Here is a 57,671-nt window from a genome sequence, read left to right on the forward strand (position 1 = left end):
AAAACAGGCCCAACAAGATTCCTCGGAATGGTTCAATATCAGCTTCAATTTGATGTCTAAAGGTCGATTCAGATAAAAGCACTCCCGCTAAGAAAGCACCCATCGCCATAGACAACCCACTCACTTGCATGAGTAATGCAGCCCCCAACACAACCAATAATGCAGCGGCAGTCATGACTTCTCGGGCTTTAGCAGCCGCCAAGAGTCTAAATAACGGATTAAGTAACCAATACCCTGCCGCGATAAGACCTGCAATTGCGATTAAACCAATTCCTATATTTTCTAAACGTACAGATGTACTTTCAACCACATGGTTGGGTGCCATAAAAGCAACAATGGCCAGCAAAGGTACAATTAGTAAATCTTCAAAAAGTAAGATAGCTACAATTTTTTGCCCACGAGGCTGAGTCAAATCCCCCCGATCGCCCAACAACTGCATCACAATCGCAGTCGAAGTTAATACAAACCCTGCCGCACCAATAAAAGAAACTTGCCACGTAAAACCAAACAACAACCCGACACCAGTTAAAGCCAGTCCGCAAATGATGATCTGTAGTGTGCCAAGCCCAAAAATTTCGCGTCTAAGACTCCACAAATGTGATGGCTGCATCTCTAAGCCAATCAAAAATAGATACATCACTATTCCCAACTCAGCAATATGCAAAATTGCGGTGGAATCTTGAAAAAAAGCAAAACCGAATGGGCCAATAACCAGACCCGCAATTAAATAACCTAATACTGAACCTAAACCAATACGTTTAAAAATAGGGACTGCAATTACAGCCGCTGCCAATAAAACCACGGGGGCAACCAAGCTAATTGAATGTGCTTCTGCGCTCATACATTTCTCATTTTATTTATCTGCAATTTATTCTATGTGAAACCATGTTTAAGGGCGATTATTACTTTTGGGAAAAGCCCTCATAAAAAAAAGCCCTTACGGGCTTTTTTCGATTAAACAATAAATTTCAACATCAACTGAATGACAGTCGCATTAATTAAGTCGACAAAGAATGCACCACAAAGCGGAACAATCAAAAATGCCTTATGTGATGGCCCATACATATTGGTAATGGCTTGCATATTTGCAACTGCTGTCGGTGTTGCACCCATACCAAAACCACAGTGACCTGCTGACAACACCGCTGCATCATAGTTTTTGCCCATTACACGGAACGTCACAAATGCTGCATATAGCGCCATCGTAATCGTTTGTGCACCCAAAATAACGACAAGCGGGCCAGCTAAGTCAGCAAGCTGCCAAAGCTTTAATGAAAGCAATGCCATTGCTAGGTAAAGTGATAAAGAAGCATTCCCAAAAACATCAATTGCGCGGTCAAAAATATCAATTTTCAATACGCTTTCTAAAATGTTTCTTAAAATTACACCACCGCCCAGCGCCCAAACGAAGGTAGGTAACTCAAACCATGTTCCCTTACTAAAGCCAGTCATAAACTCAGCAAACGCTAAACACGCTGCAAACATACCTAGTGTAGTAATTGCATTGTCGGCTGTAATTAAACGAACTTGATGTGGGTTTTCAAACGGCGCGAGATCATCCGAATGTTGTTCAACATGCGTATCGCGATAGTGAATTTCATCATTGGTTTTTGCTTGAGCAAGCTGATAACGGTTAATGAGTAATTTGGCTAAAGGTCCACCAATCACACCACCAATAATCAAGCCAAATGTCGCACTCGCCATGCCTAATGCTAAAGCACCTTGAATACCATGCTGGCTTTCTAAAATTTCACCCCATGCACCTGCTGTACCATGACCACCAGTTAAGGTGATTGAACCCGCAATTAAACCAATGAGTGGATCAAGCCCTAATAAGGTCGCAAGGCTCATGCCCACAGCATTTTGAACCACAATAAATGAGGCCACACAAATTAAGAAGATGATCAAAGCGCTACCACCTTCTTTAAGCTTCATAAAATTGGCACTTAAACCAATTGAAGCAAAGAACACGAGCATAAAGCTAGTTTGTAATTCGCTACTAAAAACAATGCTGTACCCCCACAAACTGTGGACAAGTAAAGAAACTACAGCAGCCACCAAACCACCCGCTACTGGTTCAGGGATATTATAACGTTTTAAAAAATCGATACGATTAACAAGAAAGCGGCCCAACAATAAAACAATGACCGCCGAAATTAGTGTATAAAAACCATTAAAAACAAATTCCATATATACTACTTTCTGATTACATTCCTAACGGATTGTAAAATAATTATATTTTAAATTTTAATATGTAAAAAAAACACAAATAAACTTTACAAAATTACCCTAGCAATAAAAATTATCATCATTCTTAAAAAAACCTTAAATTTTTAAAATTTTATACAATAAATTAATTTATCTTTAAACTTCAAAATCTTAAATAAAATAATTCTTAATTTAAAAATTTAGTCCTTGATACCTTAAGCAGAAAATCCTGTCTTTTAAGTCACTGAACTCCCCTTTTATTCCATTTAATATTTATATCAGACCAGCTCGTGATTGCTCTGGGTAACATCTGTTTTATATTCAAATGAGTTTATTGCTTAAAATGCGACAGTTACAATCGATTAGAAGATCTCTTAAAAAGCGTGCTGGTCAAAACGTGCCTCGCATGTTAACCAATGCATCAGACCTATTTTTTAGAGGCTCTCAAATTGCCTTATCTGGAAAAACGCCCTTTGATGTAATTTATGAGCATGAAATTATAAGTTTACGTCATTATAGAAACGAAACCGAGGCTTCAGTAAAGACACATCGTGTCCCTTTGGTTATTGTTCCGCCATTAGCAGTCAATATGCTCATTTATGACTTATTTCCTACACGCAGCCTTATACGTTATTTTTTATCTCAAGGTTTCGATGTCTATTTAATTGACTGGGGTATGCCAACCCGACATCAGGCAAAATACAACTTCGGCACTTATATTAAAATTTTTATGCCGGAAATGTTACAACAGGTTCGTAAGCATAGTGGGCAGCAGCAACTTTCTTTACATGGCTGGAGTCTGGGCGGCGCACTTTCCCTCTGCTATACCGCATTATTTAAAGATAAAGATATTAAGAACCTGATTATTATTGCGTCCCCTATCGATACACATAAAGCAGGTTATATGGGCAAACTCTATGGAAGCTTGACTAAACCTGCAAACTGGGTGCGTAAACATACCCCGTTTCGTATTCGGCAGCATGTACCGAGTGAAGTGTTTCACATTTATGGATGGCAAAACACGCTAGGTTTTAAGTTAACAGACCCGATTGGCAACTTAAAAACCTATTGGCAACTTTTTAAAAACCTTGATAACCGAGAGTTTATTGTTGACCATGCGACTTCTAGTTCATTTATCGATAATATGCAGGCCTATCCGGGCGGCGTTATGCGTGACATCATTCTACGTTTCTGGATTGATAATGAACTTTCAACAGGTGTAATTAAATTTGGTGAACTAACCGCCTATTTAAAAGATATTGATTGTTCGGTTTTAGCTATAGGCGGCAGTACAGACATTATTGTCACCAGTGATGCTGTTAAGCCGCTTATGGACTTAATTAGTAGCCAAGATAAAACGTTCAAAGTCGTATCAGGTGGCCATATGGGTGTCGTTTCAGGCAGTCAGGCGCCTACTTCTGTTTGGCCAGAAATAAGCGATTGGCTGGTTAAACGTTCAGATTAATCAGTTTCAAAAGTGATAAAGCCAGCGTAGCCCGTTCTATGCTGGTCAAAATTCAAAAATGATGAACAGTCTTCTAACTCATTTTACTAACTTATATCGTTCAAGATTGCTTACTAACATTTTAAGTAAGATGTGTTTTTTAAAAAACTAAAACAGAGTTCATAAAATTTATCTTTATATATCCAACAAATATATTAAACCATTTATCAAAATATAAATTTTATTTATTAAAAAATCATTTTAACAATAAAATATTTTATCAAACGTTAAAAAATATTTTAAATAAGACAATTTCGTTTCAATACCCTCTTTAATTTCTAAAAATATCTTTCTGGTCTCGATGTTACTTTTTGTTATTTGTGTAAAACTCACCTCAACATTATTTTTAAATAAATATTTGAAATTAAATAGTTTTCCACAATGATTTTTTGTAAAATTTGATTATTTTTTATACAAATGTAGGCAATATCTCACAATCATGTAAGCCAAAGCGTACAACACAACCTTTTGTTTTTCCTATAATTAATTTAAGTACATAGAAGCACTCTTTACTATTAAATAGAAAGCTTAATATTAATGAAGAGATCTGGAGAAAATGATAAAGTCATCTTTATTAATATAAAAACTCTCAATAATAGAAAAAGAATCTCAAAAAATTAATATGTACTGTCTTTCCTCTGGCAACAGAGGAAAGACAAATTCCTCAAATCTTTGGATAGGGTACAGAAAATGTTTATTGCAAAAAATATATTTATATATTTACTATCAATGTTAGCTTTATGCTTACTCATTATTTTGTTTAACTATCTAGGAATGAATGAGACGTTTAATCTCGTTCTTTCTTCGGCTCTCTTTGGAATATTCATTACTTGGTATTATAAAGGAAGTGGACTATGCCTCGCCTTGTTTAGTTTGTTCTATTGGGCGATGTTTGTGATTAGCCAAAGTTTTGAAGTGCTATGGATGTTCTCGATTTCAATTATTGTGTATTTAGTCATGACTAAAATAACACCTAAACTCAAGGACATCCATATCGGTATAACATCAAATGGTTAGAATGGATTTACTCCTCGATTGACCATGCCAACTTTCTTATTAGGAGTAAGTTTAGTTTGTTCTGTAACGACTAGCTCATCTAAGAAAAATTTGAGATTTTGCTGATTAAGTAGGCTTGGGTTAAATGATTTCTCTCCCATCTTAAGAAAGAAAGCCTCAATATTGGTATTGCGTTGCACATATTTCATAGACCAACTTTGAAAAGAGTTTTGATCAATGGAATATGTGCATAACCATTTGATATTGTAGTGTCTTCGATCATTTTTAATTTTTTCAAATAATCCTTCCACTACCTCTTGCTCTCCTTCTAAACACTGAAAGAAAGCGTTATCAGCATAATAAAGTACCCCACAAATCTCATTTAATTCATTGAAATCACGAGCTTCAGTCAGGATATCACGTAAATCTTGTAGTAAATCTTCATTTTCTTCGTTTCGTTGGCTGGCATAACACAGTCGAACGTTCATAAGACTTCCGTGAAATATATAATTTCATAATTAATGGAATTTTCAACTTAACACACATTCATTAGAAAAACTTTATCTTTCGTTAAAAAAAGCCTGAAACTAGTTTCAGGCTTTTTTTATTAAATAACAATGAATTATTTAACACGCTCAATTTGTAAAACTTCAATATCGGTCGGTTTCATACGATGAGTATCAACCTCACCTACAATGCGCACTTTATCGCCCGCTTTCAATTCCCAACCCTTTGCTAAATCATCATCTACCTCAATGATGATTGAACCTGTTTTATCTTTAAACTCATAGTGTTCACCAGCAACATGTTTAACAATAGTACCGGTTAACGTTACGCCTGTTTCGTCAGCTAAAGTTTTTGCTTTTGAAACAGTCACTATATTTTTTGCAGCTTGATTAAGTATCGCTGGATCTGTTCTTGCAAATGCTGCATGACTACCTAATAAAACCAAGCTTGTTATTGCAGTTAATAATATTTTTTTCATGAAATGACTCCTATTTTTTATTCATATTTATCTAAACAACTTTTTAAAACTGTGAGTTTTAGCTTTTGTGATTTTTTGTGTGATCGTGTCAGATATACAGCACTCTTGTTAGGGTACTCTATTGATTTACGCTGTATTTAGGTCGTTACGGTTAAAAAAAACCACATCGGGTGATGTGGCAAAAAGGTATAGCTTAATAAATACAAGAACAAACTGTGTAACAGAGGATATAGAATCAGAATAGGTTTTAATTATTAAAACAATCTTAACCAAATACATTTAATTAAAGATTTTCTAAAAATTTTGATAAACCTTCTGGCGCTCTCCCTTCAAGTCGACTACTGGTAGTTACTCGAACTAAATTACTCCATGTAATATTGCAGCACTGTCTTATCAATTTATTAATAAGTGAAACATCTTCATGGCAAGGAACTGGCTCAAAACCACCGACTTGCATGTAAACAGCAGCACTAAAGCTTAAATTTGCACCATGAATATGCTGATGATTCATGCAATCTTGATAATGTGACAAATACTTTTTTTGTTTCATCACCGATAAACGGCTCAAGTCATCTAAAGTGACAATACCGCAAATCGCGTCTGTAGGTTGATGCAAAAGTTGGCAACGCAACCAGTCAGGGCTGACTACGCTATCGGCATCGGTACATGCAAGCCAAGTTGCTCCGTTTTGAATCAGCTGACGGATCCCTAAGTCCCTTGCCTTGCCGACACATGCATAATTACATTCAATCCAGTTTACTCCGTAGCTTTGTACAATTGAGCGCGATTGATCTGTACAGCTATCAAGGACAACCATCACCTCGACTTGTTCATCGGGTACTTGTTCAATTGCCTCCTGAATAGACTGCAAACAGGCAGGCAAATGTTGCTCTTCATTATGCGCTGGAACTACAACACCTATTTTCATCGTAATTGTTCTCGCTGAGCTAATGATGAAGGGTTTACAGTCCAAAGATCAATCATAAAGTCCAGATCGTTTAGACTTAAATAATGATGAAACGGAAAATATTGTTTAAAACTTTGGTGAACTTGCTCGGCATTTAATTCAAAATCTTGAATATCATGTTGCCAGTGGCAGCATAGAATTTCCCCATCCGGATTTAATGCCAATCTTAATTTTTCAATAAAATCATGCAACTCCTCTAAAGTGAGGTAGTACGCCATTTCACTAATGACAATCAGGTCAAATTTTTGTTCATAAAAATCTTCAGGTATTTTTTTATTTTCAACCGTGACATGTTCAAAGGCTTGTAACCGCTGAGAAGCTAAATGGACTGCTTCCATCGACACATCAATACATACAAGATGCGAAGCACGTTTTGCTAAATGCACGCTTAAATGACCATTTGAGCAGCCAATTTCTAAAACTTTTTGATAGTGTGGTCGTGTTAATAATGCAAGGCAGATTTGTCTTTTACGGGCTTCATACCAGTGATAATCATAGCCCCATGGATCATTATTACTACGATACAACTCCTCAAAATACATACGAGAATGAGTCACTCAGATATACCTCATAAGGCATTAAAAGACGGCTAATTGCACTTGAGGATAAAACGGCGGAATTTCCTGTGCTTTCATCGGCTTCAAGTTGTGTTTTAAATTGCATAACCGCTTGATGTTTTTTAATTAATTGTTGTTCGGTTAAGGTATAAGCTTTTGCTTTAGACCAATCAATGCGAGGATCTAAAGGCTCTGCCCAATGCCAAGCCCAAATCAGTACATGTAAACACATAAGCTGGTGAGCCTTTGCAAAAGCCTGTACGGTTTTACCTACTGCTTCATGGTCGGGATGACCATCAAATGCATAACTACAAATTAAAATATCTTCGGGTTGAACAATTCGGCTGAGCGCCTGTTTGAGTTGATCGGTTTGTAAATGAACCTGACCATCCATTAAATTTAAAGCAATCCGTTCAGAATGATCTGATACGCCTAAACTGTTCAAAGCAGCCAAAGTTTCTTGTGGACGTAAATCGTTTAATTGCGCTTGGCTATATTTTGTTGAGTGAGGATGACTTTGTGTACCGTTCGTTGCAGCTAAAATAACAATACGGCAGTTTTCTTCGACTAACTGTTGCATCAAACCACCACAGCCCAGCACTTCGTCATCTGGGTGCGGTGCAACAATAACTACCCTTTTAGAGCGAAATAGCTGTACATCGAGTGAATCTAAGGGATGCTGTTTAAATGCCTCTAACCACATCACTTTAGGTGTTCCTTCACCGGAAATAATGCGGTCTTCCACCAAGGGATGTTTTAAAGTTCCCATAAGCTTTTCTCCGATAAACAAAGCTCTGCAATACACTCATAATCAAAAGCCGCATGACTTTGCCGAATAAAAACAGGTAAATCAGCCATGAGCTGTGAAAATGTAGGTTCTTCACAATAAAGCCGTGCGCCTAAAGCCTTGCCAACAAGTTGAATAACACTCTGGCAGCATTGTTCTGTTTGGGCTCGTAATATACGGATTTCGTGCTCATGACTGAGCATAGGCTCGTCATCTATAAGCTTGGCAACATATTGAAAATACTGTTTTGTTACAGAGAGTTGTTGGGCTAACTCTCCCAAATACATTTTTTTAAATGCATTTGGATGGGTTTGGCAGCTTTTCTGCAAAAAACTAACTAAGCGTACAGCCGCACCATACCAACAAGCCGCGACACCGGCTGCACCATGCCAAAAACCTGGGCGCTCTAAATAGCAATTTGGCTCACCTATCGAAATCACAGGTGTATTGTCAAAACTGACTTGTGCAGTTTGGGTTCCTTGCATGCCAACTGCTTGCCAGTGGCTTAGATCAACATGAACGGAGGGATGAGCTAACTCAACGATACAAAGCTGTGCTTGGCCTTGTTTGTCCTTATAGCTCATTAAGGCTTTTTGAATAAACGCGGCACCTGAACACCATGTTTTTATACCACTACATTGATTATGCTGTACCTGCAAAGGTGCAGGCCCACCGTCTGCGGCCCATATAGCCCACACTAGCTCATCTATTTGGTCTTCATAACCAAGCTCATTCAAAATACTTAAAGCGTCACAATGCGACTCAAACAATTTAGCTAGACTTAAGTCATATCCTGCAATTTGAGCAAAAAATTGCCATCGTTGATACGTTTGGCCGGAAGCGGGATAAGGTAAATTTTTTGCTAAATCTACCAATTGATAGAGCAAATCTTGACGTAGCTGAGTTTTATTTTCGGTCTGAGCATGCTCGAATTCATTCAACATACTCAAGACCGTCATATTTATAGGTATTTTAATATTCATTACAAATAATTATTCAAAAGTATTCACTTAAACATATCGAAATAATTCTGTTTAATTAAAGGTGCAAAGTGTAATAAAAAGATACTTTTTACAACTTTTTTAACTGAGTATTTCTTTTTATTTCATTGTTATTTAAATATATCGCTTAAGTGAAATTATAAAATGATCATGTAAGGTTTATTAAAAAACCAAGATTTCTTCTGTTTTATCCAGTAATTTAGTTTCTACCGTTTTTTTATTTTCAAAGAAGAGGTTTTTAAATGAGTACTTTAAATATTAATGATATTAAAAAACATGCTGACGTTATTGCTTCTTGTGGTACTAAAGTAGGTACTGTCGATCATCTTGATGGTGAAAATCAGTTAAAACTTACTAAAGATGAAAACGGTCAGCACCATCTTATCCCTACTTCTTGGATTGGGGAGGTAAAAGATGATCAAGTCATTTTAAATAAAAACTCAAAAGAAGTTCAAGAAAATTGGCAAGCCATTTAAACTTCTTTGCACAGTGCGTTTTTAACTGTGCATTTTATTTTAAATATAAACAACAATTAATATAAAACCATTAGAATTAAAAAAGTAAAAAGCTCCTTTTCATTAAGGAGCTTTTTATTTATATGGTTAAAATTTTAATTTAATATTTTTATAAATTACTCTGATTTATTGCAACCGCTCTGGTTGCTTTACGCTTTCGGGTCACAAATAACCCGCAAACCACGACTCCTAAAGTCACACCTAAAGATAAAGTGGTTTCATAACTATAGGCTGGCGATAAGAACATATACGCGAGCACACTTAAAATAATAATAATCACAAACCACGTAAGCCATGGAAACAACCACATTTTAAATGGAATTTCCGCTCCAACTGCTTCTAACTTATGTCTTAAGCGTAATTGTGAGAACGCAATAACCAAGTACACCAGCAAAGCAATAGACCCTGTGCTTGAGAGCAATAGACCAAAGATTTTCCCTGGGAATACATAGTTAATAACACAGCACACCAGCCCAATAAACGTTGAAGCGAACACTGCAATGGCAGGCACACCGGCATAATTCACCTTAGTGACGGCCTGTGGCGCTTCATTACGTGTGCCTAAACGAAATAACATACGAGAAGACGTATAAATTGCAGCATTCATACAACTCGCCACGGCGATAAATACGACCGTATCAATGATGAGCTTAGTACCCGGTACGTTTAAGCTCATTAAAACATATTGGAATGTCCCGTATTTCTGTAAGTCTGGTGAACGCCAATCGACCAGCGAAACGGCAATAAACATTGAAACCACAAAGAAAAGAATAATACGGTACAGCACCAAGTTGGTGGCACGTCTAATTTTCTGTTTAGGGTTTGATGACTCGGCTGCGGCAATGGAGACAATTTCTACCCCAAAAAATGAAAATGCCGTAATTAAAATGGCAGATAAAACGCCTCCCATACCGTGCGGCATAAAACCTGCGTTATTGTATAAATTGGCAACGCCACTGACATTTTTAGCTAAAGGCCAAACACCTGAAATTGCCAAAATACCAATAATGATAAACCCAATAATGGCAACTACTTTGACTAAAGAAAACCAGAACTCAAACTCACCAAAACTTTTGGTACTAAAAAAGTTGGCCAAGCTTAGGAACACAATAAAGCAAAATGCATAGATAGAAACCGAAACGCTCGGAAACCACGAATGTAAAATTTCAGCACCAGCAATGGCTTCGACCGGAATCGCGAGTACCCAAAACCACCAATATAACCAACCAATGGTAAAGCCTGCCCACGGGCCAATTGCTTTACGGGCATATGTAGAAAATGAACCAGTGTCCGGCTCTAAAACGGCCATTTCACCTAACATGCGCATCACCAGAAAAACCATAATACTGGTAATCAGGTAAGCAAGAATCACTGCGGGGCCTGCCTTGGCAATTGCAGAAGATGAACCGACAAATAAACCTGCACCAATAACACCGCCAATACTAATCATTGTGATATGGCGATTTGAAAGTCCTTCGCCTAATTTTTTTGTTCTATCATTATTCATATTTCATTCCTTAAAAATATATCCATCAAAACAATCTATTACATGTTTAAAATCCTACAGTCATGAAAAAGGGAAAACCTCATGTTTTCCCCTTATGGTAATTATTAATTTAAAGTCGGCATTGAAAATTGCTTTGCTTCACGGACTTGAGCCGATGGCCAACGCTGGGTAATGGTTTTACGGCGTGTGTAGAAACGGACACCATCTGGACCATAAGCATGTAAGTCACCAAACAACGAACGTTTCCAACCACCAAAGCTATGGTAAGCCACAGGAACTGGTAACGGCACATTAATCCCAACCATACCGACTTGAATATGGTTACTAAAATAACGTGCCGCTTCCCCATCACGGGTATAGATACAAGTACCATTACCATATTCGTGGTCATTAATCAGTTGCATGGCTTCTTGCATGGTATCTACACGCATAACTTGCAGTACAGGGCCAAAAATTTCTTGCTGATAACTGGTCATGTTTGGTGTGACTTGGTCAATTAAAGTTGGGCCAACAAAGAAACCTTTTTCATAGCCTGCTGGTTTTGCATCACGGCCATCTACCACAATTTTCGCACCTTGCTGTTCTGCACTTTGAATATAAGCTTGTACTTTGTCTTTATGCACTTGCGTAATGAGTGGACCAAAGTCGTTGCTTGCATCTGCATAGTTGCCGAACTTCAATTTTTTCATTTCCTGAGTCAGCTTATCAATCACTACATCGGCAACTTCATCACCAATCGCAACTGCCACCGAAAGTGCCATACAACGTTCGCCTGAAGACCCGAAAGCCGCGCCTAACAAGGAAGTCACCACGTTATCAATATCGGCGTCAGGCATGATAATGGCATGGTTTTTAGCGCCGCCTAATGCTTGGCAACGTTTACCTGTTGAAGTCGCTGTACGATAAATATATTCAGCAATTGGCGTCGACCCTACAAAGCTGACTGCCTGTATACGAGGATGATGCAATAAAGCATCTACCGCTTCTTTGTCACCATTGACCACATTAAACACGCCGTCAGGTAAGCCCGCCTGTTTTAATAACTCTGCAAGGTATAAAACCACAGAAGGCGCTTTTTCAGAAGGTTTTAAAATAAAGCAGTTACCGCAGACCAGCGCCATCGGGAACATCCATAGCGCCACCATGGCAGGAAAGTTAAATGGTGTGATGCCAGCCACAACACCTAGCGGCTGGAACTCGCTCCATGAGTCGATATCAGGGCCAACATTTTTTGAAAACTCACCTTTTAAAAGCTCTGGTGCGCCGCAAGCATATTCAACATTTTCTATACCGCGTTGCAATTCACCTTGAGCATCATGAGAAATTTTACCGTGCTCTTGTCCAATCAAAGCGCAAATCTTTTCGGCATTTTGCTCTAATAATTGTTTGAACTTGAACATAACACGCGCACGTTTAATAACTGGCGTATCTCGCCATGCAGGAAATGCTTGCTCGGCTACCTGAACTGCTTCATTTACCGTTTGCACATCTGCAATTTCGACTTCTTTCGTAATTTCACCCGTCGCAGGATTGTAAACTGGCTGTTTTTTTGCCGATTTAGAGACAATTCTTCCTTGAATGAAATGCCCTAGCACTTTTTTGGCTTGTTCACTATGCGTATCGTTTTCAGTTGAAACGTCGTCATAGCTAAAATTTTCTAGGCCATTCGTCATTGTTGTTACTCCTTACTACAATTAGTTTTCAGATCAAGCTGTATTTTTCATTTGGTTTTTAAAGAGCATCTATAGAACTTACCGATGCTCATAAATATCTATAAGCCTTAATTCACGTGATAAAGCGCATCGCCCACGGCATTCAGTAAGCGGTCAATATCAGCCTCTGTGCTGTTAAACATTGGACCGAATTGAAGCGTGTCGCCTCCAAAGCGAACATAGAATCCTTCTTTCCACAGCTTCATACCAATTTCAAAGCCTCGGATTGTGGCGTCGCCATCACGAGGGGCTAATTGCAAAGCACCGATCAAACCACAGTTGCGAATATCTAAAATGTGCGGTGCGCCTTTTAAGCCATGTAGCGTTTTTTCAAAACTTGGGGCCAATGCCGCAGATTGAGCCAATAGGTTTTTCTTTTCTAAAACTTCAAGCGCAGCTAAAGCGGCTGCACAAGCCACGGGATGTGCCGAATAGGTATAGCCGTGAGTAAACTCAATGGCATGCTCTGGTAAATCTTGCTGCATAAAAGCAGAGTAAATTTCGCGGCTTGCCACCACTCCACCTAAAGGAATAGCACCATTGGTCACTTGTTTAGCAAAATTCAAAATATCTGGTGTGACCCCAAAATATTCTGCCGCCGTCCACGTTCCTAAACGGCCAAACCCTGTAATCACCTCATCAAAAATTAACAAGATGTCATGCTGGTCACAGATCTCTCTTAAACGCTGTAAATAACCTGTTGGCGGTACAATACAACCTGCCGAACCAGAAATAGGCTCCACAATGACGGCTGCAATGTTTGAAGCGTCATGTAGTTCAATTAACTTAAGCATTTCATTGGCAAGTTCTACCCCACCTGTTTCTGCACAGCCTTTGGTAAAAGTTAAATTTGGCTGCAAGGTATGCGGTAAATGGTCTACATCCATCAGTTGACCAAACATTTTACGGTTACCACCAATACCACCTAGGCTTGTTCCCGCAACGTTTACACCATGGTAACCACGCGCACGACCAATCAATTTGGTTTTGCTTGGTTTACCTTTAATACGCCAATAAGCACGTGCCATTTTGATAGCAGTATCGGCTGACTCTGAACCTGAGTTGGTAAAAAACACATGTTGTAGTTTTTCAGGCATATGCTGAACGATTTTATCTGCCAGCTTAAAAGACAACGGATGACCAAACTGAAAAGCTGGTGAATAATCTAGCTGACCTAACTGAGCACTCACCGCTTGTTGAATTTCCGGCAAGGTATGGCCTGCACCACAAGTCCATAAACCTGAAAGTGAGTCATAAATTTCACGGCCCGAATCATCAATCAAATACGACCCTTTTGCGCCCACAATCATGCGTGGATCTTTGGCAAAGTTTCGATTTGCAGAAAATGGCATCCAATGTGCCTGATAATTTAATTGCATCTTATTATTAGATTGAACTGCTTCTGAAGCATGCTCAGCGTCGCTAAATTTATCCGTATCAAACATAATCATTCCTGTTTATTTTCAAATTATGGTTTGAGTGTACATAGCGTGTTAAGTTTGATAAATTCAAATTATCTTGAGTTTAGATTTAAAAAAACAAAACTAAATGAAACCTAAAAAATTAAATCAAGTCACTGATTTTGATATAAAACTTCTCAAAATATTTAAAACGGTTTGCGACTGTCATAGTTTTACATCTGCTGAAAGTATTTTAGGTATTAGCCGCTCTGCAATTAGTTTGCATATGGGTGATTTAGAAAATCGATTGGGCATTCGACTATGCCAGCGAGGTCGTGCGGGATTTGCCCTGACAGACGAAGGACGAGAAATTTTAGAATATATCGAAGTGCTCACAGCAGCCATTGAAGACTTCCGCTCTAAAGTCAATCAAATGCATAACCGCCTTAAGGGTGAGTTTAATATCGGCATTATTAACAACCTTGTGACTATGCCTAGGGGGTATATCACCAACACCTTGACTCAACTTGCCGAGGAACACGCGGAAGTTATTATTAATATTAGTATGAGCACCCTTTCAGATATTGAATGCCGCGTGCTGGATAACCGTTTACATTCGGGCGTTATTCCCCTTGTGACGCCTTTGTCTGGTTTAGACTATTTCGATTTATATAGTGAAAGTTCATTTTTATACTGCGGCAAAAACCATCCTTTATTTAACCAATGTAGCAGCATCAATTTAAATGAGTTAAAAAAATGGCAAGCGATTCTGCCTAATTATGCCATTACATCGGAAGCGGCAAAGTTACATCAGCTTTTAGACTGTAAAGCGACTGCAAGTGACCGCGAAGGTATCGCCTTTCTAATTTTAACTGGCAAATTCTTAGGTTTTTTACCCGACCACTATGCAAAAAAATGGGTAGAAGATGGTGTGATGCAACCTGTTGCAAAAGACAAAATGCACTACAGCACCCCTATATGCTTAATTACGCATAAAGGCAAAAACCACAATAATATTTTAAAAACCTTTATGGATATGCTTGAGAAACGAATCAGCAATAATTAAAAATAGTTATATATAGATAGAAAGATATAGATAATTTTATAAACAATGAATCTTTTTATTTAAAAAAACTTCATAATAGAGATTCATAAAAGCAAAGCTTAATATCGCCTATTTAGATAAAAATGACTATTGAGTATACTCCAGTCTACTTAATATTTAATAAATATCATTTAACGACCTGTTTTTAATAAATAAAAAATATATAATCACGCCCGCAAAGTAAACATAAATACTTAAGGTTTATTCATGAAAAAAATTTCAACTTTAGCAGTTTCTATTTCATTTATTATGTTAACGGGGTGCGGTGGAGGCAGTTCAAGCTCTAATAATACTGAAAATGTATCATCGCAAGCTCAAGGGCAATCTACTCAAAATGTAAATAGTCTAAAGTGTGATAGAGGTATTCTCTTAAACTCTACGCTTTCAACCAATACAATTTTTGATGAAACGCTATATTCTCTTACTTTTAGATCTAAGGAAATTTCTTCAGGAAATCTTCCAACTTCAATTCCACAACTTTATGCATATGAAATTAAAAGAAATGATCAAATGTTATATGCTTATCCAAAAGCAATTTACAATATAACTGCTGATGAAATTGAAACTACTTTAGCTGCGGATATTGTACAAAGTTATGACCTTAACTCTTTCGGTCTTTTTACTAAAAAGAATTACCAAAAGCAAAATAATGGATGGCCTTTAGGTTATGTTGTAGCTTCACAAGGCTCACAAATTACGACGGCTCAATTTAATGACACTTGTAATTTAAATTCATATAACATTAGTTACGATTACGAAAAAATTGATGTTTCTGGTAAAAAAATATCTGACATTTTCCCATCAAATATTTTAACAAGTAATCCTAAAAATATAGACTACCTATATATTAGTAATCGCTTTACTGAAACACTTAAAAATAATCAAGCTGCTTTTACGAACTTAGTAAATAGTAATGCGACTTTCCCAAGTGGTTCTTTTATTTATGTTCCAAAGTCTGTTGTTTATAACAATACCGAATTTTATTTCTTTGATAGCGATAGTACTAATTTCAAAACTGTAGTTGAATGGCAACAAGCTCTTTATCCAAAGGCCAAATATACATTTGATACTGTTGCTGGCTACAATGTAACTTACTCTGTAGACAGTGCAGGAAATCAAATTTATTCGGGTGGTAAAGATCCTGCTATTGAAATGAATGGCAAAATTTACGATGGTGAATGGCAAGTTAAAGGTAATGTTGTTTCTGAAACATACGGTGAACCAGCAATTATGTCGACCACTAACTATCAAACAAAAGGAAAATTTGCTTTATACAATAAAGCGAGTTATGACTTTATTGCTGCCCAAATCCAGACTTACTATAAGTAAAATTTAAAAACTGTATATCCCAAAGTAACTTGCTAAGGTACTTTGGGATATTTACTTAACCCCGCCCTATCTTCAGTAAAAAGTAATCTAAGGCTTTATCTGGTTCCCCCATACCGCTGTTATCTAAAAGCTGGATAATTGCGCCGTCAATCATATATAAAAAGAGTCTGGCGTCATTAAAAGAAGCATCTTTTTTTAACTGTCTGAGCTGGCTATAAATTTCATTGGTAAGCCACATTCTATATCTCACCGCGGTCTGAAAAGCATTTGGATAACTGGTTTTAGTTTCAAAAAGTGCCTTAAATAATAAGTAATATGGCCCTTCTAAATCGGTATGTAAGTAATAAAGTTTCTTAAGTTTATCTGTGGCGACTGTGTGATGATCATACTCGATCATTTCAATTACTTGGTCTTGGAGTCGTTCTTTTTGCACGATTAGACAGATATCAATGAAGCGTTGTTTAGAGTGAAAATAGTTATAAAAGGTCATTTTTGTGACTTCTGTTTCTTTCACTATTTTGTCGACACCGACTATGTGAAACCCACCGTGATGAAACAGATGAATCCCTTTATTTACAGCTTGTAAGGCACGTGTTGAGAGAACTAAATTTTGCATATTTTTACCGTTATAAAATAAATTTTTGTTGTTTCTCAATGAAATAAAAAAACTGTGCCCTTTCTGGGAGAAAAAAAGGCACAGCAAAGCCGTAAGACTGTGCTTGGCACATCTCAAGTTTTATTGTTGATGCAATTTTTTTGAGCCGTAATGACTTAAAGCCTGAAAAGCTAATAGCCCTTCAAACTGTTTAAAGATGATTTAAGTTGTGTCGTTATAGCTTTTGGCAATGGCTGCCAAGAAATAATGAATGTACAAAGCCAACTCCTTTTTATTGGGAGTTCTGCCAGACATTAAAATTATGGTGGCAGAACGAAAAGGGGTTAGCAGACTGGTCAAACGTGGCCAGCACACCCGAAGGTGTCCCCCTCCCGTTCCGCCGCAGAGGGGGCACGAGGGCACAACACTAAAAGTATGAAACTTTTAATGTACGTTTGATGCGGTCTGCTAAAACCGACTGGCAATATAGGCCAGCATGCAAAGGATAATAGTCACTCTATTTGTCGTCAAGCACAAAAAGTGACAACTGTTTTAAAATAAATCAGTCAAAGTATTTGATAAATCAGTGGGTTTTAAGATGAACTACAAAATCTACGGGTAAAGTGAGAGGTTGTTATTTCTATAGATTTTTTAAAAATAATTGAGTTCAGCAATAAACAGATAGAGCTAATTTATGCAGTACCTAATTAAAATGAATATGAAAAATAAGCCTCTTACTCGTAGTTGGCTTGAGGCTTGGTAAATTCATCTCAATAGCACCTGTTTAAAGATGCTACACAAAATAATTAATGGTTCTTTTTAGAGAATTTATGACCTTTAGGAAGTGGAGCATCACATGGCTGATCCGTCTTTACATCGACCATTTTCACTGGCCCATCATTGTAGACCGTTACTTTACAGCCTTTTACAACATATTCCTGTTCAATACCACCGTACCTTTCATCATCAGAAACGGGAGCTACAGAAGTTACACCATAACAAGCTCCATCAGCACCACATTCAACCTCTACTCCACTAACATCAGCTCCACCCGCTTCTGCCACTTCTGCTCCAGCAGCTTCCATTGCATCAACCTCTTCAACCTGTGTCTTTGCTGCATATGCATTTGAAAGACTCATCATCAGAAAAACTGCAAGAAAGAACTTACTACTGCGATTTATTGAATTCATGTTTTATCCATAGCTTTAATATTCATCAGGATCCGGATCCCACAAATTAGGATTTGGTTCCGCATATATAGAGTTTTCAATAACTTTACACCAGCCTATACCATTTAAAAACATACTTAAATCTAAAATCTTGAAATGATCTTTATCAATTTTTTCTAATGTAATTAAACTACGTTTATAGTACATATATTCACCTCCAGAGCCAGCAGGCACTCTTTTATTTAATTCACTCCATGACCATTCTAAAACTTGTCCAGATATATGAGGAACAGTCTCAAAAAATCAATATTAAATATACTATTTATCCTCACCAAACACGGAATATTTTCACACTCCAACATCATTTCAGAATGTAAATTATTTGGAAGTTTAAGATCTAAAATAAACAATTATTTATAATTCCGCAGAATAATACTTTCACATGTAAAGAATTTATTAAAATCTTCTATTCGACTTAGGTCATAAATCTTTCAACCAATCTGGCTCTTCTACTTTAGGTATAGCTGCATATTCTCTATGATCTATTATTTGTACCCAACCAATTCCTCTAGCAAACATTTCCAAAGTTTCTATTACATAAATATTCTCTCGAATATGTACAAGAGTAATGAGGCCATATTTATGATGCAAATATTCTCCACCCGCTGCTGCAGGTACTCGTTTATCAATATCTTCTAATTTCCAATTTATAACTTGACCTGTTACTGATGGAATAGATTCTAAGAAATCAATATAAAATTTGTCTGAAATTCGACATAAACATGGAACACGTTTAGTTTCTAGCATCATCTCTGTGTATAAATTATTTTCAAATTTAACTTGAACTTCTAACACTATTTATAATTCCTAAGTATTACTATTTCGCCAGTGAATGCCTTTTTAAAGCTTTCTATAGGAATATAACATATAAAAACTTTCATAATTTATGTACTTTACAACTTAAAAAGAAATAAGGTTGGCATTTAAATATATTATATATATTTAATTATATAGATGGAATTTAATGAATCACAAAATCCTCAGGTTCTGAGTTTAAATCAAGCAATCTTTTTGATTCCTTTAAATAGATATCCAATATTTCCTTTGAAACAAACACTCTTAATTTTGATTCATAATTATAATTCATGATATTGCTAGATAGAATATACAAAAATATATAAATCTCATTATTAGAAACATCCTCTCCTTTGTTTATTACTTCAATTCTCAGTGAATCACTATTAATTAACTGATCCAAAAATTCAGTTAAACAATCTGAAAAACCATCTGGACTTGCACCAAAATAAGATGTATTTTCAGTTAAAATAGTATTTATATAATGGTATTTATTATATATTTCCTTACCAAAATAGGAATAAATTTCATAAATTGTTTTTAGTGTACTATCAACTTTTAAAACTAACTCATTACTACATTCATAATCTTCAGCACCAAAAAGGCTATATAATTTTTTTCTACTCAATTTCCGCTCCACTTTAAAAAACTTTATTAGGCTAACAGTTTATCTAACCTGCAAATAGGCTATATATTCAGTATGATGAACTGATTCAATTTACAAATTCAGCTAGATAACTTTATTGAAGTGTCACATAATCTAACCCTTTATCGATAGCATTTGCTTTTGACATAATATTCCCACTAGCACTGTCAGTGTTTTAGTTATCGCATACTCTTGTCATACGCAGCTTTTGCAGCCATTAAAAGAGCGAAATAAAATAGAAAATCTATTTTTAGCTTAATCAAAGAAACATACCATTTGGTCATAAGCAAAGCTCGAAGTGCGCAGGTTATTTAGCGTGGATTATACATCTTTATGTGCTTATCAGTTGTGTCATCAAAATAAGCCAATAATTCGTCTTATGCGAACATTGGCTTAAGCAAAATTTTGATTAATTAATTTCTTCTAATATTCCACCTTTATATATACTATATCTTTGAGTTTTTTCATTTAACTCTATAATTGTCTGATCATTAAAATAGTAAATGCAATTTTTGCATTTAAGACCATCAATTTTAAATCCTTCATTACTTTTTTTAAATTGGTTATAGTCAAAATTATTTTGATTGATTTCAACAATATCAAAATAATTTTCAATCTGATGGTTTTTTAAAAAACAATATAGTAAAAAACTTTCTATATTTTCATAGTAATGTTCTGCTTCCTTCTCTTGAAAAGCATATACATAGATACTTCCTGTTGAATTTTCAATACATAAAAATTCGTCATCAAAATCCTGTCCGAAATAACATGTTCCTTTTGGAACAATTTCTTCATCAGTTATTTCATCAAATGGGAATTGCTTTGTATAATACCTCTTAAATCTATCAAAAGTACAATCAGAAAATATACTCGTCAACAGAGCTACACTATTACCATATCTAATATAAAAACTTCTCTGATCCGACCTTATTGGAAGATTGTATTCCTCAATTATTTCGTCAACTAGAATAGGATTAATACTAAAAAGCTTAGAATAATTATTTGTCAATAACTCTATTAATTTCTCTTTAGATATCACTGTTTATTACCTCAATGCGAATTTGATTTATTTGCTTCATTTAAGTAGATATCTTGATTACACTTATTACCACATGTCAGGCAAAATTCCATTTGATTTTAACTCAAACTATTTTTCTCCCCTTGATATCCCCTTAAAATCACAATTAATAAACTTAACACCATCAGAACAAGAGAAATCCACATTTGTTATAAAGTCATTTACCCCATTATATTCCAAGCTAGAAAAAGAACAGTTATTAAATAGAGCATTTTTTAAATTAGCATTTAAAAATATTGCTCCTTCAAATCTTGAATCTATTATGTCTGCATTTTCAAAACTAGAATTTTGAAAACTAGATTTTGAAAAATCACAACCAATCATCTTAGTTTTTTTAAAGTTGCAATAGTTAAAGTTATTATAAGCCCCACTATTTCTTGGGTTTCCACCATTCCCAAAAGCTAAACAATCTTTAAAATAACAGTTTTCAAAATTTGAATTAGGAGCAAAGAATGGTATAAATTGTACTCTTTCAAAAAATGATCCCGTAAAATTAGTATTAATTGCTATAGCATGATGAAAGTGAGTTCTAAAAAAATTTGAATAGGATAAATTTGCATGAGCCAAATAATGTCCCATCCATACTTTTCCAAAGTTTAGACTACTTAAATCAATATAAGATAAATCTATTAACTCAGATTTATCTTCTTGCATTATTACTTTAGGTAATTTCAGATAAGTATCATTGTCTATTCCTAAATTTTCTTCCGTCTGCAAATTACATTTAATCAAATTTTTTAAAAAAATATAAGAATCTACTTGATCCCATTTATTTTCCATTTACTTCTACCAATCGAAGTCTAGATAATTTTACTATTTTACGTTAAAATTTACAAAATATTAAATACTTACATTAATTTTATAGTAATTTCTTCTCTGAAGAAATCTGAGAGTTCATAGATATCTTATACTGACCAGTTAACTCTTCTCTTAAAAGATCGAATAATTCACTTTCTAATAGTTTGAATTTCCTCTCATCCTGAATCGATTTAAAGACAAAATTAATAGATTCATCTAAACATAAAGTTTCATCATACATATCAGACCATAAGACAAGCTTATCTATTAGTATTTCTGATATTGGAAAATCTTTTGGATTTAAATTAGCTACTAAGCCAAATTCATCATATTCTCATAAGGGATAACATTGATAATCTGGCATCAACTTAATCAATTTTTTCACATATTTTTCTCTAATCACATAAAAGACCTATCTAGTATTGATAGGTCTTTATTTATTAAAATTTTATTATTTATTAAAATTCTAATAAATAACAAAATCATCATCATGTGTATCTAAATCAAGCAATCTTTTTGATTCCTTTAAATAGATATCTAATATCTCTTTTGAAATATAAACTTTTAGCCTTGAGTCATAATCATAAGAAAGCATAGCAATTGCTATAGCATTTAAAAATAAAAAAAGTTCTTTATCTGTTACTCCTTCACTTTTACTCAATATCTTTAAGCACAACATTACATTCTTATTTCTTAAATTCAAATAATCAGTTAAACAGTCAAAAAATGCATCTGCACTAGTACCACCAAAATAATATTTATTGCCGGAAAATATAGGATTATCATATGGATAATCCTTATAAACATGCTGACCAATATATTCAGTAATATCACCAATAAAATTCAACGATCTGTCAATTATAACTTCTATAATCGGTGTATTTATCTCTTGATATCCTGCACAAAAAAAAGTGAACAACTTTAGTTCACTCATTTTTATTTTCTCCAAGTATTTCTAATTCAATAAAAAGTCTATCAATATTGATAGGCTTTTTAAATATTGAATATTAAGATTCATAAATCTATTTTTTATTTTGCTCTTTCAACGTTACTCGTTTCTCCCACTCATCATGAGGTATATTATATTCATCTAATTCTTCTTCTTTCAAATCACTAACTGCCTTCATATACAAATTTACCCAACTGTCTTCTCTTGGAATATAACCAAATTCCGTACTAAATTTCCTACTATTAGTAAGTGTGATTTTAAAATGTGTCCATTTCTCTTTAAAAATGTCTAATAATCTTAAATCTTAAATCAAATTTACTATTTGGTCTTCAATGACTTAGTAGTCCACCTTGGCTGCCACTATGAGTATTAATTAAATCGTGACTTTGTGTATCAATACTTAGAACATTATTCGTTTGAATAAGCCCTTGATCATTATTTAAGGTACCAGAACGAATATTCGCGGTATCAGCACTGATTAGACCTTGTTTATTATTCAATTCTTGTAACTCGGTATCAATATCTAAAATTTGCCGAGCAATAATCTGTCCTTGATTATTATTTAGTCCTGAAGCATGAATATTAATATGCTGACCAGAAAGCAAAGACCCAGATTGATTATTTAGAACCTGATCCCCCATCTCCAGATTCAGGCTTCCCGCGACGCTACCAATTTGGCCTTGGGTATTATTTAAACCATGGCTTGTTAAAGTAATGTCCTGATTAGCTGTAATTGCCCCAGTCTGATTATTTAAAAGACCTGTAGTTTGTAATGTAGCCTGACCTTGAGCACTGATCTTCCCAGATAGTGAATTATCAATTGATGCCGCATCTATAATGAGGTCTTGACCTGCCTGTAATAATCCAGCTTGGTTGTTTAAAATTAAATTCCCCACCTGCAGAGTCAAATGCCCTTGTGTTCCAATTTGACCTTTCTGGTTATTGAGACCCTGGCTATTCACCTGAATCCCCTGATCTGCTGAAATCACACCTTGGGTATTGTTCACTTCTTGCTGGCTTTGTAGATCAATCTTCGCCTGCGACGTCATCTGGCCTGCCGTGCTGTCAAGTGACAAGGCCTTAACACTTAAATCTGTTTTTGACTGTAATAGTCCAGACTGGTTAACCACAGCCTGATTACCTGCATCAACAGATAACCCACCCTGAATACTGCCGATCTGGCCTTGACGGTTATTTAAGCCCTGACCCGTCAAGCGAATGTTCTGGTTGGCAACCAGGCTGCCAGCTTCGTTATCAATCAGGTCTGCACTGATGATATTCAATGCATCTTGGGCACTGATTTGTCCTTGCTGGCTGTTATTGACCGAACTTGCATTGAGTTGAACATTTGCACCGCCATAAATTTGTCCAGACTGGTTATTTAGTGCTTCACGAACTGTTAAATTTAGGTCCGCCTGCTCACCTGTCTGTATCACACCAGACTGGTTACTTAAGTTCTGGCTGCTTACCTCTAGTTGTTTGTTCGACAACAGCTTCCCGTGGTCATTCGTCACATCGTCCTGACTATTTAATGTCAGTCGATCCAGAGCACTAATTACGCCACTGTTATTTAAACCGTTCACATCAAGCGTCAGGGTTTTCCCTGACTGGATAGCACCTGAACCATTATTCAAGGATAAGCCACCCGTCTGAATCAGTAAATCACCTTGTTCTGTACCGATCTGACCGCCACCATTTTGTAAGCCCTGACTCTTTAACACCATCTGCTGGGTTGAAACCATTACGCCTTGGGCATTATTAATGCCTTGTACGGCATCAATGTTCAATACACCCTGTGCATTGATCTTGCCCTGATCATTATTTTTAACCGAACCCGCCTGAATAGCCGTGTTCCCGCCACTGTACACTTGCCCTGACTGGCTATTATCAAACAGGCCACTCAGCTTAAAGTTCAGATCTGCTCCACTTTGCAGTAAACCACCCTGATTGATAAGGTCCTGCCCAACAAACGTTAACGCGCTACCCGAAATAATCTGGCCCTTGTTGTTATTCAGCCACTCTGGCTGCATATCCAGCTTGGCCTGCGTTGCAATCAGACCTGACTGGTTATCAATCCCTTGCGCTTTTAAGGTCAAATCCTGACTAGACTGGAGCTTGCCTTGCTGGTTACTTAATACCCCTGTACCGGCATCAATAGTAACCGTACCTTCAACACTGCCTATCTGCCCTGCATTGTTCGTCAGACCCTGACTGCTTAGCTGTATCGCCTTGTTCGCAATGATCTGGCCTGAACTGTTATCTATGTCCTGACCAACTGTCGCCTCTATCGAACCTTGGGCATTGATCAAGCCCGACTGGGTCTTTAACTGGCCCGCCTGAACCTTGATGTCCTTACCTGACTGTAAAGCGCCTGACTGGTTGCTCAATACCCCTGTACCAGCATTTAGAACCAGCTGATCCTTGATACTCGCGATCTGCCCCTGATTGTTATTCAGCCCCGAACTCTTGATCTGTACCGCATTATTGGCAACGATCTGTCCTGCTGTGTTGTTCACCAGCTGTTGTGATTGAAGTTCAATCCCTTCTTCTGAACTGATTAATCCTGACTGGCTATTCACCTGCTCAGCAATAAGCTGCAGATTGCCTTGAGCCTGTAATACCCCAGACTGGTTATCTAAAATGCCTGAACCACTGTTGATGCTTAATACATCATGGAGACTTGCAATTTGACCATGGGTATTATTAAGTCCTTGGCTATTTAAGTTAACTTGCTGGTTTGCAGCAATCACACCTCTGTCATTATTAATATCTTTGCCCGTGCTGATTGTTAACCAGTCCTGACTGTTAATTTGTCCCTGTACACTGTTGTCCAGCTGATCTGCATTAAGCTGTAAGCTCTGGCCTGCAATGACCTTGCCGGTTTGATTACTCAATACCCCCTGGCCTGCATTCAGCACAATATTGCCTTGGGCACTGGTGATTTGGCCTGAATTATTATTGAGACCCTGGCTATTCACCTGAATCCCCTGATCTGCTGAAATCACACCTTGGGTATTATTCACTTCTTGCTGGCTTTGCAGATCAATCTTCGCCTGTGAAGTTATCTGGCCTGCCGTGCTGTCAAGTGACAAGGCCTTAACACTTAAATCTGTTTTTGACTGTAATAGTCCAGACTGGTTAACCACAGCCTGATTACCTGCATCAACAGATAACCCACCCTGAATACTGCCGATCTGGCCTTGACGGTTATTTAAGCCCTGACCCGTCAAGCGAATGTTCTGGTTGGCAACCAGGCTGCCAGCTTCGTTATCAATCAGGTCTGCACTGATGATATTCAATGCATCTTGGGCACTGATTTGTCCTTGCTGGCTGTTTGTTAAAGCATTGACTTGCAGATTCAAGGCTGCACCACTTTGAATACTGCCAGCATGGCTATTGTCTAAGGTACCATTGACTACAACATCCAAGTCCGAGCCTGCTCCAGACTGCATTACACCAGACTGGTTACTCAAGTTCTGACCTATAACTACAAGATGACCATTTGATGCAATTTGTCCAGACTGATTACTAATGTCCCCAGTACTTGTAATTGTGTTATTACTCAGCGCAACTATACTGCCCGAGTTATTATTTAAATCACCACTAGTGATATTTAGATCAGTTCCTGCCTGTAAAGAACCTGACTGGTTAAGGAGTTGCTTTTGACCGACGTCGATCTTCAATAAGCCATGAGCACTACCAATTTGACCCTGACTATTGTTCAGGCCTTGGCTATGCATTCCAACATCCTGATTAGCAACCATAATCCCTGATTTGTTATCAATCGCCTGTACAGCATCAATATTCAATACACCCTGTGCATTGATCTTGCCCTGATCATTATTTTTAACCAAACCCGCCTGTATCCGGTATTCCCACCACTGTACACTTGCCCTGACTGGCTATTATCAAACAGTCCACTCAGCTTAAAGTTCAGATCCGCTCCACTTTGCAGTAAACCACCCTGATTGATAAGGTCCTGCCCAACAAACGTTAAGGCGCTACCCGAAATAATCTGGCCCTTGCTGTTATTCAGCCACTGTGGCTGCATATCCAGTTTGGCTTGCGTTGCAATCAGGCCTGACTGGTTATCAATCCCTTGCGCTTTTAAGGTCAAATCCTGAGTAGACTGGAGCTTGCCTTGCTGGTTACTTAATACCCCTGTACCAGCATCAATAGTAACCGTACCTTCAACACTTCCTATCTGCCCTGCATTGTTCGTCAGACCCTGACTGCTTAGCTGTACCGCCTTGTTCGCAATGATCTGGCCTGAACTGTTATCTATGTCCTGACCAACTGTCGCCTCTATCGATCCCTGAGCATTGATCAAGCCCGACTGGGTCTTTAACTGGCCCGCCTGAACCTTGATGTCCTTACCTGACTGTAAAGCGCCTGACTGGTTGCTCAATACCCCTGTACCAGCATTTAGAACCAGCTGATCCTTGATACTCGCGATCTGCCCCTGATTGTTATTCAGCCCCGAACTCTTGATCTGTACCGCATTATTGGCAACGATCTGTCCTGCTGTATTGTTCACCAGCTGACGCGATTGAAGATCAATTCCATCTTCTGAACTGATTAATCCTGACTGGCTATTCACCTGCTCAGCAATAAGCTGCAGATTGCCTTGAGCCTGTAATACCCCAGACTGGTTATCTAAAATGCCTGAACCACTGTTGATGCTTAATACATCATGGAGACTTGCAATTTGACCATGGGTATTATTAAGTCCTTGGCTATTTAAGTTAACTTGCTGGTTTGCAGCAATCACACCTCTGTCATTATTAATATCTTTGCCCGTGCTGATTGTTAACCAGTCCTGACTGTTAATTTGTCCCTGTACACTGTTGTCCAGCTGATCTGCATTAAGCTGTAAGCTCTGGCCTGCAATGACCTTGCCGGTTTGATTACTCAATACCCCCTGGCCTGCATTCAGCACAATATTGCCTTGGGCACTGCTGATCTGACCCGAGTTGTTATTGAGACCCTGGCTATTCACCTGAATCCCCTGATCTGCAGAAATCACCCCTTGGGTATTATTCACTTCTTGCTGGCTTTGTAGATCAATCTTCGCCTGCGACGCCATCTGGCCTGCCGTGCTGTCGAGTGACAAGGCCTTAACACTTAAATCTGTTTTTGACTGTAATAATCCAGACTGGTTAACCACAGCCTGATTACCTGCATCAATAGATAAGCCACCCTGAATACTGCCGATCTGGCCTTGACGGTTATTTAAGCCCTGACCCGTCAAGCGAATGTTCTGGTTGGCAACCAGGCTGCCAGCCTCGTTATTAATCAAACCTGCACTGATGATATTCAATGCATCTTGGGCACTGATTTGTCCTTGCTGGCTGTTTGTTAAAGCATTGACTTGCAGATTCAAGGCTGCACCACTTTGAATGCTGCCAGCATGGCTATTATCCAAGGTACCATTGACCACAACATCCAAGTCCGAGCCTGCTCCAGACTGCATCACACCAGACTGGTTACTCAAGTTCTGGCTGCTCACATCAAGTTGCTTGTTCGATAACAGCTTCCCATGGTCATTACTCATATCGCCCTGACTATTTAATGTCAGTCGATCCAGAGCACTAATTACGCCACTGTTATTTAAACCGTTCACATCAAGCGTCAGGGTTTTCCCTGACTGGATAGCACCTGAACCATTATTCAAGGATAAGCCACCCGTCTGAATCAGTAAATCACCTTGTTCTGTACCGATCTGACCGCCACCATTTTGTAAGCCCTGACTCTTTAACACCATCTGTTGTGTTGAAGCCATTACGCCTTGGGCATTATTAATGCCTTGTACGGCATCAATGTTCAATACACCCTGTGCATTGATCTTGCCCTGATCATTATTTTTAACCGAACCCGCCTGAATAGCCGTGTTCCCGCCACTGTACACTTGCCCTGACTGGCTATTATCAAACAGGCCACTCAGCTTAAAGTTCAGATCTGCTCCACTTTGCAGTAAACCACCCTGATTGATAAGGTCCTGCCCAACAAACGTTAACGCGCTACCCGAAATAATCTGGCCCTTGTTGTTATTCAGCCACTCTGGCTGCATATCCAGCTTGGCCTGCGTTGCAATCAGACCTGACTGGTTATCAATCCCTTGCGCTTTTAAGGTCAAATCCTGACTAGACTGGAGCTTGCCTTGCTGGTTACTTAATACCCCTGTACCGGCATCAATAGTAACCGTACCTTCAACACTGCCTATCTGCCCTGCATTGTTCGTCAGACCCTGACTGCTTAGCTGTATCGCCTTGTTCGCAATGATCTGGCCTGAACTGTTATCTATGTCCTGACCAACTGTCGCCTCTATCGATCCCTGAGCATTGATCAAGCCCGACTGGGTCTTTAACTGGCCCGCCTGAACCTTGATATCCTTACCTGACTGTAAAGCGCCTGACTGGTTGCTCAATACCCCTGTACCAGCATTTAGAACCAGCTGATCCTTGATACTCGCGATCTGCCCCTGATTGTTATTCAGCCCCGAACTCTTGATCTGTACCGCATTATTGGCAACGATCTGTCCTGCTGTATTGTTCACCAGCTGACGCGATTGAAGATCAATTCCATCTTCTGAACTGATTAATCCTGACTGGCTATTCACCTGCTCAGCAATAAGCTGCAGATTGCCTTGAGCCTGTAATACCCCAGACTGGTTATCTAAAATGCCTGAACCACTGTTGATGCTTAATACATCATGGAGACTTGCAATTTGACCATGGGTATTATTAAGTCCTTGGCTATTTAAGTTAACTTGCTGGTTTGCAGCAATCACACCTCTGTCATTATTAATATCTTTGCCCGTGCTGATTGTTAACCAGTCCTGACTGTTAATTTGTCCCTGTACACTGTTGTCCAGCTGATCTGCATTAAGCTGTAAGCTCTGGCCTGCAATGACCTTGCCGGTTTGATTACTCAATACCCCCTGGCCTGCATTCAGCACAATATTGCCTTGGGCACTGCTGATCTGACCCGAGTTGTTATTGAGACCCTGGCTATTCACCTGAATCCCCTGATCTGCAGAAATCACCCCTTGGGTATTATTCACTTCTTGCTGGCTTTGTAGATCAATCTTCGCCTGCGACGCCATCTGGCCTGCCGTGCTGTCGAGTGACAAGGCCTTAACACTTAAATCTGTTTTTGACTGTAATAATCCAGACTGGTTAACCACAGCCTGATTACCTGCATCAATAGATAAGCCACCCTGAATACTGCCGATCTGGCCTTGACGGTTATTTAAGCCCTGACCCGTCAAGCGAATGTTCTGGTTGGCAACCAGGCTGCCAGCCTCGTTATTAATCAAACCTGCACTGATGATATTCAATGCATCTTGGGCACTGATTTGTCCTTGCTGGCTGTTTGTTAAAGCATTGACTTGCAGATTCAAGGCTGCACCACTTTGAATGCTGCCAGCATGGCTATTATCCAAGGTACCATTGACCACAACATCCAAGTCCGAGCCTGCTCCAGACTGCATCACACCAGACTGGTTACTCAAGTTCTGGCTGCTCACATCAAGTTGCTTGTTCGATAACAGCTTCCCATGGTCATTACTCATATCGCCCTGACTATTTAATGTCAGTCGATCCAGAGCACTAATTACGCCACTGTTATTTAAACCGTTCACATCAAGCGTCAGGGTTTTCCCTGACTGGATAGCACCTGAACCATTATTCAAGGATAAGCCACCCGTCTGAATCAGTAAATCACCTTGTTCTGTACCGATCTGACCGCCACCATTTTGTAAGCCCTGACTCTTTAACACCATCTGTTGTGTTGAAGCCATTACGCCTTGGGCATTATTAATGCCTTGTACGGCATCAATGTTCAATACACCCTGTGCATTGATCTTGCCCTGATCATTATTTTTAACCGAACCCGCCTGAATAGCCGTGTTCCCGCCACTGTACACTTGCCCTGACTGGCTATTATCAAACAGGCCACTCAGCTTAAAGTTCAGATCTGCTCCACTTTGCAGTAAACCACCCTGATTGATAAGGTCCTGCCCAACAAACGTTAACGCGCTACCCGAAATAATCTGGCCCTTGTTGTTATTCAGCCACTCTGGCTGCATATCCAGCTTGGCCTGCGTTGCAATCAGACCTGACTGGTTATCAATCCCTTGCGCTTTTAAGGTCAAATCCTGACTAGACTGGAGCTTGCCTTGCTGGTTACTTAATACCCCTGTACCGGCATCAATAGTAACCGTACCTTCAACACTGCCTATCTGCCCTGCATTGTTCGTCAGACCCTGACTGCTTAGCTGTATCGCCTTGTTCGCAATGATCTGGCCTGAACTGTTATCTATGTCCTGACCAACTGTCGCCTCTATCGATCCCTGAGCATTGATCAAGCCCGACTGGGTCTTTAACTGGCCCGCCTGAACCTTGATATCCTTACCTGACTGTAAAGCGCCTGACTGGTTGCTCAATACCCCTGTACCAGCATTTAGAACCAGCTGATCCTTGATACTCGCGATCTGCCCCTGATTGTTATTCAGCCCCGAACTCTTGATCTGTACCGCATTATTGGCAACGATCTGTCCTGCTGTGTTGTTCACCAGCTGTTGTGATTGAAGTTCAATCCCTTCTTCTGAACTGATTAATCCTGACTGGCTATTCACCTGCTCAGCAATAAGCTGCAGATTGCCTTGAGCCTGTAATACCCCAGACTGGTTATCTAAAATGCCTGAACCACTGTTGATGCTTAATACATCATGGAGACTTGCAATTTGACCATGGGTATTATTAAGTCCTTGGCTATTTAAGTTAACTTGCTGGTTTGCAGCAATCACACCTCTGTCATTATTAATATCTTTGCCCGTGCTGATTGTTAACCAGTCCTGACTGTTAATTTGTCCCTGTACACTGTTGTCCAGCTGATCTGCATTAAGCTGTAAGCTCTGGCCTGCAATGACCTTGCCGGTTTGATTACTCAATACCCCCTGGCCTGCATTCAGCACAATATTGCCTTGGGCACTGCTGATTTGGCCTGAATTATTATTGAGACCCTGGCTATTCACCTGAATCCCCTGATCTGCTGAAATCACACCTTGGGTATTGTTCACTTCTTGCTGGCTTTGTAGATCAATCTTCGCCTGCGACGTCATCTGGCCTGCCGTGCTGTCAAGTGACAAGGCCTTAACACTTAAATCTGTTTTTGACTGTAATAGTCCAGACTGGTTAACCACAGCCTGATTACCTGCATCAACAGATAACCCACCCTGAATACTGCCGATCTGGCCTTGACGGTTATTTAAGCCCTGACCCGTCAAGCGAATGTTCTGGTTGGCAACCAGGCTGCCAGCTTCGTTATCAATCAGGTCTGCACTGATGATATTCAATGCATCTTGGGCACTGATTTGTCCTTGCTGGCTGTTATTGACCGAACTTGCATTGAGTTGAACATTTGCACCGCCATAAATTTGTCCAGACTGGTTATTTAGTGCTTCACGAACTGTTAAATTTAGGTCCGCCTGCTCACCTGTCTGTATCACACCAGACTGGTTACTTAAGTTCTGGCTGCTTACCTCTAGTTGTTTGTTCGACAACAGCTTCCCGTGGTCATTCGTCACATCGTCCTGACTATTTAATGTCAGTCGATCCAGAGCACTAATTACGCCACTGTTATTTAAACCGTTCACATCAAGCGTCAGGGTTTTCCCTGACTGGATAGCACCTGAACCATTATTCAAGGATAAGCCACCCGTCTGAATCAGTAAATCACCTTGTTCTGTACCGATCTGACCGCCACCATTTTGTAAGCCCTGACTCTTTAACACCATCTGCTGGGTTGAAACCATTACGCCTTGGGCATTATTAATGCCTTGTACGGCATCAATGTTCAATACACCCTGTGCATTGATCTTGCCCTGATCATTATTTTTAACCGAACCCGCCTGAATAGCCGTGTTCCCGCCACTGTACACTTGCCCTGACTGGCTATTATCAAACAGGCCACTCAGCTTAAAGTTCAGATCTGCTCCACTTTGCAGTAAACCACCCTGATTGATAAGGTCCTGCCCAACAAACGTTAACGCGCTACCCGAAATAATCTGGCCCTTGTTGTTATTCAGCCACTCTGGCTGCATATCCAGTTTGGCTTGCGTTGCAATCAGGCCTGACTGGTTATCAATCCCTTGCGCTTTTAAGGTCAAATCCTGACTAGACTGGAGCTTGCCTTGCTGGTTACTTAATACCCCTGTACCGGCATCAATAGTAACCGTACCTTCAACACTGCCTATCTGCCCTGCATTGTTCGTCAGACCCTGACTGCTTAGCTGTATCGCCTTGTTCGCAATGATCTGGCCTGAACTGTTATCTATGTCCTGACCAACTGTCGCCTCTATCGAACCTTGGGCATTGATCAAGCCCGACTGGGTCTTTAACTGGCCCGCCTGAGCCTTGATGTCCTTACCTGACTGTAAAGCGCCTGACTGGTTGCTCAATACCCCTGTACCAGCATTCAGTATTAATTTGCCTTCTACTGAACCAATTTCACCTACATCATTATTAAGTCCTTGAGAAGAAATACCAACATCAGCATTTGCAATGATTTTTCCAGATTGGTTATTGATGAGCCCTAAGCTTGTTAAAGTCAAAGCATTCTGTGCAGATATTTTCCCAGCCATACTGTTATTGATAGAACCAGCATGAATATTATTGTTCAGACCTGCATAAATTTGACCTGATTGGCTGTTATCGAGTAAACCCGCCACATCAAGCTGTAGATTATGATCCGCTGCAGAACTTAACTGACCGCCCTGATTATTTAAGCTACCCGCAGTAATATAAAGTGCTGTTGGACTTTGAATAAATCCTAACTGGTTATTGATTTGATCTCTAATGGCTAATGTAAGCGGTTTTAATGTTCCGCGTTGGATCATTTGCGCTTTTTGGTGACTCAAGTTATACGCGATAATATTAATTTGATCTGCTGACGTAATAGCACCATCTAGTATAGCTTGCTCTGTAGCTAACAATAATTGTCCATTACTTAGAATCTTACCTTGGGCTCCCTGCAATTGATTACTATTGATATTCAATTGCTGATTTCCAGAGTGAATAATTTGGCCTGCTTCATTGTTTAGAATAGAAGTATTTAACTGCATTAAAGCTGCATTACTACTAATTTCACCTGATTTATTATTTAGACCATTTACAAAGTTCAGAGTAAATTCGTTATTTCCTGTATGCTGAATTTTCCCTTGGCTATTATCTAGTTGTTGAGCAGAAAGAATAATATCCTGACTATTTAACTGTCCCTGCTGATTATTGATCAGATTCTGGCTAGTCAGTTTGAGTTGGTCTTGAGCAACAACTGTCGCTGCCTGAGTTGAAATATCTGTACCAGCGTTCAATGCAATCGTTTTCGATTGTAATTGTCCCTGTGCTGCATCAATCGTCCCAGTCGCATTAACCTGGATATGCTGACCTGCGAATGTTTGGCCATGTAAACCAGCCCGATCCACATTGATCGTAAGATCCCCAGTATCACCAAGTTTGCCATCACGATCTAGGCCCGCGGCAATTAAACCATTCTGTGTATGTTCTAATGCTGAGCTTGTGATTTTTACATTTTCCCCAGCCGCCAAAGAACCGGAATTTTGAATATCTTTTCCTGTAATCGTTAAATCCTTATCCGCATAAATACCACCGGTGTTTTTAAGCTGATCATGGCGCAACTGAACAGTTGTTGCCTGTAATTGCCCTTGATCATTGTCAAATTGCTGAACAGTACTGTTTAAATTTTGCTTGGCAATTATAGCTCCTTGGCTATTATTGACAGTACCATGTTGCTGTTGAATTTGATTGCCAATGATTTGCCCAGATGTATTATTCAGCGCTTGGCTATTTAAATTTAAATCAGTTTTTGCCTGTATAAGCCCCTCTGTATTATCAATCGCTTGGTTGGCTTTGATATTTACAGATTGGTTTTCTGAATAAATCACACCAAACTGGTTGCTTAAATCGCCTGCACTTACCTGAACATTTTCACCACTAGCAACGTAGCCCTTACTATTATTTAACTCACCGCCTATAGCTAAATCGAGCTGTCCAATTGACTGGATTTTACCACTTTGGTTATTGGCATTCTGGCTTTGAATTTTCAGTATACTATTCGATGCCAACTGACCTTGCTGGTTACTAAAACTTGAAGTTTGAATCTCGGCACTTTTAACAGTGAACTCCCCTTGATCATTATTAAAGCTATTTCCTTTAATCGCAACCGTCCCAAGATTTAATTGACCACCTTGGTTATTTAGGCCATTTTCACTGTCTAAATCCACGCCTCCATTGGCAACCACTGCACCTTGATCATTATTAAAGATTCCCGTTGCATGGATAAAACCTGTATCGTAGGTTTTTGGTGTTGTAGTCGTTGGTGCAACAACCCCCAGACTTCCACCATCCTGTGCTGGATCAACAGGAACCGGCGGGACTGTTCCAGTATTACCAGAACTATTTCCTGCTGTACCACCACTTGTATTACTCTTAGCAACTCCAATTTTACCACCTAGGTTGGTGATTGAACCCGTCTTTAAATCAAGTCCTTGCAAACCTGTTTGTTCAATTGAGCCACTATTTTTAAGGTTTGCGGTATCAAGTGCAATTCGAGCAGCATTCAATGTGCCACTATTATTTAAACTATTTTGCTGATTAAGATGTAACTCATCAGCACTACTGATTAAACCAGAGTTATCTAGATTTTGACTCTCAACAGAAATTTGTGAAGTTGCGCTACTGACATTGCCAGTATTTTGAATATTTTGAGCTTTCAGCTCTACCTGATCTTTATTCGCGATCAAGTTACCATTATTGACCAGATCACCATTAGCATTCAGCGTAAGTGTGCTTTGTATACTATTTATCGTACCTGCGTTACGTACACCTAGCCCTTGCTCTGTTCCCACCAAAAAGATCTTTCCAGCATACATCCCACCCAATTGGCCTACATCTAAAGCAAAATTTGGCTGAGGTGTGGTTGTAGCTGCTGTCGTTGCCGTGATTTGAGGAGCTACTTGGTCTTTAATTTGAATATCATTTTGTCCAAGGACCGTATTGAGTTCATTGGCATATAGGCCTGCATTCACTTTTAAAGCACGCGCATAAATATCTGTATAAGGGGTTAAACTTCCATTTAAACCTTTACCTTCAATCGTGACCTGCCCTTCGCGGACGCGGAATGATTCAAGATAACCTTGATTCATCACCGCTTGACCCGTAGTTAAAGTAAAGCGATCTGCATTAATCACACCACAGCCATCACATATCAAACCAGATGGATTCGCAATAACAACTTGTGCTTGTTTTCCGGCAACTTCAATATAGCCTTTGAGTTGACTTGGATTATTACTATTCACTTCATTCAAAATAACTTTGGCTTCGCCTTTTGCAAGCCATGGGTTACCTTGCACCCAGCCTCCTAATTGAGTTTGGGTGTTATTTCGTGAGTTATTTAAAATAGCGCCTTCTTGTCCAACATCAAACTGAGTATAGGTATTACGTGAAACACCACCAGCGCTTGGTGTCTGAATATTGACCTGAGTCGTCCCATTTGCACTAGTTAAAATTGTCGGCTGCTGCGACGTAGGAGCACCTTTATCTGCAATAATTTGAGTATCTGCCACGCTGCTCATTGGTAAGCTAATCACCAATGCTCCCAAACAGCCAATCACAGCAAAGTTGAGTGGATTTAACTTCTTATAATGAATAGGTAGAACCGAGACTGTAGTCGAATCTGTTCCCCCTGCCCCCTGACTTTGCCCTGCTTGCTTGGTTTTGCTTTTTACAATCTCGGCAACCGCAATAAACATCCCACGAGCATGGCTAAAAATAATACGATAACAATTCTTATTCACTTTAAAGTCTCACTAAATTTTTTTATGTAATCAAATAAATACTTAATTGGGAGAGTATGGATTAGAAAGTCCAGTTCACGCTAAATCCAGTCGTGTAATCATCTGTTTCGAAGTGATCTGGCTTTTTCAACGGCGCTCCGACAAAAGCGTCATAATTCACACGTAAGGGGGCAATTTGTCCACGTAATCCAACAACTGCGCCTAATAAACTTGTGCCCGGCAAAGGATTTGGATAATGGGCAGTTTTTCCACCAACTTCTCCGTAATCGATGCCCGCATACCAAGAATGTGGTTTATTCATGATTGAGCCACTCAGTTCATTGCGAACTAGAAAACCATTATCGGCCAATAAAGTTTGCTCACCATCAAAACCTCTTACGGTATAACGGTTTCCAATTGAAAATCTGTCTTGAGGAGTCAAAGGTTGATTACTGTGTTGAGTACGCCATTCTGCTAGATATTGCAGATTTTGCTGATCCACTTTAAAAGGTACTTGTAAACTGGCATTGGCCTGTAAAATCCCGACATGTGTATAAGCTTCACCAAAGTCTTCTTCTGGGGCTCTCATGGCATTCAACCAGCCTGTACCACGTTTATAAGTCACATTACCGCTTAAAGTGGCATTAGAAAAATATTCAGTATGATCAAGAGTTGCTTTCCAGCCTGCTGTTTTACGGCGCTGTACTTCAACCTCTACGTCATTGATATAGTTTTGTGATTCACGGTACCAACCACCAAAACCTAGGGCTGTTTTACGGTGTGCATCCCGATAAATCACCCGTGATAAATCTGCATTAATGAGTTCACTTTTACCGCTATATTGATAAGTTTCACTACTTCCAGCGACTGTTTGTAGATAATTAGAGCGACTATAACTGGTTGAAAACAACCAGTAATCAAATGGAATGGTATAACTTGCATAAAAGCCATCAGTACCATGTTTACCAGAGTTTCCACCACCCAAATCATGGTTATAGCTGATATAAAACAGATCATTTAAAGTCAGCACATTATCAAGTGACAAAGTCGCTGTGCCTTGGTATTTTCCTGTCGCATCACTCCCTGAATCATCAATCCCTATATGTAAGCGATAAGGTTTAGCCTGTTGCCAAGCGAGAATCACATCGCTATAGCCCGGCTCCTTTTTTTGTTCTGCTGGCTGGATTTTAAAATCAGCTTCAACCGTCGGCACTCGCTTAAAGTTCTCTAAACCTTGTTCCATATCCCGAATATTTAACAGCTCCCCCGACTTCATCGGCAAAGCATTCCATAAATGTGCGCGTTTAGAGGTACCGTCAGCAAACTTAATCTGATCCACTCGCCCTGGAATAACACGGACACGCACTGTACCAGAGGCAATGTTTTGTTGGAGAAGCAAAACACGTGTGGTCACATAACCTTTTGCTATAATTTTGTTTTGAACAAGATCAAGTGCCTGGTTTAGTCCATTTACCCCTAAACATCTTCCAATAATATTGTTCTTACCTGCAGTAATAACATTAAAAGTAGAAATGAATTGATGGGCTTCCTCGCCTTCTAAAAGTATTTTCTTAATTTCAAAACAAGGGGTTTCACTATTAGAGCGTAAATATTGCAATTGCTGAGCCGAAATTTTACTTTTTTCTTGCCCCAGATTTACATTCACCTCTGGCTGGATTTGTTTTTCTAATGCGCTATCTCGTTGTTGTTGTCGGATGGTTTGGTCAGCCTGAATTCTCTGACGAATAGGATCACCCGAGTCAGCTGCATAACTTAAGCTCCCCATTACTGATAAACAGATAAACAAGACGCTTTTATTGAATTTTTTATAGTTCAACATATAAATCAAATCAAAATTTACTTTAATTAATCATATTTTAACAAAATGTTAACAAAGTAAAAATACTTTATACAGATTAGTCTGTATGAAATTAAATTTTATTTAAGTAAAAAGAATAATTTTTGAAACATTCATTTTTATAAATATACTAGACATAAAAAAAGCTCCCTCAACAGGAGCTTTTTTGAATCTTGGCAGAGGATCAAGGACTCGAACCTTGACGAACGGTTTTGGAGACCGTCATGCTACCATTACACCAATCCTCTATATATACAATTAAACCCTTTAGATTTAATCATAAAAAAAGCAAGATCATCGTCTTGCTTTTTTTAATGGTGGGGGCGAAGAGACTCGAACTCTTACACCTTGCGGCGCTGGAACCTAAATCCAGTGCGTCTACCAATTTCGCCACGCCCCCATCTGGGACATTTATTTAAAATAAATGTGGCAGAGGATCAAGGATTCGAACCTTGACGAACGGTTTTGGAGACCGTCATGCTACCATTACACCAATCCTCTTCCAAGATTTAAATGACTTAACATTCAAATCAACTTTAAGTCTTAACTTAAAGTGGTGGGGGCGAAGAGACTCGAACTCTTACACCTTGCGGCGCTGGAACCTAAATCCAGTGCGTCTACCAATTTCGCCACGCCCCCGATGGCTGTGTATATTAGCGATAAGATCTAACAGTGACAAGTGTTTTTTTTCTAAAAAAAACTGACCGTGTAAATTGTATACAGATACTAGATCAATGATTTTTATGAGTTTGAGAGCGCTTTTAAACAATTAATTGCTTCAAATGCCTTTGAAAACCGATTTTTCTGTTGTTTTTGTAATAATCCACTCAGTAATGGGTAAAAAATTTGAACTGAATCAGGCAACTGAATGTTTAAATTTTGGCAATGTAATACAGCCCAATCATGATAAGTATTTGCTTGTAAACGCATTTGACTTAACCATTCATACAAAACAATACCTAAAGCATATAAATCACTTTGTACACGCTTACTGTCCCCATGAAACAGTTCAGGTGCCATATATCTTGGTGTAGCATCAATAATTGTATCTGGACTCGATATAAGCCGTGCTTTTTCAAAATCAATTAAATAAAGCCCCTGCTCGAACTTTCTAAAGTGTTCCTTTTTAATATCGCCATGAATCCATCCAAGCTCATGAAGTTCTGCTAAAACCATAAGCGCTCTATAGATCGTCTCATGGATATCTTTTAAATTTTGCTTTTGGGAAGAGTCGTCAAACCAACACTCTGTATCTGGCAAAATTAATCCTTTGCCTTGAGAGGGTTGTAATTGGGAAATAGTACCAACATCAACTATTTTAAAAGGTAAAAGCCAGTTTGCTTTTTTATGCTGAATATCTTCATAAAATTGCAATTCATGCAAAAAATCTTGCTCACTTTGAGCATGTACATGAGGCAGATGATATTTTAGCCAATAGCGATCAGCATCTATAGTACAAGTCCATAGATGCCGTCCTAAAGCTGCACTTTTAGGTTTTGTCACGCATTTTAGGTTTTCTATATGAGAAGCAAAATTATGCTTCAGCATAGTAAGACTCTGACTGTTGTCTCTTTTCTTCAAAACGTAAAACTTCTAAACAATGCTGAATTGTTTTACCAATACGCGCATGAGTTTCAATAGAGGAAATTTTTGGCCAAGTCGCACGCTCACCTTCTCGCTGTAAACGCTTAAACAAATGTGGACGAGGGTTTTGTAGCGTATAGGCATAATGTTTTAGGCCATATTTAGCGATAATATTGACATCGCCGTAGTATCGCTGCCCTATTACTCCATATCCATGATCAAGCAATCTTCTTACTGGAGAAATGGCGCCCAATCTCTGACGGGTAAAGTCCATTACTCCCATTGAGAGTACTTTACCTTGGCGTCTTAAAATTCGCTCAGGCCAACTTAAAACGTCCTTACGAAAACGGTGCGCATCATCTTGCATAAATGGCACAACATGCGGATTCACTTGGCTAGCAATGGTGTAGTTTAAATTATAAAGCCTTGCCATTCTTTCTTGTGGAAAATCACTACGTACACTGCCATCTACCCATTTTGTATTTGCCATATAAGGGGTATGTTCACCATCATAACGTTTACTGGTTAAACGTACAGGTGGAAATAAAACTGGCACAGCACAAGAAGCCAGTACAGCACTCCAAACCAAAACGTTGGGTGTCATAATTGCATTCATAATCCTTGGATTTTCTGTTGCATCGTACGGCGCAACGGCCACATTAATATTTAGACCTGATTTTTTAAATGCCTCTTCAAAAGTAAGATCACCCAAGTTTTCAATCAGGAACTTTTTCAAATAATGGACATCCGCAATGCCACCATTACCCTTAATGAGTTCACGAAGCTTTCTAAAGTGAAAAGCATCACTAAAAAATTGCTCGCCATTTAGTAAGTTTTGAACGTCCTCACTAGCAGAAGTTCCAAGCATGCCTGTCATAATGGCTCCAGCACTTGAGCCAGAGAGTACTTTTGGCATTAAATCTTGTTCAATTAACGCTTTACATACGCCTGTGTGAAAAAGACCTAGCGTTGCCCCACCCGAAAACATAAGCGCAGGTTGTCCATATGCTTTTTCACAGTTTTCAAAAAACTCGATTTTTTCTTTTCTTTGAAAGATAATACATTCACTAGAAGCAATATAAGCCAAGCTTTGGCTGACTTCTTCAATATAATCTTCAATTAATTTTTTTGTACCAACATGCGTGGCAGCAAACAGCATGGGATGACCAATGTTTGCAATATCGTAGGTCAGACCTTCTTTTAAAAGATAAATCAAATCTAAAGTACGATGCTGCTGACGATATCTTTTCAGTAAAGTGTAACGATAAGAAATTAGCTCAGCATCAAAATAAGGCGAACTATTATCGAACTTCCACTCTTGTGCACCTGTTTCTTCATCAAGTTTTAGTGCAAAAGACTTCCACTCTTCATAAGATTCAGCCGTGTCTAATTGACGTTGTAATTTTTTGATACGATAAGCCTGATGCGGATTCATATCACTTCTTAACTTTTCAAACATATTTCGTCCTCATCTTCACAGATGATTTTACTGAATAGACATGACAACACTATGCGCGGTCTGAACATTTCAATCAATTGCAAAACCGATAAACTGTGTAGACAATAACTTTTTTGTCAGCTCGCAAATTTCAGTGTTAGTATCCTAGTAAATTACTGTTTAACATGATTGATTAACCATGGCTACCATTGATTTACCTGACAATTTAGTTCAAACATTATCACTTGTATTAAATCAGCTCCAGCAAGTCTTACCTGAACCGAAACAAGAAACAGATTTTTCTGCTCCCGCCTTTAGATGGGAAAATCAACAACTTCAAGCCATTTATACACCTAAAAATATTTATCTTGATGACCTAAAAGGCATAGAACGCCAAAAAGAAAAAATCATTCAAAATACTTTGCAATTTCTAAATGGCCTACCCGCTAATGATGTCCTTTTAACGGGTTCACGTGGTACAGGAAAATCTTCTATTGTTCGTGCTTTACTTACTGAGTATGCCCCTCGAGGATTACGTTTAATTGAAATTGAACGTGATGATTTAGCAGACTTACCTAAAATCCAGAAAATTATTCAAAACCGACCAGAAAAATACATCGTCTATTGTGATGACTTAGCTTTCAATGCCGAAGATGAAAATTATCGTAGTTTAAAAAGTGTACTGGATGGTTCATTACAGTCAGGTTCAACGAACTTTATTATTTATGCGACCAGTAACCGCCGTCACTTATTACCTGAGTTCATGCATGAAAATACGCCTGTAACCAAGGTCGATGTACCTCAATATACCGAGTTACACCCCCAAGAAGCGATTGAAGAAAAGATCTCTTTGTCAGATCGTTTTGGTTTGTGGTTATCTTTTTATCCAATGGATCAAAATTTGTATTTAGAAATCGTAGAACATTATCTTGATAAAACAAATATGCCTTTTAACGATGAGGTTCGTGCTGAAAGCTTACGTTGGTGCCAAATGCGCGGACAACGTTCTGGCCGTGCAGCTTACCAATTTTCTAAACACTGGATTGGTTTAAATGGCTTAAAAGAATTAAACAATTCTATGAAATAAAAACAAACGGTCATCTTATTAGAGAATGACCGTTTATTTTGATATTAAGAATTTACTGGAATAGACAATTCCGTCATTGGCCAACGTGGCGTGGTGGTGACAGCCAAGCCATCATGTTGGCCTGCTTTTAAACGTTGATAACCCGCAAAAGCGATCATTGCCCCATTATCTGTACATAAAGCAGGTTCTGCATAGTAAACCTGTGCTTTAATTTTCGCCAAAGAAGTTTCTAATTGCTCGCGTAAGCGTAAATTTGCGCTCACTCCACCCGCAATAACTAAACGTTTAAGTCCAGTTTGCTTTAAAGCTTTCACTGATTTTTTTACTAATGTGTCTACAATGGCTTCTTGGAATGACGCAGCAATATCAGCATCACGGTTTTCACCATTCAATTTTTTCAATTGAACAGAAACTGCTGTTTTTAAACCGCTAAAAGAAAAATCTAGGCCTTGATGAAGCATTGGTCGTGGAAATTCAAATGCTAATGGATTACCAGATAAGGCTAGTTTTGCAATATTTGGTCCACCCGGATATGGCAAACTCATCATTTTTGCGACTTTATCAAAAGCTTCACCCGCAGCATCATCAATAGACTCACCCAATAGCTCATATTGACCAATGGAGTGAGCTGCCATTAATTGCGTATGCCCACCTGAAACAAGCAACGCAACGAAAGGAAATTCGGGTGGTTGACTTGAAAGCAATGGAGCCAACATGTGGCCTTCCATATGGTGAACACCAATAGCAGGCTTATTTAAAGAGAAAGCTAAAGTTCTTCCAAATAATGCGCCTGTCATTAATGCTCCCATTAAACCTGGGCCACGTGTATAAGCGACTGCATCAATCTCTTGTTTTGAGACACCACTTTGTTCAAGCAATTGATTCATTAAAGGAATGAGCTTACGCACATGGTCACGCGAAGCCAACTCTGGAACCACTCCACCATATTCGGCATGAAGTTTAATCTGGCTATAAAGAACCTGTCCCCGTAAGCCGAGTTCGCTATCATAAAGTGCCAACCCTGTTTCATCACAAGAAGTTTCCAAGCCTAAAACAATCATCAAAACTGCCTTTTATATGAGTCAAAATATTGCAATCGCTATTATAGACTTGTGATATGAGTTGTAAATGAGTAAAATACTGACCTTCACTTGTGATCCGGCGCAATGGTGTGCCTGATCTTATCCATAATCTAGAGGATTTTACATGCCACAAGTTAAGTTGAAAGAAGGCGAACCAGTTGACGTAGCTATCCGTCGTTTCAAACGTTCATGCGAAAAAGCTGGTGTTTTAGCTGACGTTCGTAAGCGCGAATTCTACGAAAAACCAACTCAAGAACGTAAGCGTAAAAAAGCTGCTGCAGTTAAACGCTACCAAAAGAAATTGGCGCGCGAATCTGTACGTACTACTCGCCTTTACTAATTAATTTGTGATTGACTGCTGATATTATGACTACTTTAAAAAACCAAATTACTGATGCATTAAAAACTTCTATGCGTGCCAAAGATATGGCAACAGTGACGGTTTTGCGTAGTCTACAAGCAGCAATTAAGCAAATCGAAGTTGATGAGCGCATAGAGCTTGGCGACGCTCAGGTTCTTGCGGTCATTGAAAAGCAAATTAAACAACGTAAAGAATCGATCAAAGCCTTTGAAGGTGCTGGTCGTGATGATTTAGCTAGTAAAGAACAAGCCGAAGCTGAGATTATTTCCCAGTTTCTACCAGAAGCTATGACTGAGGAAGAGCTTGATTCTATCATTGAGCAAACGATTGCTGCTCAAGAAGCAACTAGCATGAAAGATATGGGTAAGGTGATGAATTCTCTACGTCCGATCATAGCCGGGCGTGCCGATCCTGCTCAAGTTTCAGCAAAAATTAAAGCTAAATTAGCTTAATTTCCCCTCTTCTTTTTATATTTTCTCATATTAGACTTTCTTTTAAGTTTAAATAGATTTGCGTGTACGCAAATCAAGAGATCAAAATATAAAGCTTAAATTTTCATTCGTCTCTCATCTTGCATTTGTTTTAATCGGCTATCTATTTTAGCAGACATTGCCTGATTGCCTTTTGCGAGTCTCTGCGCATGCAGCATAGATTTAATCGCATTTTCTTCACTACCAGACCAATATTGGGCTTCCGCACGGTAACGCAATACATTCACCGCTCTTAACGGCGAAGCTTTATCTAAATTAGCCGCTTGTTGTAATAATTGCCAACCTTGAATATCTCGGGCATTTTTATTAATAAAGCGCTGAACAAGTGTCTGTACTTGGGCATATTTCCCCTGACGCAACAACACCTCAGCCAACTTATAGCTAAAAGCCTTATTTTCAGGCATGGTCATTTGTAATGGCGCAATGGAATTATAGGCCTGATCAAGTTTATTTTGACCTAAATAAATATCCGTTTGAATGAGAGAAACCAATGGTTTACCACTTGATTTGGTTTGATCTAATGTAGTTTGAGCTTGAATATAGTCTCCTTGTTTTAGGTAAAAAGCTGACAAAGCCAGCAACCCTGCCAGATTTTTTTGAGAAGCCAAACTCTGCAACTGATTTTCTGTAGCTTCCCCAGCGACCACCATTGTGTACCATTTCAATATTTCAAAATCGACATCATATATTCGACTTTTAACTCTCGGCATCTGGTTCGCCCTTAAACGAGCCTCACTCATACGTTCAGTTGTTAAAGGGTGAGTGAGCCAAAAATCTGGAAGAAAGCTTACATGACTGGTCGCCCTGTGCATGGTTTCAAAATAGTCAGCCATACTTTGCGGGTTATAACCAGCAGCATACATATACTGCATACCAATTCGGTCTGCTTCACGCTCTTGATTACGGCTATAGGTAAGCTGCTTATCAAGTAATGCAGCTTGTGTCCCCAACATAACAGCAGCACCAGCATCTCCACCCGCTTGGGCAGCTAAAGCAACACCCGCCAATAGGCCTGCTAGACTTAACAGAGCTTGCCCCTTAAAAGCCTCTTCAGAACGACTAAAGTGCCTTTGTGATACGTGAGCAACTTCGTGCGCCATGACCCCAGCAACCTCATCAATATTACGTGCTGACGAAATAAGACCAGTATTGAGTGCAAATAGCCCACCCGGGACAGCAAATGCATTAATTTGAGAGTCTTTAATCACCACTAGGCCAATAGGCTGCCCGAGCTGTGTTTCACTTAAAATATTTGAGAAGACCTGAAAAAATTGATTTTCTAACCATACATCCTGTATGACTGGCATTTGCTTATGAACTTCGCGAAAAACTTTCTCACCAATAAATTTTTCTTTTTGCTGGTCAAGCAACCCCACTCCACTGCCAATATTTGGAATTTCTACTTGGCCTGCAGTAGCTTTTGAATCAAAAGGATCCGCATAAGAGGCATTTGTTATAAAAGCTAAACTTAAAATAACTGGCAAAAATTTCAAAAGTTCTTCTCTATTAAAAATTAAACTAACAAAAAAGCCCATTCATATAATGCATTAATGGTCTTGCATCATATCAACAGGCTTTCACTATAACATTGAAAATAGACTATATTTGCAATGAAGTGTTATTCAATATTTATACGAAATTCGGATTTACCAAATACCTTGGTGTTTTATCCTCTAATGCTTCTACCAAGTTTTTATAAGCTAGATTTGCCATTTTTTTACGTGTTTCTGCTGTAGCAGAACCCACATGAGGCAAAGTCACTACATTAGGTAATTTGAAAAGTACCGAATCTTGGAGAGGCTCTTTTTCATATACATCTAAACCAGCTGCAAAAATAACTTCATTCTGCAAAGCCTCAATAAGTGCCTGCTCATCGACCACTGAACCACGCGCAATATTGACAAAAATAGCGTGCTTTTGCATAAGTTCAAATTGAGCTTTGCTCATTAAGGCTTTAGATTCAGTATTTAAATCAACTGCTGTTACTACAAAATCGGATTGCTGAAGTAATTCATCTAAGCTCAGATACTCTGCCTTTAAAGGCTCTGCTAACTCAGGTTTTTCACGTCGATTATGGTAAACAATATTCATGTTAAAGCCATAAAAACCACGGCGCGCAATTGCAGCCCCGATATTACCAAGACCAATAATACCTAGAGTTTTTCCAAAAACATCTAAACCAAACTGCTGTGGACCAACTGTTCTTTTCCATTCACCTTGTTTAGTCCAATGATCGAGAAAAGGTACTTTTCTGGCTGCACTTAACAAGAGTGTAAAAGCAAGATCTGCGGTAGTTTCAGTTAAAACATGCGGTGTATTCGACAACCAGATTTTCTTTTGGTTTAAATACTCAACATCATAATTATCATAACCAACGGTCACAGATGAAATAATTTTTAATTTCTGTGCAGGTGAAAGGTTACTTTCATTCAGCAATCGACCTGCACCAATCATTCCATCAGCATCAATCACTTCTTGTCGTATCTGTTCATTAATATCACCCAGTTTTGGGTTTAATACGACAACATGATAATCCTGCTGCAACCGTGACAAAATTTCCTCATCAATTTGGCTAAAAACTACAACCTTTTTCATGTACGTCCCTACTACTCATTGTTATCTTGCATAAGTTGCCACAGTCTTCTCTTAAGGAGAGGTTTATCTATCATTTCTTTTAAACTTGCCAAATAAATAATATTCGCATGCTGAATATAGGTACATTTACCCAAATATAAAATCTTTTTTTCTGCCGCTACAGCATCTAAAAACCCTTGAATATATGAACCCACGCCCCTTGGGTCTTGATAGGCAGCTAAAGGAAAAGGCCATCTCAATTCGGCATATTGCCCTACTTTCGCTTTTTGAATATTACTCCAAAGTTGTTTTTCTTCTTTTTCCAAGGTAGTTGCATCGACAAAGATCACACACTTTTCAATACAATAAGCCTGCAACTCAAATGGAGCAATTGTCTCTGGCTCTACAATCCGCGCTTTTTCTACAAACACTTCAGGCTGTAGAGTTTCTACTACTGCTGCTATCGGCTCTTTAGCCACTTCCGCAGTATCAAGTATTTGAGGCTTAGATTGCTTTTGCTCAACTGTAGGCGTATCTATAACCGGTATGGTAATGGATGTCTGAGATTCAGCAATCTGATCTCTCCACAGTGTCTGGGCATTATTTTTTTGACACACTTGTGTTCTAGGAATCCATACATCGATACCTAAAGTTGCCAGTATATTTCTTTGCTGCCCAATCATGTCTAAATCAGTACCTCTAGTCTAGGGACATTCTAACGGGCTTCTGATTTTTTTTCAGCGTTTTCTTTTAATGATCTCTTTTGGAAACAACGTATGTTTCTTAAATAATCATCACGCTATTTTTCTTCTGCATTTGCTCTACAATTTCATCAGACTCAAAACCAAATCGCCAGTAGAGCAGCTCAAGAACATCAAGCTCATCTTGAGTAATAATTCGATCACTCCACAAGCACATTTCTGCAATGGCTAAAATACTTAAACGATCACGAAGTAACAATCCAGCGATATCATTTAAAATTTCAGCCAAGTCTAACGGCTCATCCGAAATTTCATCATAAATATGCATTTCATCAGGATTGAGTAAAGATCGTAAAATACGCTCACGCACTTCCAACTGGTTTGGACTGTTAATTTGCTGCACATGCAGCAAAGCATCAATTAAGCGAACAATTTGTGGTTTTACTTCTTCAAATGCCGTAGGTAAATGAAGTGGCATCAAGTTCAACTCATATTTAACCCGCTCAAGTAAAAGCGCATCAAGCAGACCGATTTCACCATCTTCCTGAATAATAAGCGCAAGTTTAGTCAAAAACTGACGGGCAATACTTGCAGGCATGTGACCAATATTTTTACATGCATCGTGAAAAATCTGGATATGAATACGCCCATCAAGATTAAGTAAAGCATCGACAATCGAATGACTTACCGGAGCTTCTTGGGGAATAAACTCTCGATATTGGCGAATCATTAAAATTGCAACCATCACCTCACGCGAACCAGTAGCCGTTTGCAATGCCCGCTGAATTAACTCAGGGCGCTTTTTATTTCGACGGACATCATTACTTAAAGGCTTAATTGCATCATTCAATGCAAAACTAATCGGAGATAACCGTAATAAAGGCAAAGGTTGTGGAGATGACCACGGAATATAAATTTCAGTCTCAGATTCCTCTAAAGAACGGAACAGACTAAATAAAGGTCGATTCCGAAGTTTCTTTAGATTTTCTAACTGTAAATCTTGCAACAATGTTGGGTTGAGTTCATAAATACGTTCACGAATACTCGGGTGAATATTCATCCAACTTTGAGGACTCAATGAGTTAGCAAAACACATATGTGCGATTGATTCAGAATAAGCACTATGAATTTGTGACCCCGAATGGTGAACATAAATACGTAATAACGTCTGGGTATTCGTACTATTTTTTAATAACCGCATGGTTTTTTGGTCATTACGAAATGTACGGCCGCTTAATGTTAAATATTTAATAAAACGAGTGATTAATACACCCAAGCTTCCAGCCAACCAGATTACGCCACCAACAGCTACAAATACTGTTTCAAATTTATGCTTATAACCCGGGCTATAACGTTTAAAACCTTGCTTTGCAAGCTTACTGCCCCATTGGCTAAAAGTGGTCAAACCACTATATAAAATTTTTAATTTAGTATTTTCTACAGCTTCGCCTGATAAAATTTGATTAAACTCATGACCCAATAAACCATATAGTTCTAATTCATCTAGGTTCTGTAGAGCGCCCCAAGTCAAAATAATTACGATATCGTCCGAGTGAAAACCTGCTGTTAGTGCATTCACCCCAACTTCATCAGGCAAAACATATAATGTGGGAACGTTAAGAGAAAATATTTGTGCTAAATGTTCTGTAATTTTTAATGCAGTATGTTCTTCGGGTGTACTTTCACCTTTTACTAAACGACGTGTTTTAAGCTGCTTCGCAAGTGAATGGCCGCCTTTACGCAAAATATAGAGTTCGGTCACCACCGACCAAACCATAATAAAAAGTAAAAGAGCAATAAAATATGGACTTAAAGCATGCCACCAAATGGGTTGGCTATAATCAAAGAAGTGAACCAATAAACCTAAAATTAGATTTAAAATAAAAATAGTTAAGAGCACAGCAACCAAACACATAGTGATGGACCATGCCATATTTTTATTTTCGATTAAATAGTGGCTTACTTCTTTCAATGTAAATAATCCCAATTACATTGTTAGGTTTCATCATAAAAGAAAAAAGCGGGAAACACCCGCTTTTTTCGGCTATTTCTATTCTTCTTTAATACCAGTCAAATCTACTGAAGCAGCATCAATATTGACATCAATATACCCATCTTTTCCCTTTTTCGCAGAGTCATTACGTTTCTGCTCCAAGTTATTGAGATATTGCGCATCAATTCCGCCAGTCACATAGATACCATCAAAAACAGAGCAATCAAACTCAGTCAATGTCGGCACTTTACTGGTACGTACAGCGTTCTTCAAGTCTTCCAAATCTTGGAAAACTAAACGATCGGCACCAATAATTTCCTGAATTTCTTCTACGCTGCGTTCTGATGCAATAAGCTCAGTTTTAGCAGGCATATCGATACCATATACGTTTGGATACATTACTTTCGGTGCTGCTGAAGCAAAGTATACTTTTTTCGCACCTGAGTCACGTGCCATTTGAATGATCTCATTACACGTTGTACCACGTACAATAGAGTCATCAACCAAAAGAACATTTTTGCCTTTAAATTCTAGCTCAACAGGGTTTAACTTCTGACGTACAGATTTTTTACGCTGTTGTTGACCTGGCATAATGAAGGTACGACCGATATAACGGTTTTTCATGAAACCTTCACGGAACTTCACACCAAGAATATTTGCAAGTTCTAGTGCAGAAGTACGGCTTGTATCAGGAATTGGGATAACCACATCAATATCATGGTCCTCACCCCAGTCACGCAAAATCTTATGCGCTAATTTTTCACCCATTTTTAAACGGGCTTTATACACTGAAATACCGTCAATAATGGCATCTGGACGAGCAAAATAAACATATTCAAAAATACATGGGCGGTATTTTGGTTCTGCCGCACACTGTTTTGTGAATAACTGACCTTCAGAATCAATGAAAATTGCTTCACCCGGTGCAATATCACGCTCGATTTTAAAACCAAGTGCAGTAATCGCTACTGATTCTGATGCAATGATATATTCCATCTCACCTTGTTCAGTCTCACGCGAACCGTAAATAAGTGGACGAATACCATTTGGATCACGGAAACCCACTAAACCATGACCAGTAATCATGGCAACTACGCCATAAGCACCTTGGCAGCGTTCATGCACACGAGAAACCGTATGGAAAATATCTTCTGCTGTCGGGTTTAGCGTTCCTTTCTTTTGCAACTCATGAGCAAAAACGTTTAAAAGAACTTCTGAGTCAGAATCAGTGTTCATATGACGTAAATCTGTTTTAAACAGGTCATCATGAATTTCTTCTGCATTGGTCAAGTTACCATTATGTGCAAGTGTAATCCCGTAAGGTGAGTTCACATAAAATGGTTGAGCTTCTGCACTACTAGCAGAACCAGCAGTTGGGTAACGCACATGACCAATACCGTAATTACCAAGTAATGCTCTCATATGACGAGTATGAAAAACATCACGCACCATACCGTTATCCTTACGCAGGAAAAGACGGCCTTCATGGCAGGTTACTATTCCAGCTGCATCTTGCCCACGATGCTGCAACATCGTTAAAGCATCAAACAACATTTGGTTCACTGGCGATTTACCGGCTATACCAACAACTCCACACATAGCAACCTCGCAGACAAGCTAGGAATTAATAAAAAGGATTCTTTGTTGAATGGTCGGGTCGGGTTTCTGATTGTTCCGACTCGTCCACTGGTTTTGGAGAAGTGCGAGATACACCGCCTCCAGATGTTATCTGATGATATGCCTCACTTGCTGCATCTTTAGACAATTCAGTCGCTAAAGGCGCATAAGGCAGTAAAAATTGTATAAGTATGGACTGTTTCCAGTTTGCTGAACTTTCAACCCAAGGTCCTACACCTTGCATGGTAACAAGCACAACAAGCAAACCTTTCAACGAACCAAAAGCACCACCTGCTAAACGATTTAATGGCCCCAATTTCAAACTTTTCAAGAGGCCATTTAAAATTGCAGTGACGATCCAGGTTAAAACAATAATCACAAGTGCAATAAATGCGAAAGCCGCAATCTTTTGAACCACCGGATCTTGGCTTAAACCCGACATTGATGGAGCTAGTAGAACAGCATATTTTGCACCCATAATTAATGCAAAAATCCATCCCACCAAGTTCGCAAAGGCTTTAATAAATCCTTGTCGCAAACCGTTTAGCCCCCCAATGAGCAAAAGTATGAGAATGATGATATCAATAGTGTTCATGTTCAATTAAGTCATGGCTTCAACACATTGCTTCACAAGCGTTGGTCCCGTATAAATTAGACCACTATAAATTTGTACAAGTGTTGCTCCAGCTTGTTGTTTCGCTACAGCTTGCTCACCAGACAAAATACCACCCACACCAATCAAAGGAATTTGTCCTTTTAATGATTGAGCAAATAAACGTAAACACTCTGTACTTTTTTCAAATACCGGCGCACCAGACAAACCTCCAGTCTCATTACCATAAGGGAGATTTTCAACACCTTCCCTCGATAACGTTGTGTTAGTCACAATCAGACCATCAATTTTAAAATCTAATAATTGAGCCGAAATAAACTCAACATCTTCAGCAGTAAGGTCTGGAGCAACTTTAAGAACCAGAGGGACATAGTGATTATATTGCTCAGCCAACTCAAGTTGACGTGCCTTTAAGGTTTGTAATAATTCAGTTAACGCATCACCGCTTTGTAAACTACGCAAGTTTTTAGTATTTGGAGATGAAATATTAACGGTAATGTAAGATGCGTAGTTATAAACTTTCTCAAGGCAAATTAGATAATCATCGACCGCTTTTTCTACAGGCGTATCAGCATTTTTACCGATGTTAATCCCTAAAATGCCTCTAAATTTTGATGCTTTAACATTTTCAATTAGCTTATCAACGCCATCATTATTAAAACCCATACGGTTAATAATGGCTTTAGCTTCGGGAATACGGAATAAACGCGGTTTTGGATTGCCCGCTTGTGGACGAGGAGTAATTGTGCCAATTTCAATAAAACCAAAACCCAATCCGGCTAAGGCATCAATATGAGCACCATTCTTATCAAGGCCAGCGGCCAAGCCCACGGGATTAGGAAATTCAATCCCCATACATCGAGTTGGCTTTGCTTCTACGGCTTGACGCATCATGCCTAGCTTATGCGCTTTATCAAGCATGGATAATGTTAATTCATGGGCACGCTCTGGTGCTAAACTAAACAACATCGGGCGAGCAAGTGAATATAACATACCAATCACAATCTACTGATTTTAGGTAGGCATATTATAGGCACAGGTAGCACAAAACACCATGCTTGACACAAGCATATTTTGATATGTTATTGAACTGTCGCTGTTAATTTAATCTGACCTTCACTTGAAACCATTTCCATCTTTTGAATACTTAGTCCCATCTGTGCAAGTTGTGTTAAAAAGTTAGCTAAAATTGCATAATTCTGATGTGTTACAACAATTTGTAACTGTTCTCCATTTTGCTGAGAAGACACCGTTAAACCTTGCTGTTGAGCTACCCTTTGTATTTTTCCAGGCTTATCAAGTCCAAGCTCATTTGTGGGCTTCATCGTAACCGCGTTACTCTGCATCCACACCATCAAATCTTTTAAATCATTTAACCGTTTTTGCTGTTGTTCTGCCAAAGAATGCATCTTCCAAAGCGACGATCCAATAATAGCCACTACAACAAAAATTGTAGTAAAGACCACCATAACGCGTTCGCGGACAGTTAAACGATCTAAATATTGAACAATTTGTTCATTCCACTGATCAAAACGATTCTGCAATTGAGCTAATATTTTCATTATTGTATTTTCACCACCCCAATTGCCCCACCACCATTTGCTTGAACATTACCTAGCTCAGCCTTAAATCCTTGCTGATTAAGTTGTTGTGTCAAAGCTTGCAAATCATCTGCCGATTTAGCTTTTAATGCCATTGTTAAGGTTGAAGCATCATAATTGAGCTGCTGAGCTAAAATTTGTTTTTGCATTAAAATAGGCCCAACACGGCTTAATAAAGAAAGTGCTTGGGTATCCCCTTGCTGACTCATTCTTAAATGGCTTTCAAATTGACTTTTTATGTTTTGCTCATTCACCCGATTGGAAGGTCCAAACCAGTACTTATATTGCTCAACAGCCTGATCTGCCGTTTGATTCGCCACCTTTTTTAATTTTACCCAGCGCAATAAATCATAGCTAAACTGAACCACAATAATTGCTAAAATCACGGCCGCACAAGCTTTCCAATAGCCTGAAAAAGTGCGTTCTTGATTTTTTGATTTTGGTAAAACATTAAGTGGATGCTGCTTCGGTTTATCAAGAGGCTGAAATTGATAGATAAACTCAGAACGTTGCTCTGCGCTTGAAGCTGCTTCTAAACTCTCTAATTGCTCTAATGTTAAACCACTATACTGATATTGGGTTTCACTTGACTGGAATTCTAAAAAAAGCCCTAAATCATCGAGTGAATTACCTAACCACTTATTTTCACGCACCAAAAGTTGCTGATCAATATTAGACAGCACAACGTGCTTTGTTTGCGGTTCGGGTAAAATCAAAAAATCTGGTAATAAAGCAACAAGTTTGGTTGGCAACAAAGCTAAAGAATGCTGCCATGTCTCGACCATCCCTTGAGCCACACCCAAGACAGTTAACTGATCTGCATAAAAATGGTGAACCACTTTCATATGATCAATAGGCAAAGTCACAAACTCTTCTAGTAGATATTTAACCCCATCAGCCCCTAACTGTTTGTAATGGGACTTCGCCATAGTTTGCTGAAGCATTTGAGCATGGCGACTTGGGAAAAAGACAACCGCCTCTTTTCCTTGGTGTATTTGCAAGTCTTGTATTAATTGATCGAGACTTGCAGCCTGCAACCAGTTTTCTCCGTTAGACCAATGCCAAACTCCATTGGTTTCAGGCATCCATATATACAGCATGATGGGCTAAATAACCTTTTTAATTATATTGTGGGTATAAAACTATTTTTTTGTGTTGATAAACCAGATGCAATCACTGCTTGATCATAGATTCGAGCTTCGGCAAGCGCAAATGGATTGAAGTTTTCATGCGCAAGCAACTCTGCAATATGGCCCACGACATTCATATGGCAAACCACCACAATCGACTCATAGGGAACTTGCGACAACCATTCAATCGCTTCTTTTGCATCATCGTCAGGTTTAATCTTGTCACATAGCAACACTGGGACATCTTTAAAATATGTCTGGATATGTGCCAAAGTTTCTTGAGCACGTAACAACGGACTGACAACAAAAATATCAGGCTTTACAATATCTTTTAAAAATGTTGCTGTTTGCTCAGCCTGCGCATGGCCACGAGCAGTAAGTGGACGTTTAATATCATTACCACTTACTGGTGGTGCTGCTTCCCCATGACGAACTAATGTCAGTTGCATAAAATTTCCTTGTAAATAATTCCCGCATTATAACCGCAATTTATGACATTTATCCGTCAGACTTCGTGATGTGGCAGAACAAACTCGACATCACTACGGTGCCCATTTTTCATTAAAGAAAGAGCAATATTTAATGGTGGCGCACCTTCAAAGATTACTTCATATAAAGCATTGGTAATTGGCATATATACATCTAACTCTTGTGCCTTACCACGCACCTGAACAATGGTATTAATACCTTCCGCAGTTTGACCCAATTCTTTACTTGCCTGTTCAAGCGTTTTACCCGAACCTAACGCATAACCAATTTGATAATTACGACTTAATGGGCTATTACAAGTCGCGAATAAATCACCGACACCCGACAAACCTAAGAATGTCAGCGGGTTAGCTCCTTGTTTTACCGCGAAGCGGCTCATCTCAGCCAAAGCACGCGTTAAAATCATACTCTTGGTATTTTCACCAATTTTATAAGCAGCACCAATTCCCATAGCAACTGCGTAAATATTTTTAAGCGCACCACCCAATTCAACACCATGCACATCATCACTACCAAAAACACGGAATAACGCACTATGAAGAGCATGTTGAATAGCATAACGGACGAGCTCAGAATCACTTGCAATCACTGTACCCGATGGCATACCTGCCATAATTTCTTTGGCAAGGTTTGGACCTGACAATACGCCACATGGGACTTCTGGTAATTCTTCACGAATAATATCGCTCATGAAACTAAAAGTTTTAGCTTCAACGCCTTTAGTTAAAGACACGACTGCTTGTGCAGTAATATAAGGTGCAATTTGTTTTAAGACATCACGGAATGAATGACTTGGAATTGCAACCAGAATAATATCTCGATCACATACGGCTTGTTCAAGATCAGACACAGCACGTAATGATGATTCTAAAATGAAGTCTGGTAAATAACGCTTATTAATATGGGTTTGATTAATTTCTTCTGCTGTATTGGCATCACGAATCCAGATCATGGTGTCACAACCATTACGTGCGGCCAAGTTTGCCATGGCTGTACCGAAGCTACCGCCACCCAAAACGGTAATACGTAATGCCGTTTTTTTGTCGACCGCAACAGGTTCCACCAAATCTGTAAACTTAAATTCAGCCATGCTTTATTATCCTATTTCTTACTATATACAGGCGTTTAAGCCTGCCAAACTTTTACGAATTCTTTACTTTCAATATCTGCACGCGGTGCAATTGCTTTAGTTGCTGTGCCGACGTAGATAATACCTGAAATTAAATCATGTGGTTGCAAACCTAAGTGCTGTTTTAACCAATTCGACTCAACAACGGCACCACTACGCCACATGGTCGAAAAACCTTGCGCCTGTAAAGACAACAAAAGATTTTGTACTGCTGCACCTGTACTTAAGATTTGTTCAAAATGAGGTACTTTGGGATGATCTTGTAATTGTGTAAGTGCCAAAATGAGTAAAGGGGCACGAAAAGGATGGTGTTTAACACGTTCAAGTTGGGCAGGATCAGTTTCACCCAAGTCAGCCAAAGCTTTCGCCAAAACATCCCCAAAAGCAGCACGCTGTTCACCTGAAATAACTACAAAACGTGTCGGCTTAAGTCTATGGTGATCTGGAGCCGTTAAAGCTGCCTGAAAAGCCAACTCTAATTGATCTGTATTTGGAGCTGGTTCAGTTAATTGACCAATAGACTGACGCTGATGAATATTTTGGTGAATTATTTGTATTGCTGAATCCGTCATTAATATTAATCTAACTCAAAAATTCGAAATAGATTAGCATAATCTACAGTTAATCCACCATGTAATCTAGCTTATAAAATTAACGAACTCATAGTTTGACATTTTTTAATACAAAACATCAAAACTCATACAACGTCTTCAAAATCAATTAGAAAACTTGTGTTCAAATAACAATGTCTTTTGGTTTTTTTAACTTAGGTGAATTATGAAAAAAATAATTTTAGCAAGCGCAATGAGCGGTGTTGTTTTATTACTTGGTGCTTGTGCAACCACCCCTAAAAATACTCTAGCTGTTCAAAAAGAAAATAATCAGTTTGAAGTTACCGGTATTGGTAAAACTAATTTAATTGCAAAAAACAATGCGATTACTGCTGCACAAAAAACATGTTCTAAAAATACATCTCCTGTGATTGTCGATGAAAAAACCACTTATCACGGTGTGTTAAAAGATGTGGTCAGTGAAAAAACAGGCCAAATGGTAGAAGCTGCAGCTGGTGTCATTGGTACTTTAACTGGTAAAAATGCATCTTTAGCAAAAGATGATGACTATCAGACCACACTCACCTTTTATTGCAAAATAAACTAAATAAAAAAATCCCAGTCAATTGACTGGGATTTTTTTGATTAACAATAACCATCTAAACGAGTAAGTGGTAATTTCTTACCAATTGCCTTTTCAATTTCCGGCAAATAGAAAGCATCATCTTCCGATAAGAAACTAATACTTACCCCTTGTGCCCCTGCACGACCTGTACGTCCGATACGATGAACATAATCATCAGATTGTTCAGGTAAAGTGAAGTTGACCACATGAGATACGCCATCTACGTGAA

At 38.8% G+C, this 57,671-nt stretch carries 47 protein-coding genes and 4 tRNA genes (2 of these 51 only partly in view); 9 read left to right on the top strand and 42 right to left on the bottom strand.

Annotation, left to right across the window (positions count from 1 at the left end):
* Positions 1-841 carry the 5' end (the start) of a monovalent cation:proton antiporter-2 (CPA2) family protein gene (locus tag ABLB96_RS14050; protein WP_348896817.1) on the bottom strand. Its footprint begins 989 nt before the window's first position, so only the first 841 of its 1,830 coding nucleotides appear in the window; it begins with the start codon at positions 839-841; its stop codon lies beyond the left edge, outside the window.
* 113 nt (positions 842-954) lie between these two features.
* Positions 955-2,190: a sodium/glutamate symporter gene (gene gltS, locus ABLB96_RS14055; RefSeq protein ID WP_348896818.1), complete on the bottom strand. Its 1,236-nt coding sequence runs from the start codon at positions 2,188-2,190 to the stop codon at positions 955-957.
* Between the two features lie 343 nt (positions 2,191-2,533).
* On the opposite strand from gltS, the gene ABLB96_RS14060 reads away from it, so the two are divergent.
* Complete coding sequence (locus tag ABLB96_RS14060; protein WP_348896819.1) at positions 2,534-3,673, top strand: alpha/beta fold hydrolase; 1,140 nt, start codon at positions 2,534-2,536, stop codon at positions 3,671-3,673.
* Between the two features lie 729 nt (positions 3,674-4,402).
* Positions 4,403-4,729 carry a hypothetical protein gene (locus ABLB96_RS14065; protein WP_348896820.1) on the top strand — a complete coding sequence of 109 codons (327 nt, stop codon included), beginning with the start codon at positions 4,403-4,405 and terminating at the stop codon, positions 4,727-4,729.
* Here the strand turns inward: ABLB96_RS14065 and ABLB96_RS14070 are convergent.
* The 6 genes from ABLB96_RS14070 to ABLB96_RS14095 form a co-directional block, all read right to left on the bottom strand.
* The gene (locus ABLB96_RS14070) at positions 4,726-5,196 is read right to left on the bottom strand and encodes an AnBLUF65 family BLUF photoreceptors (protein ID WP_348896821.1); all 471 of its coding nucleotides are present in this window, start codon (positions 5,194-5,196) and stop codon (positions 4,726-4,728) included. The two genes, ABLB96_RS14065 and ABLB96_RS14070, sit on opposite strands and share 4 nt — an antisense overlap.
* A 134-nt stretch (positions 5,197-5,330) precedes the next feature.
* Positions 5,331-5,693, bottom strand: coding sequence for a NirD/YgiW/YdeI family stress tolerance protein (locus tag ABLB96_RS14075; RefSeq protein WP_348896822.1), 363 nt, complete (start codon positions 5,691-5,693; stop codon positions 5,331-5,333).
* A gap of 283 nt (positions 5,694-5,976) precedes the next feature.
* Positions 5,977-6,621 carry a glycosyltransferase gene (locus tag ABLB96_RS14080; RefSeq protein WP_348896823.1) on the bottom strand — a complete coding sequence of 215 codons (645 nt, stop codon included), beginning with the start codon at positions 6,619-6,621 and terminating at the stop codon, positions 5,977-5,979.
* On the bottom strand, positions 6,618-7,217 hold the full coding sequence (locus ABLB96_RS14085) for a class I SAM-dependent methyltransferase (RefSeq protein ID WP_348896824.1): 600 nt from the start codon (positions 7,215-7,217) through the stop codon (positions 6,618-6,620). Before ABLB96_RS14085 ends, ABLB96_RS14080 begins: the two co-directional genes overlap by 4 nt.
* The gene (locus ABLB96_RS14090; protein WP_348896826.1) at positions 7,192-7,986 is read right to left on the bottom strand and encodes a PIG-L family deacetylase; all 795 of its coding nucleotides are present in this window, start codon (positions 7,984-7,986) and stop codon (positions 7,192-7,194) included. The genes ABLB96_RS14085 and ABLB96_RS14090 overlap by 26 nt, the downstream gene beginning before the upstream one ends.
* The gene (locus ABLB96_RS14095) at positions 7,974-8,948 is read right to left on the bottom strand and encodes an acyl-CoA dehydrogenase (protein ID WP_348896827.1); all 975 of its coding nucleotides are present in this window, start codon (positions 8,946-8,948) and stop codon (positions 7,974-7,976) included. Before ABLB96_RS14095 ends, ABLB96_RS14090 begins: the two co-directional genes overlap by 13 nt.
* 299 nt (positions 8,949-9,247) lie before the next feature.
* Here ABLB96_RS14095 and ABLB96_RS14100 point away from each other — a divergent pair, with 299 nt between their 5' ends.
* Positions 9,248-9,481, top strand: coding sequence for a DUF2171 domain-containing protein (locus ABLB96_RS14100; RefSeq protein ID WP_348896829.1), 234 nt, complete (start codon positions 9,248-9,250; stop codon positions 9,479-9,481).
* A gap of 148 nt (positions 9,482-9,629) precedes the next feature.
* On the opposite strand, the gene ABLB96_RS14105 is transcribed toward ABLB96_RS14100, so the two are convergent.
* The 3 genes from ABLB96_RS14105 to ABLB96_RS14115 all read right to left on the bottom strand — a co-directional run bounded on the left by ABLB96_RS14105 (position 9,630) and on the right by ABLB96_RS14115 (position 14,190).
* Positions 9,630-11,027, bottom strand: a complete 1,398-nt coding sequence (locus tag ABLB96_RS14105) for an amino acid permease (protein ID WP_348896830.1) — start codon at positions 11,025-11,027, stop codon at positions 9,630-9,632.
* A gap of 104 nt (positions 11,028-11,131) precedes the next feature.
* The gene (locus tag ABLB96_RS14110) at positions 11,132-12,700 is read right to left on the bottom strand and encodes a CoA-acylating methylmalonate-semialdehyde dehydrogenase (protein WP_348896831.1); all 1,569 of its coding nucleotides are present in this window, start codon (positions 12,698-12,700) and stop codon (positions 11,132-11,134) included.
* Between the two features lie 107 nt (positions 12,701-12,807).
* Positions 12,808-14,190: an aspartate aminotransferase family protein gene (locus tag ABLB96_RS14115; RefSeq protein ID WP_348896832.1), complete on the bottom strand. Its 1,383-nt coding sequence runs from the start codon at positions 14,188-14,190 to the stop codon at positions 12,808-12,810.
* Between the two features lie 97 nt (positions 14,191-14,287).
* Here ABLB96_RS14115 and ABLB96_RS14120 point away from each other — a divergent pair, with 97 nt between their 5' ends.
* Together ABLB96_RS14120 and ABLB96_RS14125 are read left to right on the top strand one after the other, a co-directional pair.
* The gene (locus ABLB96_RS14120) at positions 14,288-15,205 is read left to right on the top strand and encodes a LysR family transcriptional regulator (protein WP_348896833.1); all 918 of its coding nucleotides are present in this window, start codon (positions 14,288-14,290) and stop codon (positions 15,203-15,205) included.
* Between the two features lie 246 nt (positions 15,206-15,451).
* The gene (locus ABLB96_RS14125; RefSeq protein ID WP_348896834.1) at positions 15,452-16,573 is read left to right on the top strand and encodes a hypothetical protein; all 1,122 of its coding nucleotides are present in this window, start codon (positions 15,452-15,454) and stop codon (positions 16,571-16,573) included.
* A 55-nt stretch (positions 16,574-16,628) separates the two neighbouring features.
* Here the strand turns inward: ABLB96_RS14125 and ABLB96_RS14130 are convergent, their stop codons facing one another.
* The 17 genes from ABLB96_RS14130 to ABLB96_RS14210 form a co-directional block, all read right to left on the bottom strand.
* Positions 16,629-17,189, bottom strand: a complete 561-nt coding sequence (locus tag ABLB96_RS14130; RefSeq protein WP_348896835.1) for a TetR/AcrR family transcriptional regulator — start codon at positions 17,187-17,189, stop codon at positions 16,629-16,631.
* A gap of 785 nt (positions 17,190-17,974) precedes the next feature.
* On the bottom strand, positions 17,975-18,358 hold the full coding sequence (locus tag ABLB96_RS14135; protein ID WP_348896836.1) for a hypothetical protein: 384 nt from the start codon (positions 18,356-18,358) through the stop codon (positions 17,975-17,977).
* A gap of 15 nt (positions 18,359-18,373) precedes the next feature.
* Complete coding sequence (locus ABLB96_RS14140; protein WP_311087319.1) at positions 18,374-18,544, bottom strand: hypothetical protein; 171 nt, start codon at positions 18,542-18,544, stop codon at positions 18,374-18,376.
* Positions 18,545-18,817: 273 nt separating this feature from the next.
* Entirely contained in the window at positions 18,818-19,192 is a 375-nt protein-coding gene (locus ABLB96_RS14145; protein WP_151740398.1) for a hypothetical protein, read from the bottom strand.
* Between the two features lie 166 nt (positions 19,193-19,358).
* Positions 19,359-19,820 (bottom strand): hypothetical protein, encoded by a 462-nt coding sequence (locus ABLB96_RS14150; RefSeq protein WP_348896837.1) that lies wholly within the window; start codon positions 19,818-19,820, stop codon positions 19,359-19,361.
* 427 nt (positions 19,821-20,247) lie between these two features.
* Positions 20,248-20,877, bottom strand: a complete 630-nt coding sequence (locus ABLB96_RS14155; RefSeq protein ID WP_311087316.1) for a hypothetical protein — start codon at positions 20,875-20,877, stop codon at positions 20,248-20,250.
* A 108-nt stretch (positions 20,878-20,985) separates the two neighbouring features.
* Positions 20,986-21,696, bottom strand: coding sequence for a pentapeptide repeat-containing protein (locus tag ABLB96_RS14160; RefSeq protein ID WP_348896838.1), 711 nt, complete (start codon positions 21,694-21,696; stop codon positions 20,986-20,988).
* Between the two features lie 484 nt (positions 21,697-22,180).
* Complete coding sequence (locus ABLB96_RS14165; RefSeq protein ID WP_348896839.1) at positions 22,181-22,648, bottom strand: hypothetical protein; 468 nt, start codon at positions 22,646-22,648, stop codon at positions 22,181-22,183.
* Positions 22,649-22,992: 344 nt separating this feature from the next.
* Entirely contained in the window at positions 22,993-26,517 is a 3,525-nt protein-coding gene (locus ABLB96_RS14170; protein ID WP_369029512.1) for a beta strand repeat-containing protein, read from the bottom strand.
* The gene (locus ABLB96_RS14175; RefSeq protein ID WP_369029514.1) at positions 26,469-36,539 is read right to left on the bottom strand and encodes a filamentous hemagglutinin N-terminal domain-containing protein; all 10,071 of its coding nucleotides are present in this window, start codon (positions 36,537-36,539) and stop codon (positions 26,469-26,471) included. Before ABLB96_RS14175 ends, ABLB96_RS14170 begins: the two co-directional genes overlap by 49 nt.
* 61 nt (positions 36,540-36,600) lie before the next feature.
* Complete coding sequence (locus ABLB96_RS14180; protein WP_348896403.1) at positions 36,601-38,358, bottom strand: ShlB/FhaC/HecB family hemolysin secretion/activation protein; 1,758 nt, start codon at positions 38,356-38,358, stop codon at positions 36,601-36,603.
* 192 nt (positions 38,359-38,550) lie between these two features.
* Positions 38,551-38,624: transfer RNA gene (locus ABLB96_RS14185), tRNA-Trp, on the bottom strand.
* A gap of 67 nt (positions 38,625-38,691) precedes the next feature.
* Positions 38,692-38,776 (bottom strand) — tRNA-Leu (locus ABLB96_RS14190).
* A 27-nt stretch (positions 38,777-38,803) separates the two neighbouring features.
* Positions 38,804-38,877: transfer RNA gene (locus ABLB96_RS14195), tRNA-Trp, on the bottom strand.
* A 53-nt stretch (positions 38,878-38,930) separates the two neighbouring features.
* Positions 38,931-39,015, bottom strand: a tRNA-Leu gene (locus tag ABLB96_RS14200).
* 102 nt (positions 39,016-39,117) lie between these two features.
* Entirely contained in the window at positions 39,118-39,924 is an 807-nt protein-coding gene (locus ABLB96_RS14205) for a protein kinase (RefSeq protein WP_348896401.1), read from the bottom strand.
* A complete protein-coding gene (locus ABLB96_RS14210) occupies positions 39,911-41,419 on the bottom strand; it encodes a DUF3336 domain-containing protein (protein WP_348896399.1) in 1,509 nt (502 codons plus the stop codon). Before ABLB96_RS14210 ends, ABLB96_RS14205 begins: the two co-directional genes overlap by 14 nt.
* Before the next feature lie 178 nt (positions 41,420-41,597).
* Between ABLB96_RS14210 and ABLB96_RS14215 the strand changes: the two genes are divergently transcribed.
* Complete coding sequence (locus ABLB96_RS14215) at positions 41,598-42,485, top strand: ATP-binding protein (protein WP_348896397.1); 888 nt, start codon at positions 41,598-41,600, stop codon at positions 42,483-42,485.
* A gap of 44 nt (positions 42,486-42,529) precedes the next feature.
* Here the strand turns inward: ABLB96_RS14215 and tsaD are convergent, their stop codons facing one another.
* On the bottom strand, positions 42,530-43,546 hold the full coding sequence (gene tsaD / locus ABLB96_RS14220; RefSeq protein WP_348896396.1) for a tRNA (adenosine(37)-N6)-threonylcarbamoyltransferase complex transferase subunit TsaD: 1,017 nt from the start codon (positions 43,544-43,546) through the stop codon (positions 42,530-42,532).
* Between the two features lie 145 nt (positions 43,547-43,691).
* Between tsaD and rpsU the strand changes: the two genes are divergently transcribed.
* Both rpsU and ABLB96_RS14230 read left to right on the top strand, forming a co-directional pair.
* Complete coding sequence (gene rpsU, locus ABLB96_RS14225; RefSeq protein WP_001136722.1) at positions 43,692-43,907, top strand: 30S ribosomal protein S21; 216 nt, start codon at positions 43,692-43,694, stop codon at positions 43,905-43,907.
* Positions 43,908-43,933: 26 nt separating this feature from the next.
* Positions 43,934-44,380 (top strand): GatB/YqeY domain-containing protein, encoded by a 447-nt coding sequence (locus tag ABLB96_RS14230; RefSeq protein ID WP_096640785.1) that lies wholly within the window; start codon positions 43,934-43,936, stop codon positions 44,378-44,380.
* A gap of 95 nt (positions 44,381-44,475) precedes the next feature.
* On the opposite strand, the gene ABLB96_RS14235 is transcribed toward ABLB96_RS14230, so the two are convergent.
* The 12 genes from ABLB96_RS14235 to ABLB96_RS14290 all read right to left on the bottom strand — a co-directional run bounded on the left by ABLB96_RS14235 (position 44,476) and on the right by ABLB96_RS14290 (position 56,838).
* Entirely contained in the window at positions 44,476-45,903 is a 1,428-nt protein-coding gene (locus tag ABLB96_RS14235) for a M48 family metalloprotease (RefSeq protein ID WP_348896409.1), read from the bottom strand.
* A 145-nt stretch (positions 45,904-46,048) separates the two neighbouring features.
* Entirely contained in the window at positions 46,049-47,014 is a 966-nt protein-coding gene (locus tag ABLB96_RS14240) for a D-glycerate dehydrogenase (protein ID WP_348896395.1), read from the bottom strand.
* 11 nt (positions 47,015-47,025) lie between these two features.
* On the bottom strand, positions 47,026-47,676 hold the full coding sequence (locus tag ABLB96_RS14245; protein WP_348896394.1) for a hypothetical protein: 651 nt from the start codon (positions 47,674-47,676) through the stop codon (positions 47,026-47,028).
* A gap of 100 nt (positions 47,677-47,776) precedes the next feature.
* Positions 47,777-49,666 carry a M48 family metalloprotease gene (locus ABLB96_RS14250; RefSeq protein WP_348896393.1) on the bottom strand — a complete coding sequence of 630 codons (1,890 nt, stop codon included), beginning with the start codon at positions 49,664-49,666 and terminating at the stop codon, positions 47,777-47,779.
* A 78-nt stretch (positions 49,667-49,744) separates the two neighbouring features.
* A complete protein-coding gene (gene purF, locus ABLB96_RS14255) occupies positions 49,745-51,286 on the bottom strand; it encodes an amidophosphoribosyltransferase (protein ID WP_348896392.1) in 1,542 nt (513 codons plus the stop codon).
* 25 nt (positions 51,287-51,311) lie between these two features.
* Entirely contained in the window at positions 51,312-51,899 is a 588-nt protein-coding gene (locus ABLB96_RS14260) for a CvpA family protein (RefSeq protein ID WP_348896391.1), read from the bottom strand.
* 6 nt (positions 51,900-51,905) lie between these two features.
* A complete protein-coding gene (locus ABLB96_RS14265; protein ID WP_348896390.1) occupies positions 51,906-52,910 on the bottom strand; it encodes a quinone-dependent dihydroorotate dehydrogenase in 1,005 nt (334 codons plus the stop codon).
* Positions 52,911-52,999: 89 nt separating this feature from the next.
* A complete protein-coding gene (gspM, locus tag ABLB96_RS14270; RefSeq protein WP_348896389.1) occupies positions 53,000-53,479 on the bottom strand; it encodes a type II secretion system protein GspM in 480 nt (159 codons plus the stop codon).
* On the bottom strand, positions 53,479-54,618 hold the full coding sequence (gene gspL / locus ABLB96_RS14275; RefSeq protein ID WP_348896388.1) for a type II secretion system protein GspL: 1,140 nt from the start codon (positions 54,616-54,618) through the stop codon (positions 53,479-53,481). Before gspL ends, gspM begins: the two co-directional genes overlap by 1 nt.
* A gap of 23 nt (positions 54,619-54,641) precedes the next feature.
* Complete coding sequence (locus ABLB96_RS14280; RefSeq protein WP_348896386.1) at positions 54,642-55,097, bottom strand: phosphoglycerate mutase family protein; 456 nt, start codon at positions 55,095-55,097, stop codon at positions 54,642-54,644.
* A gap of 56 nt (positions 55,098-55,153) precedes the next feature.
* Entirely contained in the window at positions 55,154-56,227 is a 1,074-nt protein-coding gene (locus ABLB96_RS14285; RefSeq protein WP_348896385.1) for an NAD(P)H-dependent glycerol-3-phosphate dehydrogenase, read from the bottom strand.
* Between the two features lie 35 nt (positions 56,228-56,262).
* A complete protein-coding gene (locus tag ABLB96_RS14290; RefSeq protein ID WP_348896384.1) occupies positions 56,263-56,838 on the bottom strand; it encodes a nitroreductase in 576 nt (191 codons plus the stop codon).
* 205 nt (positions 56,839-57,043) lie between these two features.
* On the opposite strand from ABLB96_RS14290, the gene ABLB96_RS14295 reads away from it, so the two are divergent.
* A complete protein-coding gene (locus tag ABLB96_RS14295; protein WP_348896383.1) occupies positions 57,044-57,424 on the top strand; it encodes a hypothetical protein in 381 nt (126 codons plus the stop codon).
* A 38-nt stretch (positions 57,425-57,462) separates the two neighbouring features.
* Here ABLB96_RS14295 and rhlB read toward each other — a convergent pair whose 3' ends face one another.
* A protein-coding gene (gene rhlB / locus ABLB96_RS14300; RefSeq protein ID WP_348896381.1) for an ATP-dependent RNA helicase RhlB crosses the window boundary here: on the bottom strand, positions 57,463-57,671 show its end. The gene runs 943 nt beyond the window's last position; only the last 209 of its 1,152 coding nucleotides appear in the window; its start codon lies beyond the right edge, outside the window; it ends in the stop codon at positions 57,463-57,465.

It is taken from the genome of Acinetobacter sp. XH1741, from assembly GCF_041021895.1.
In the GTDB taxonomy this organism is placed as follows: domain Bacteria; phylum Pseudomonadota; class Gammaproteobacteria; order Pseudomonadales; family Moraxellaceae; genus Acinetobacter.

Bases quoted from the DNA above. Each gene is read 5' to 3' on its own strand.
- ABLB96_RS14265 (WP_348896390.1), bottom strand. From the start codon at position 52,910: ATGTTATATTCACTTGCTCGCCCGATGTTGTTTAGTTTAGCACCAGAG.
- ABLB96_RS14215 (WP_348896397.1), top strand. From the start codon at position 41,598: ATGGCTACCATTGATTTACCTGACAATTTAGTTCAAACATTATCACTT.
- ABLB96_RS14060 (WP_348896819.1), top strand. From the start codon at position 2,534: ATGAGTTTATTGCTTAAAATGCGACAGTTACAATCGATTAGAAGATCT.
- ABLB96_RS14210 (WP_348896399.1), bottom strand. From the start codon at position 41,419: ATGTTTGAAAAGTTAAGAAGTGATATGAATCCGCATCAGGCTTATCGT.
- ABLB96_RS14110 (WP_348896831.1), bottom strand. From the start codon at position 12,700: ATGACGAATGGCCTAGAAAATTTTAGCTATGACGACGTTTCAACTGAA.
- ABLB96_RS14245 (WP_348896394.1), bottom strand. From the start codon at position 47,676: ATGATTGGGCAGCAAAGAAATATACTGGCAACTTTAGGTATCGATGTA.
- ABLB96_RS14180 (WP_348896403.1), bottom strand. From the start codon at position 38,358: ATGTTGAACTATAAAAAATTCAATAAAAGCGTCTTGTTTATCTGTTTA.
- gltS (WP_348896818.1), bottom strand. From the start codon at position 2,190: ATGGAATTTGTTTTTAATGGTTTTTATACACTAATTTCGGCGGTCATT.
- ABLB96_RS14290 (WP_348896384.1), bottom strand. From the start codon at position 56,838: ATGACGGATTCAGCAATACAAATAATTCACCAAAATATTCATCAGCGT.
- gspL (WP_348896388.1), bottom strand. From the start codon at position 54,618: ATGCTGTATATATGGATGCCTGAAACCAATGGAGTTTGGCATTGGTCT.
- ABLB96_RS14160 (WP_348896838.1), bottom strand. From the start codon at position 21,696: ATGGAAAATAAATGGGATCAAGTAGATTCTTATATTTTTTTAAAAAAT.
- rpsU (WP_001136722.1), top strand. From the start codon at position 43,692: ATGCCACAAGTTAAGTTGAAAGAAGGCGAACCAGTTGACGTAGCTATC.
- purF (WP_348896392.1), bottom strand. From the start codon at position 51,286: ATGTGTGGAGTTGTTGGTATAGCCGGTAAATCGCCAGTGAACCAAATG.
- ABLB96_RS14295 (WP_348896383.1), top strand. From the start codon at position 57,044: ATGAAAAAAATAATTTTAGCAAGCGCAATGAGCGGTGTTGTTTTATTA.
- ABLB96_RS14095 (WP_348896827.1), bottom strand. From the start codon at position 8,948: ATGTTGAATGAATTCGAGCATGCTCAGACCGAAAATAAAACTCAGCTA.
- ABLB96_RS14075 (WP_348896822.1), bottom strand. From the start codon at position 5,693: ATGAAAAAAATATTATTAACTGCAATAACAAGCTTGGTTTTATTAGGT.
- ABLB96_RS14130 (WP_348896835.1), bottom strand. From the start codon at position 17,189: ATGCAAAATTTAGTTCTCTCAACACGTGCCTTACAAGCTGTAAATAAA.
- ABLB96_RS14260 (WP_348896391.1), bottom strand. From the start codon at position 51,899: ATGAACACTATTGATATCATCATTCTCATACTTTTGCTCATTGGGGGG.
- ABLB96_RS14080 (WP_348896823.1), bottom strand. From the start codon at position 6,621: ATGAAAATAGGTGTTGTAGTTCCAGCGCATAATGAAGAGCAACATTTG.
- ABLB96_RS14280 (WP_348896386.1), bottom strand. From the start codon at position 55,097: ATGCAACTGACATTAGTTCGTCATGGGGAAGCAGCACCACCAGTAAGT.
- ABLB96_RS14125 (WP_348896834.1), top strand. From the start codon at position 15,452: ATGAAAAAAATTTCAACTTTAGCAGTTTCTATTTCATTTATTATGTTA.
- ABLB96_RS14135 (WP_348896836.1), bottom strand. From the start codon at position 18,358: ATGAATTCAATAAATCGCAGTAGTAAGTTCTTTCTTGCAGTTTTTCTG.
- ABLB96_RS14065 (WP_348896820.1), top strand. From the start codon at position 4,403: ATGTTTATTGCAAAAAATATATTTATATATTTACTATCAATGTTAGCT.
- ABLB96_RS14105 (WP_348896830.1), bottom strand. From the start codon at position 11,027: ATGAATAATGATAGAACAAAAAAATTAGGCGAAGGACTTTCAAATCGC.
- ABLB96_RS14090 (WP_348896826.1), bottom strand. From the start codon at position 7,986: ATGGGAACTTTAAAACATCCCTTGGTGGAAGACCGCATTATTTCCGGT.
- tsaD (WP_348896396.1), bottom strand. From the start codon at position 43,546: ATGATTGTTTTAGGCTTGGAAACTTCTTGTGATGAAACAGGGTTGGCA.
- ABLB96_RS14205 (WP_348896401.1), bottom strand. From the start codon at position 39,924: ATGCTGAAGCATAATTTTGCTTCTCATATAGAAAACCTAAAATGCGTG.
- ABLB96_RS14100 (WP_348896829.1), top strand. From the start codon at position 9,248: ATGAGTACTTTAAATATTAATGATATTAAAAAACATGCTGACGTTATT.
- ABLB96_RS14285 (WP_348896385.1), bottom strand. From the start codon at position 56,227: ATGGCTGAATTTAAGTTTACAGATTTGGTGGAACCTGTTGCGGTCGAC.
- gspM (WP_348896389.1), bottom strand. From the start codon at position 53,479: ATGAAAATATTAGCTCAATTGCAGAATCGTTTTGATCAGTGGAATGAA.
- ABLB96_RS14140 (WP_311087319.1), bottom strand. From the start codon at position 18,544: ATGTACTATAAACGTAGTTTAATTACATTAGAAAAAATTGATAAAGAT.
- ABLB96_RS14165 (WP_348896839.1), bottom strand. From the start codon at position 22,648: ATGAGTGAACTAAAGTTGTTCACTTTTTTTTGTGCAGGATATCAAGAG.
- ABLB96_RS14230 (WP_096640785.1), top strand. From the start codon at position 43,934: ATGACTACTTTAAAAAACCAAATTACTGATGCATTAAAAACTTCTATG.
- ABLB96_RS14115 (WP_348896832.1), bottom strand. From the start codon at position 14,190: ATGATTATGTTTGATACGGATAAATTTAGCGACGCTGAGCATGCTTCA.
- ABLB96_RS14070 (WP_348896821.1), bottom strand. From the start codon at position 5,196: ATGAACGTTCGACTGTGTTATGCCAGCCAACGAAACGAAGAAAATGAA.
- ABLB96_RS14120 (WP_348896833.1), top strand. From the start codon at position 14,288: ATGAAACCTAAAAAATTAAATCAAGTCACTGATTTTGATATAAAACTT.
- ABLB96_RS14240 (WP_348896395.1), bottom strand. From the start codon at position 47,014: ATGAAAAAGGTTGTAGTTTTTAGCCAAATTGATGAGGAAATTTTGTCA.